We start from the raw sequence: 57,671 nt of genomic DNA, 5'->3' as shown, positions 1-57,671 counted from the left end.
CGCCGAGCTCGCCATGTACTCGGTCATGTGGTCCGAGCACTGCTCGTACAAGTCCTCCAAGGTGCACCTGCGCCAGTTCGGCGAGAAGGCACCGCAGTCCGACGCCCTCCTCGTCGGCATCGGCGAGAACGCCGGCGTCGTCGACGTCGGCCAGGGCTACGCGGTGACCTTCAAGGTCGAGTCGCACAACCACCCGTCGTACGTCGAGCCCTACCAGGGCGCGGCCACCGGCGTCGGCGGCATCGTGCGCGACATCATCGCGATGGGTGCCCGCCCGGTCGCGGTCGTCGACCCGCTGCGCTTCGGCGCCGCCGACCACCCCGACACCAAGCGCGTCCTGCCCGGCGTGGTCGCCGGCATCGGCGGCTACGGCAACTGCCTGGGCCTGCCCAACATCGGCGGCGAGGTCGTCTTCGACGCCTGCTACCAGGGCAACCCGCTGGTCAACGCCGGCGCCATCGGCGTGATGCGGCACGAGGACATCCACCTCGCCAAGGCGTCCGGCTCGGGCAACAAGGTCATCCTCTACGGGGCCCGTACCGGCGGCGACGGCATCGGCGGCGCCTCCATCCTCGCCTCCGAGACCTTCGACGACGCCAAGCCGTCGAAGCGGCCCGCCGTCCAGGTCGGCGACCCCTTCCAGGAGAAGCTCCTCATCGAGTGCACCCTGGAGGCCTTCCGGGAGAAGCTCGTCGTCGGCATCCAGGACCTCGGCGCCGCCGGTCTGTCCTGCGCCACCTCGGAGCTGGCCTCGAACGGCTCCGGCGGCATGCGCGTCACCCTCGACGACGTACCGCTGCGCGACTCCACGCTCTCGCCCGAGGAGATCCTCATGAGCGAGTCGCAGGAGCGCATGTGCGCGGTGGTCGAACCGGCGAAGGTCGACCGCTTCCTGGAGATCTGCGCGAAGTGGGACGTCATCGCCACCGTCATCGGTGAGGTCACCGACGGCGACCGCCTGGAGATCTACTGGCACGGCGGCAAGATCGTCGACGTCGACCCGCGCACGGTCGCGCACGAGGGCCCGGTCTACGAGCGCCCGTACGCCCGTCCGTCCTGGCAGGACGCCCTCCAGGCCGACGACGCGAACAAGCTCCCGCGCCCGGAGACCGCCGAGGAGCTGAAGGACCAGGTCCGGAAGCTGGTGGCCTCCCCCAACCAGGCGTCCAAGAAGTGGATCACCTCGCAGTACGACCACTTCGTGCAGGGCAACACGGTGCTGGCGCAGCCCGAGGACTCGGGCATGATCCGCATCGACGAGGAGACCGGGCTCGGCGTCGCCATCGCGACCGACGGCAACGGCCGGTACGCGAAGCTCGACCCGTACGCGGGTGCGCAGCTCGCCCTCGCCGAGGCGTACCGCAACGTCGCGACGACCGGTGCCAAGCCGCTCGCCGTCTCCGACTGCCTGAACTTCGGCTCGCCCGAGGACCCGGCCGTCATGTGGCAGTTCGCGGAGGCCATCCGCGGGCTCGCCGACGCCTGCCAGCAGCTCGGCACCCCGGTGACCGGCGGCAACGTGTCCCTGTACAACCAGACGGGCGAGGCGGCCATCCACCCGACTCCGGTCGTCGCCGTCCTCGGCGTGATCGACGACGTGGCCCGGCGTACGCCGGTCGCCTTCCGGGAAGAGGGCCAGCTCCTCTACCTGCTCGGCGACACCCGCGAGGAGTTCGGCGGTTCGGCCTGGTCGCAGGTGATCCACGACCACCTCGGCGGTCTGCCGCCGCAGGTCGACCTGGAGCGCGAGCGGCTGCTCGCCGAGATCCTCATCTCGGCCTCCCGCGACGGCATGATCGACTCCGCGCACGACCTGTCCGACGGCGGTCTGGTGCAGGCCGTGGTCGAGTCGGCGCTGCTCGGCGGGAAGGGCGCGCGTCTGGTCGTGCCCGACGGTCTGGACGCGTTCACCTTCCTCTTCTCGGAGTCGGCGGGCCGCGCGGTCGTCGCCGTCCCGCGTTCGGAGGAGCTCCGCTTCACCGACATGTGCGGTGCGCGGGGTCTGCCCGTCACCCGCATCGGTGTCGTCGACGGTGACGCGGTCGACGTCCAGGGCGAGTTCGCGCTCTCGCTGGAGGAGCTGCGCGAGGCCCACGAGGCGACCATCCCGGCGCTGCTCGCGTAGCCCGCAGGGATCGCACACGTCGGAAGGCCCCGCCCGTTCCCACGGGCGGGGCCTTCGTCATGCCGTGACCGATGCGGTGCGCTCCGCGGAGGACCCGGCGACCGTCCGTGTGCGGTCGGGCCGCGGGAGCCTGAGCGCCAGCACCGCGGCCAGGCCCATCAGTGCGGCACCGCACCAGAAGACGGACCGGGTCGCGTCGACGAAGGCATGCACCCCGTCCGCGTGGGCGGCTCCGGTCAGCCGGGCCAGCGCGCTGATGTCGCCCCCGGGGCCGTGCGCCGCGTACAGGCGGGCCAGCACGGTGCCGAAGGCGGCGGTGCCGAGGGCGTTGCCCAGGGTCTGGAAGAAGCGGATGCCGGTGGTGGCGACGCCCAGCTGGTGGCGCGGGGCGGAGTCCTGCACCAGCAGGATCAGCTGGCCCACGAGCTGCCCGAACCCGGCGCCGGCCAGCAGGAGCTCCCCGCGGACCAGCCACAGCGAGGTGTGCGGTCCGGTCGTGGTGGCCAGCAGGGCGAAGGCGACGGCGGTGGTGACCGTGCCGCTGACGGTGAAGGTGCGCGCGGACCAGCCGCGGGCACCGAGCGGGCCGGAGAGCAGCCCGACCGCCGTGAGGCCGACGGCCAACGGGACCAGGTAGAGGCCCGCCGATGAGCTGCTGATGCCGCGGGCGACCTGGAGGTAGACGAGCACGTAGTAGATGGCGCACATCATCGCGCCGCCGAGGATCGCCTGGACGGCGAAGCCGAGGCGCACCTCACGGACGCGGAACAGGGAGAGCGGGAGCACCGGTTCGGGTGCCCGGGTCTGCCGCCACAGGAAGAGGGCGAGGGTGGCGACGGCCGTCACGATCAGGCCGACGACGGCGGGGGAGGACCACGCGTACCGGTTGCCGCCCCAGTCCGTGACCAGGAGCAGGGCGCTGGAGAACGCCGCGGCGAGCAGGGCGCCCGGGTAGTCGACCGGGCGGCGCACGTGCTGTCCGGGGAGCTTCAGGGCGAGGGCGGAGGCGGTCAGCACCACCAGGCCGACCGGCAGGTTGACGTAGAAGATCCAGCGCCAGTTCGCGTGGTCGGCCAGCAGGCCGCCGATCCAGGGGCCGATCGCCATCGCGCCGCCGGCGACCAGTCCGCCGGTGTTGCCGCCCTTGCCCGCGCCCTTCTCCTCGGGGCCCTTGAGGTGGGCGATGACGACCATCGTGACGCTCATCAACCCGCCTCCGCCGAGACCCTGCACGGCGCGGGCCGCGATGAGCTGGGCCATCGACTGGGCGGCGCCGCACACGGCGGAGCCGAGCAGGAAGGTGGCGATGGCGCCGGTGAAGACGCGCTTGGGGCCGAGGGTGTCGCAGAGTTTGCCGTAGAGCGGGAGCATCGCCGCCGAGGCGAGGGCGTAGGCGCTGATCAGCCAAGGAATCTTGTCGATGCCGTGGTCGGGGTCGAGGTCCCGGACGATCGGGACGGTGGCCGCGGACACGATCTGGAGGTCCAGGAGGGCCAGGACGATCGTCACGAGGCAGACGAGGAAGCCGACTTTGCGCTGGGTCTCGGTCATGGGGACCAGCGTGGACTCCATAGATATACCGAGTCAATGTTTTTGCTCGGATGATTTTTCGGCCTGGCTCAAATTTCGCCTTGGTACAGTGCCGGTATGGCCGAAGCGATGGGACTGCGCGAACGCAAGAAGATCCAGACGGCGAAGCGGATCTACCGGATCGCCGTCGCGCTGTTCGTCGAGCGCGGCTTCGACAACGTGTCCGTGCAGGAGGTCGCCGACGCCGCCGAGGTGTCGAAGATGACCGTCTTCAACTACTTCGGCTCCAAGGAGGACCTGGTCTTCCGGCCCATGGAGGAGCACTTCGGCGACGCCGCCCGGGCCGTGCGCGAGCGGCACCCCGGCGAGTCCGCGGTGGACGCCGTGCGCCGGCAGTTCCTGGAGATGGTCGAGACCCGCGACCCGGCGGTCGGCCTGCACGCCGAGCCCTTCGCCGGCCAGGTGCGCCGGCTGGTCATGGAGACCCCGGTCCTGATGGAACGCGCCGTCCTCGGCGCCCAGAAGGGCACCCGCGACCTGGCCGCGCTCCTCGCCGAGGAGACCGGGGACCCGATGCTCGCCGTCATCGCCGCCGCCATGCTGAGCGCCGCCCGCAACGCCCTCATCGAGGAGCACCACGACCGCATCGCCGCGGGCGAGAGCCCGGACGCCGTCGCCGCGGACGCCGCCGAACGCGCCCGGCACGCCTTCGCCCTGATCGAGGACGGCCTGAGCGGATACGCCGTGAAGGCATAGGCTCGCGGGCATGTCCCCGGCCAAGAAGCGCGTCCGCACGTACGACCCCGCCAAGATCCGCGCGGCGGTCCTCGCCCAGTTCGGGAACGTACGGCAGGGCGTCGACTCCCTGACACCGGGGCACCTCGCGCTTCCCACCGGACTGGGCGACTGGAGCGTGCGGGAACTCGTCGCGCACATCGGGACGGCCCTCGGCGCGGTGGGCGTGCTGCTCGGCCGCCCCGAGCCGGCACGGCAGGACGGCACGCTGCTCGACTGGCCGTCCGCCATCCACGCCGACTCCCCGGCCATCGCCGCGTACGCCCATGAGCTCGCCGAGCGGACCCCCGACCTCGCCGCCCACCTGGCCGACACGGAACGGCACTTCACCGCGCTCCTCGCCGAACACCCGGGCACCCGGCTGCTCGACACCAGCGCCGGCGCCCTGCCGCTCGCCGACTACCTGGTCACCCGCACCGTCGAACTCGTCGTCCACACCGACGACCTGAACCGCGCCGTGCCCGGACTCGACATCCCGTACGACCGCCAGGCGCTCGCCGCCTGCACCCGGCTGCTCGCCGACACTCTCGCCGTGAAGGCGCCCGGTGCGTCCACGGAGGTGCGGATCCCGCCGTACGCCGTCGTGCAGTGCGTGGAAGGCCCCCGGCACACCCGCGGCACCCCGCCGAACGTCGTCGAGACCGACCCGCTGACCTGGATCCGGCTGGCTGCCGGACGCACGGAGTGGAAGGCGGCCGTCGAGGACGCGAATGTCAGCGCGAGCGGGGAGCGGGCGGATCTCGGCGGCCTGCTGCCCCTCATGAGCTGAGCGACTGCCCTTCCTGAGCCGAGCCCGCGACCGCGCGGAGAGGTCCCGGTACCGCCGCCCGCGCGGCGAGCCCGCCGCGCCCTGTCCGCGGGTCCTGTCCGAGGGCCCTGTCCGTGAGGCCTGCCCGCAGGGCCCGCCGCCCCCGGTCGCGGGCCCGCCGTCATCCCAGGGACGGGCCGCTGCCCTCCAGGGCGCGCCCGCCGTCACCCCCGAGGGGAACCGACCACCCCACCCCTCCCGTCACATCGGCATGGACAAGCAGCGACTGACCCTCACCGCCCTGACCCTGCTCCCCCTCGCGGTGGCCTGCGGCACCGAGCCGGGCAGCGGCAGCAACTCCGTGGGACCGGGTTCGTCACCGGTCACCGGCGTCCACTGGACCGTCGACAGCCTCACCGTGGACGGCACGACGACGAAGGCACCCGCGAGCGCCTACCTGCGGATCGGCGCGGACGGCCGCGTCAGCGGCAACGCCGGCTGCAACAGCTTCGGCTCGACCGCCACCGTCAAGGGCGACCGCGTCGACTTCGGGGACGTCAGCATGACCGACATGGGCTGCCAGAAGGCCCCCATGGCCTTCGAGCAGCGCCTCGGCCGCGCGCTCGCCGACGGCGGGCTCACCAGCGAGGTCAAGGGCGACAAGCTCACCCTCACCACCCGTGACGGTGACCGTGTCAACCTCACCGAGGAGCAGGACGCCCCCCTCTACGGCACGAAGTGGACCGTCACCGCGCTCGGCGACGCGAACGTCTCCCAGTCCCTGCCCAAGGGCGCCGACGCCCACTTCGTGCTCGACAAGAAGGACGGCACGCTGTCCGGCCGCCTCGGCTGCAACCACGTGTCCGCCGAGGCCACCGTCCGCGACGGCCACCTCACCCTCGGCAGGGCCAAGACCACCCGCATGATGTGCGACGGCTCACTCATGGCCACCGAGAAGACCCTCCTGGGCTTCTTCGACAGCACGGTCCGCTACGACTTGGATCACCGGACCCTCACGCTGACCAGCACAAACGGCTCCGTCGTCAGTGCCGTGGCCGAACGGTGACCCATCAGGGTCCCGTATCCCCAATTCGGACCAGTGGTCGATCTCGCCTACACTCGGACCCGTGCCACGTGGTGACGGTCGACTCAATCATGATCTGCTCCCCGGTGAGAAAGGCCCCCAGGACGCCTGCGGCGTCTTCGGAGTCTGGGCTCCGGGCGAAGAGGTCGCCAAGCTCACTTACTTCGGGCTCTACGCCCTCCAGCATCGGGGCCAGGAATCCGCGGGAATCGCGGTCAGCAACGGCTCCCAGATCCTCGTCTTCAAGGACATGGGCCTCGTGTCCCAGGTCTTCGACGAGACCTCCCTCGGTTCGCTCCAGGGTCATATCGCGGTCGGTCACGCCCGCTACTCGACCACTGGCGCCTCCGTCTGGGAGAACGCCCAGCCGACGTTCCGTGCCACCGCGCACGGCTCCATCGCGCTCGGCCACAACGGCAACCTCGTCAACACGGCTCAGCTCGCCGAGATGGTCGCCGACCTGCCCAAGCAGGACGGCCGCACCACGCGCGTGGCGGCCACCAACGACACCGACCTGCTGACCGCGCTGCTCGCGGCCCAGGTGGACGACGACGGCAAGCCGCTGACCATCGAAGAGGCCTCCGCCAAGATCCTCCCGCAGGTCAGGGGCGCCTTCAGCCTCGTCTTCATGGACGAGCACACCCTCTACGCGGCCCGCGACCCGCAGGGCATCCGCCCGCTGGTCCTCGGCCGTCTGGAGCGCGGCTGGGTGGTCGCCTCCGAGTCCGCCGCCCTCGACATCTGCGGCGCCAGCTACGTCCGCGAGATCGAGCCGGGCGAGTTCGTCGCCATCGACGAGAACGGCCTGCGCACCTCTCGCTTCGCGGAAGCGAAGCCCAAGGGCTGTGTCTTCGAGTACGTCTACCTGGCGCGTCCCGACACCGACATCGCCGGCCGGAACGTGTACCTCTCGCGTGTCGAGATGGGCCGCAAGCTCGCCAAGGAAGCCCCCGTGGAGGCCGACCTGGTGATAGCGACCCCGGAGTCCGGGACGCCCGCCGCGATCGGATACGCGGAAGCCTCCGGCATCCCGTTCGGTGCCGGTCTGGTGAAGAACGCCTACGTCGGCCGGACCTTCATCCAGCCCTCGCAGACGATCCGCCAGCTCGGCATCCGTCTGAAGCTGAACCCGCTCAAGGAAGTCATCAAGGGCAAGCGCCTGGTCGTCGTCGACGACTCGATCGTGCGCGGCAACACCCAGCGCGCCCTGGTGCGCATGCTCCGCGAGGCGGGCGCCGCCGAGGTCCACATCCGGATCTCCTCGCCCCCGGTGAAGTGGCCCTGCTTCTTCGGCATCGACTTCGCGACCCGCGCCGAGCTGATCGCCAACGGCATGACCATCGAGGAGATCGGCGTCTCGCTGGGTGCCGACTCCCTCTCGTACATCTCCATCGACGGCATGATCGAGGCGACCACCATCGCCAAGCCGAACCTGTGCCGGGCCTGCTTCGACGGCGAGTACCCGATGGAGCTCCCGGACCCCGAGCTGCTCGGCAAGCAGCTCCTGGAGACCGAGCTGGCGGCGGGTCCCGCCGCCACGGCCGCGGCTGACGCCATCCGTCGCCCGTAAGCGCCGCAGAGCCCCGTTTCACCAACCCGAAAGATCCCAGGCAATGTCTGAGACCAGTCCTTCCGGTGCTTCCTACGCGGCTGCCGGCGTCGACATCGAGGCGGGCGACCGCGCCGTCGAGCTGATGAAGGAGTGGGTGAAGAAGACGCAGCGCCCCGAGGTCCTGGGCGGCCTCGGCGGTTTCGCCGGCCTCTTCGACGCCTCGGCCCTCAAGCGCTTCGAGCGCCCGCTGCTCGCCTCCGCCACCGACGGCGTGGGCACCAAGGTCGACATCGCCCGCCAGATGGGCGTCTACGACACGATCGGTCACGACCTGGTCGCGATGGTCATGGACGACATCGTGGTGTGCGGCGCCGAGCCGCTCTTCATGACCGACTACATCTGCGTCGGCAAGGTCCACCCCGAGCGCGTCGCCGCGATCGTGAAGGGCATCGCCGAGGGCTGTGTCCTCGCCGGCTGCGCCCTCGTGGGCGGCGAGACGGCGGAGCACCCGGGCCTGCTCGGTCCGGACGACTTCGACGTCGCCGGCGCCGGCACAGGCGTGGTGGAGGCGGACCTGCTGCTGGGCGCGGATCGCATCCGTACGGGTGACGCGGTGATCGCCATGGCGGCCTCCGGTCTTCACTCGAACGGGTACTCGCTGGTCCGTCACGTCCTCTTCGACCGGGCGAACCTGAGCCTCGACCAGCACATCGAGGAGTTCGGCCGCACGCTCGGCGAGGAGCTCCTCGAGCCCACCAAGATCTACTCGCTGGACTGCCTGGCGCTGACCCGGACCACCGAGGTGCACGCCTTCAGCCACGTCACCGGCGGTGGGCTCGCGGCCAACCTGGCCCGTGTCATCCCGGACGGCCTGCACGCGGTCGTCGACCGCGGGACCTGGACCCCCGCCCCGGTGTTCGACCTGGTCGGGAAGCGCGGCGAGGTCGAGCGGCTGGAGCTGGAGAAGACCCTCAACATGGGCGTCGGCATGATCGCGATCGTCCCCGAGGAGTCCACGGACGTCGCCCTCGCCACCCTCGCGGACCGCGGTGTGGACGCCTGGATCGCCGGTGAGATCACCGAGCGCGGCGACCACGCGACGGGCGCGGAGCTGGTCGGCGACTACGCGAACTGAGGCCCGTCGGGCAGCACGAAACCCGGTCCGGCGCTGAGGGCCCGGACCGGGTGAGGTGCACAGATGCAGTTGCTACGAGACGTCCGCTAGGCGAGATCTACGAGAAATCCGCTACGAGAGATCGCGGGAACTGCGAAGGACGCTTGCGTCAAGCGCCGCGACGCTGCGACTGCGGACCGGACTGATCGTCCTCGTCCTCGTCGTCGTCGTTGTAGAGATCCGCGTACTGGGCGTACGGGTCGTCTTCCTCGTCGTCGTCCTCGAACGGCTCGCCATTCGGCGGCTGGCTCGAAGTCGAAGCGCCCAGCTCATTGGCCAGACGCGACAGGTCAGTCCCGCCGCTGCTGTACTTCAGCTGGCGGGCGACCTTCGTCTGCTTGGCCTTTGCCCGGCCGCGCCCCATGGCTCGACCCCCTCGGATACGGGGCTCGGTGGCCCCAGAGTCTTGACACGCGTTCATGATCTGGAACGGGCTCTCCGTGGAGAGACCGGTCCGTAGGGCTTCCACGGTACCTGAGCCCGCGCCCATACGGTACGTCGCCCGCAGGACGCGCCTTCGCCCAGAACCCGCGAGGTGCCCCGTCCCCGCTGGTCAACCGCGATTTTAACCTCTTCTTGGCGTACGACCCGCCGACAGACGTGAGAGTTCTCTCTAAGCGTTCTGTCGGCGGGTCCCTGACAAGTGGCCGAGGGGCCGGAATGTGCGGTTCCGGGGTCAGCGGCGCCGCGCCTCGGCCATCCTCTGCTCGGCGATCCGGTCGGCCGCGGCGGCCGGCGGAATCCCGTCTTCCTTCGCACGTGCGAATATGGCCAGCGTCGTGTCGAAGATCTTCGACGCCTTCGCCTTGCACCGGTCGAAGTCGAAGCCGTGCAGCTCGTCGGCGACCTGGATGACACCGCCCGCGTTGACGACGTAGTCGGGGGCGTACAGGATCCCGCGGTCCGCGAGGTCCTTCTCGACGCCCGGGTGCGCCAGCTGGTTGTTGGCGGCACCGCACACGACCTTGGCGGTGAGCACCGGCACGGACAGATCGTTCAGCGCGCCGCCCAGCGCGCACGGCGCGTAGATGTCGAGGCCCTCGGTGCGGATGAGTGCCTCGGTGTCGGCGACGGCCGTGACGCGGGAGGGGTGCCGCTCCAGGATCCGCTGCACGGACTCGGGCCGCACGTCGGTGATCACGACCTCGGCACCGTCGTCGAGCAGGTGCTGCACCAGGTGGTGCCCGACCTTGCCGACGCCGGCGACGCCGACCTTGCGGCCGCGCAGGGTGGGGTCGCCCCACAGGTGCTGGGCCGAGGCCCGCATGCCCTGGAAGACACCGAAGGCGGTGAGTACGGAGGAGTCGCCGGCGCCGCCGTTCTCGGGCGAGCGGCCGGTGGTCCAGCGGCACTCGCGCGCCACGACGTCCATGTCGGCGACGTAGGTGCCGACGTCGCAGGCGGTCACGTACCGGCCACCGAGCGAGGCCACGAACCGTCCGTACGCGAGCAGCAGCTCCTCGGACTTGATCCGGTCCGGGTCGCCGATGATCACGGCCTTGCCGCCGCCGTGGTCGAGACCGGCCATGGCGTTCTTGTACGACATCCCGCGCGACAGGTTGAGGGCGTCGGCGACGGCCTCCTCCTCGCTCGCGTACGGGTAGAAGCGCGTACCGCCGAGGGCGGGGCCCAGGGCGGTGGAGTGGATGGCGATGACGGCCTTGAGGCCGGTGGCGCGGTCCTGGCAGAGCACGACTTGCTCGTGGCCGCCCTGGTCCGAGTGGAACAGGGTGTGCAGGACGCCGTCGGTTACGTCGGTCACTGTGGTGACTCCCAGGTAATAAGCGGCGGTTGAGTGCGGAGTCCGTGCGGGTGGCGGGCTCCGTGGGCATGAGGGTAGAGCCTGCACCCGCCCGCTATCGGTGCAGTGTTCAGGATCACCTACCTGTGACGTACAGCCATGGTTCGATTTGCATAGATTTCTCGTCAGGTCGTGCGTGGATTTCGCTGGTTTTCCCGGTTGCCGACGGGGGAGGGAGCAGGCGTGCCGAAGGTGTCCTCCGTGATCGTCCCCTACGCGTCGTACCTACGGGTGTACGAACCGCTGGCCGCCTTCCCGGAACCGGAGCGCGGTCACTGGGCGCGCTACGCCCGCCGTACCGACCGCCCCTCGTACCAGGACGAACTGCGCCGCTCGCTGGCCGACTTGCTGCCCACCCCGCCCGTGCCCGTCCCGGTGCACGAGAGCGGAGAGGCCTTCGTGCTGGAGGTCGACGGAGTGGTGTGCGTCTGCCCCTGGCTCACCCGGCTGCGCGGCTGGCTGGCGCTGGGCGACCTGGCCGAGGAGTTCCCGGCGCCCGTGCTCGACGCGGTCCTGCCGCCGCTGGTGCGCCACCAGGCCACCCAGGACTACGAGCGCTGGCTGGCCGCCAACCCCGACGCCCGCCCGTGGATCCGCACCGCGACCTGGCAGGTGCCGCTGAACTGGTTCGTGCTGGTCTCCGACGAGGAGCGGGAGTACGAGAAGGGGGCGGGGCCCGGCGGGGCCGAGCCGGTGCTGCGCTACCGGACACCGATGGTGCAGGCCCGGCGGCGGACGGCCCGGGCCCTGAAGACACTCAAGGACACCCTCGACGACGGCCCCCTGATCGAGGGCCTGGTGGACGTGGGGCGCTGGCTGGAGGAGTTCCACCCGCGTTCGCTGGTGGAACTGGACTACGGGGGGCTCGTGCACGCCCTGCCGGCCGGGCACCTGGAGGGCGACCACTCGGCCGCGGACGTCGCCGAGGGCATCGAGGCGCTGCGCGCCGGGGACGGCGCCGCGGCGGGCGAGGCGTACGGGCGGCTGGTGGAGCGCTGGCGCGCGGTCCGGGACCGGCGCTCCGCGAACTGACCCATGGCGGGCGAAGGGCCCGCCCGTGGTGGTCTTTGGGAGTGTGATCTGCTTCTCACCGGCCGGGTGTCGAACTCGCGTATGGTCCTCACACGCTGAAGAACCCTCACCCCAGGACGTAGGTCCTGATCCGGGCTTATGCGTCAAGCGTGCGTCAAGGGTGACGGATGGCACTTACCTGACTCTTGCATCGCTTGCCCCTCCCCATGTCAAAATAGGACAAGGAGTCCGGGGGAGGACTCTATCCGCCCACGTATGGGTGGAATCTCAGCATTGCACGCTATGGGGGGTCTGATGACTCCTGATCGCCCTGTGACTGATCGTCACAGTGGCGTGACTGTCCGCTATGGCATGGTCCATCGGCTTCCGTCGCTGATGAACACCTGGGAGGGCAATTCCATCGGTTTGGCCGACGCGGCTGGACAGATGGTGTAGTTGTAGTGCCGAGGACAAGCCGTTCGTCCTATAACCGACTCGACTCGCGTCCACCATTTCGGGCAACGCGGGTCAAGGTGCAGAATTTAGAGGAAAGAACCGAGAAGGTTCGGTTCTCCCGAGGAGGCCGCTCATGACCGCTCGCACCCCTGATGCCGAGCCGCTGCTGACCCCGGCTGAGGTCGCCACGATGTTCCGCGTCGACCCCAAGACGGTCACGCGGTGGGCGAAGGCCGGCAAGCTCACATCCATTCGCACGCTCGGCGGGCACCGCCGTTACCGCGAGGCTGAGGTCCGCGCGCTGCTCGCGGGTATCCCGCAGCAGCGCAGCGAGGCCTGAACAACTACATAACCGGGCAAATCGGCAGGTCCCCCAACCTGTCGAGATGTCCACACCAAAGCTCCAAGCGACGCGGGTTCTGCCCCAACAGAGCCCACGCCCAGGCTTTCTAGGCAAGTGACAAGGGTGCGTCGTCGATCGCGCTGGACTCCGCCGGGTCCAGCGCGATCTTTTTTGTGCCCGGACCACGCCCCGGTGGCCGGCCTGTGAGCGGCCTTGTCGGAGTCTGGGGGGCGGTGTCGGATCTCCTGTGCGAGGCCCTGATCAGGGGTGCAATTGCACATATTAAATTGACCAGTTGTAGGCGGGGTGTAAGTTCCGCACTTCTGAAAACTTATGCGGTGACTCCCGTCACATGCCACAGTCCTTGTTACGTGCGAGCCTTGTGAGCTAAGGGAGTTGGGGCCGTATGCGCCGGGGCGCACGCCCAGCGTGCCATCGGGTGGTGACCGCGTCGCACGTCTTTGGTCACGCCTTCGAGGGGCTTTCGTCCTCGGCGGCGCTCTCGACGTCCTCCTCGCCCCGCGAGCCGGGTTCCATGGCCAGTCGCAGGAGCTGGTGGCAGATCGGGCAGTGCCGCGTCAGATGGCGGTACCCGGAGGCGGCCGACAGGTGGGCGCGGAGCAGTGCTCGCGTCTCGTGCCTAGCGGACACCGTCATACGCACCTCCAGGGGGTCGAGGGCCCTGGTTTCCGGGGTACCGGCGGAAAGTGACGCCGTCAAGAGACGGTGCGCCCTCGCGGTCCCCCTCCGCCGCGCACGGCCGCTGTGGACGCGTACGGGCCGCTGTGGCGCTTGCCGGGCCTTCGGGGCTTTTGGGTGTGCCGACGGACACGCCGCTGCCCGCACATGCGAAAGGCCCGGAGCCGAAGCTCCGGGCCTTTCGTTCACTGCGGTCCTGACGGGATTTGAACCCGCGGCCTCCACCTTGACAGGGTGGCGAGCACTCCAAACTGCTCCACAGGACCAGGTTTCGCAGTGCGATTCGTGCGTTGCGCTGCGAGAAGAGACTGTACAGGAGGGTGGGCCCGGGGTCGAACTCACCCAGCGTGCGGGCTCGGTCACGGTGCTGCGGCGTCGATCGCCTTCACGATCCGCTTGTCGGAGACGGGGTACGCCGTGCCGAGCGCGTGGGCGAAATAGCTGACCCGGAGCTCCTCGATCATCCAGCGGATGTCCAGGACCTGCGGCGGGACCGGACGGCCCTGCGGAAGCTGCTCCAGCAGCCACGCGTACTCGTCCTGCATCTCGTGGACCTTCTCCATGCGCGTGGTGTCCCGCTGCACGTTCGTCGGCATCTGCTGGAGCCGGCGATCGGCGGCGACCAGGTAGCGCATCAGGTCGGGCAGCCGGCGCAGCCCGGTCTCCGTGACGAAGCCGGGCTTCACGAGGGCGTCCAGCTGGCCGCGCACATCCGTGAGGTTCGTCAGCAGCGTGGGGCTCCTGACGCCCTTCAGACGGCGCTCACAGGCCTGCCAGGCGGCCAGCACCTGCTGCACCTGCCCGACGGTGCGGACGGTCGTGTCGACGATCTCGGCGCGCACCTTGTCGTACAGCTTCCGGTACGACTCCTCGTCCCACGCCGGGCCGCCGAAGTCACCGATGAGCTTGTCAGCCGCCGCCATGGCGCAGTCGTCGAACAGGGCCTGCACCGAGCCGTGCGGGTTCGCCGACAGGGCGAGCTTCTGGGCGTTGCTGAGCTTGTCCGACGCGAACTTGCCCGGGTTGACCGGAATGTTGCGCAGGATCAGCCGGCGCGTGCCCTTCCACATGGCCTGCTGCTGCTCGGCCTCCGTGTCGAAGAGCCGCACGGAGACGGTGTCGCCGTCGTCGACGAGCGCGGGGTACGCCTTCACGGGCTGGCCCGCCCGGCGCGTCTCGAAGACGCGCGTCAGCGAGCCGATCGTCCAGTCCGCCAGCCCGGTGCGCTCCAGGGACTCGCCGCCCGTGCGCTCGGCCGTCGCCGCCGCGGCCTGCGAGATCGCCTTGCGCGCCTTCGGCTTCAGGCGCAGCTGCAGCGCCTCCAGATCCTTGTCCTCGGCGAGCTTGCGGCGCCGCTCGTCGACGATCCGGAAAGTGATCTTCAGGTGGTCGGGCACCCGGGACCAGTCGAAGTCGTCGGCCGTGAGCGGCACGCCGACCATCCGCTTCAGCTCGCGCGCCATGGTCACGGTGAGCGGCTCCTGGAGGGGAACCGCCCGCTCCAGGAACCGCTGGGCGAAGTTCGGGGCCGGGACGTAGTTGCGGCGGATCGGCTTCGGGAGGGAGCGGATGAGCTCGGTGACGACCTCTTCGCGCAGGCCCGGGATCTGCCAGTCGAAGCCCTCGTCCGTGACCTGGTTGAGGACCTGGAGCGGGATGTGGACGGTCACGCCGTCCGCGTCCGCGCCCGGCTCGAACTGGTACGTGACCTTGAACTTCAGCCGGCCCTGCCGCCAGGTGTCCGGATAGTCGTCCTTGCTGACGTCGCCGGCGCGCTCGTTGATCAGCATTGAGCGCTCGAAGTCGAGGAGTTCGGGCTCGTCGTGGCGCTTGTGCTTCCACCAGGAGTCGAAGTGCGCCCCGGACACCACGTGCTCGGGCACCCGCTGGTCGTAGAAGTCGAACAGCGTCTCGTCGTCCACGAGGATGTCGCGGCGCCGCGCCCGGTGCTCCAGCTCCTCGACCTCGGTCAGCAGCTTGCGGTTGTCGGCGAAGAACTTGTGGTGCGTGCGCCAGTCGCCCTCGACGAGGGCATTGCGAATGAAAAGCTCCCGGGACGCCTCCGGGTCGATCCGCCCGTAGTTCACCTTGCGCTGGGCGACGATCGGCACGCCGTAGAGCGTGACCTTCTCGTACGCCATCACCGCGGCCTGGTCCTTCTCCCAGTGCGGTTCGCTGTACGTCCGCTTCAGCAGGTGCCCGGCGAGCGGCTCGACCCACTCGGGCTCGATCTTCGCGTTGACGCGCGCCCACAGTCGCGAGGTCTCCACCAGCTCGGCGGACATCACGAACCGCGGGGGCTTCTTGAACAGAGCGGAGCCCGGGAAGACCGCGAACTTGGCGTTGCGGGCACCCAGGTACTCGTTCTTCGCGCCGTCCTTGACGTCCTTCATCCCGACGTGCGAGAGCAGGCCCGCGAGCAAGGACACATGGACGCTCTGGTCGGCCGCGTCCTCCTCGTTCAGATGGATGCCCATCTGCTTGGCGACCGTGCGCAGCTGGGAGTAGATGTCCTGCCACTCGCGGATGCGCAGGAAGTTCAGGTACTCCTGCTTGCACATGCGACGGAACGCGGACGAACCGCGCTCCTTCTGCTGCTCACGGACGTACCGCCACAGGTTCAGGAAGGCGAGGAAGTCGCTCGTCTCGTCCTTGAAGCGGGCGTGCTGCTGGTCGGCCTGCGCCTGCTTGTCGGAGGGGCGCTCGCGCGGGTCCTGGATGGAGAGTGCGGCGGCGATCACCATGACCTCGCGCACACAGCCGTTCCTGTCGGCCTCCAGCACCATGCGGGCCAGGCGCGGGTCCACCGGCAGCTGGGCGAGCTTGCGGCCGGTCTGCGTGAGCCGCTTGCGAACGTCCTTCTGGGCCGGGTCCAACGCGCCCAGTTCCTGGAGGAGTTGGACGCCGTCACGGATGTTGCGGTGGTCCGGCGGGTCGATGAACGGGAACTTCTCGATGTCCCCGAGACCGGCCGCGGTCATCTGGAGGATGACGGAGGCGAGGTTCGTACGGAGGATCTCCGCGTCCGTGAACTCCGGGCGCGCGTCGAAGTCGTCCTCGGAGTACAGGCGGATGCAGATGCCGTCGGAGGTACGACCGCAGCGGCCCTTGCGCTGGTTGGCGCTCGCCTGCGAGACCGGCTCGATGGGCAGCCGCTGGACCTTGGTGCGGTGGCTGTACCGGGAGATCCGGGCGGTGCCCGGGTCGATGACGTACTTGATCCCGGGGACCGTCAGCGAGGTCTCGGCGACGTTGGTCGCCAGAACGATCCTGCGGCCGGTGTGCGGCTGGAACACCCGGTGCTGCTCGGCGTGCGAGAGGCGGGCGTACAGCGGCAGCACCTCCGTGAACCGGTAGTTCCTCTTCGTCAGCGCGTCGGCGGTGTCACGGATCTCCCGCTCGCCGGAGAGGAAGACCAGGATGTCGCCCTTGCCCTCGGCCTGGAGCTCCTCGACGGCGTCGCAGATCGCGGTGATCTGGTCGCGGTCGGCGTCCTCGGAGTCCTCCTCCAGAAGGGGCCGGTACCGCACCTCCACGGGATATGTCCGCCCGCTGACCTCGACGATCGGGGCGTCCCCGAAGTGCCGGGAGAAGCGCTCCGGGTCGATGGTCGCGGAGGTGATGACGACCTTGAGGTCCGGCCGCTTGGGCAGCAGCTGGGCGAGATAGCCCAGCAGGAAGTCGATGTTGAGGGACCGCTCGTGGGCCTCGTCGATGATGATCGTGTCGTACGCGCGCAGCTCGCGGTCCGTCTGGATCTCGGCGAGCAGGATGCCGTCCGTCATCAGCTTGACGAAGGTGTTGTCCTGGTTCACCTGATCGGTGAAGCGGACCTTCCAGCCGACGGCCTCGCCGAGGGGGGTGTCCAGCTCCTGCGCGACGCGCTCGGCGACCGTGCGGGCGGCGATACGGCGGGGCTGGGTGTGCCCGATCATGCCGCGCACGCCGCGTCCCAGGTCGAGGCAGATCTTGGGGATCTGAGTGGTCTTGCCGGAGCCGGTCTCGCCCGCGACGATCACGACCTGGTGATCGCGGATGGCGTCCGCGATCTCGTCCCTCTTCTGGCTGACCGGCAGCTGTTCGGGGTACGTGACCGCAGGTATGCGCGCGGCGCGCTCGGCCATGCGGGCCTCGCCCTTGGCGACCTCGGCCTCGATCTCGGCGAGGACGGCCGTGCGGGCCTCGGGCTTGCGGATCTTGCGTGCGCCTTCGAGCCTGCGCCCGAGCCGTTGCGCGTCGCGCAGGGACAGCTCGGCCAGGCGGGGGGCGAGATCGCCCAGGGCGGGGGCGGGATGCGTAGACATACGCGGTCCAGGATCTCACCTCGGCGAAATGACTGGCGAACGCTTTTGTCTCGCGCGTGGCCGCGGGGTCAGGGAGCGCGCTGCGCGGGAGGTTCGGGCGCTGCCGCGGCGGGTGCGGCGGGCGCGGGCTCCCGGGTGGGTACGGGCTCCCGCCGGTGACCGGCCGGACCCGCTCCCGGGGCCATGGACCGGGCGGTGTTGGAGATGGCCTTGATGCCCAGGTAGGCGGTGGTCATGCTGCTCACCGCGGTGAACGCGGAGGTGAGCACGCCGACGATCACGGCCTTGTCGCCGTCGAGCCGCCAGACCCCGAAGACCGCGACGCCGGCGATGGCGAGATTGCTGATGACGACCGACAGCAGCCCGTACCGCGCCCGGTACCTCTCCAGCTCGGTGTCCCGAACGACCGTGGCCTCGTCCCGGCTCATGTCTTCCCCGCCCCCCATGGAACCCGTTCGATCAGCCAGAAGGTAGCGCCGACCGAGTGCGGTGCCAAGCGAGCCGGCCGCACCGGCGATCACGCCTGTCCCGGCGCACGGACAAGGGGCGGACCCGTTCGGGTCCGCCCCTGCTCAAGCCGTCCGCGCGGGTGTCATCGCACGTCGACGTAGTCCTCCCGGCCCTCGCCCACGAAGTGCTTGCTGTCGGGATACAGGAAGACGGGTACCCAGGTGCCGTCCTGCTGGGCCTTGAAGCCCTTGCTGAAGGACCCGCTCGATGTCGTGGTGACGGTGGACATCAGGTACCAGGTCGTCCTGCCCTTGGGCCGGAAGAGGATCTGCACCTTCTTGGCGCCGTACGCCTTCCAGGTGGTGGTGCCGGCCGCGCGCGACTGGAGCACGCCCTTGACGGTGATCGTCCGGCCCTTGGTGACGGGCTCGGGGGACGCGTTGGCGTCCTTGATCCGGGTGAGGGCGCGGTACCTGTGCAGGCTGTTGCTGACCCCGCCCTTGATGTCCTTGGTGGTGGTGCCGGCGTAGCGCAGCCGCCAGTAGCCGTCCGTGTAGCCGGGCAGTTTCTCGACGACGAACTGCGAGCCGTCGGTGGTCTGCACCGTCTTCTTGGTGCTCCAGCCGGTGCTGCCGTTGGGCGAGTACTGGATGTCGACGGCGATCTTGTCGTTGCCCTCCCGCCCGACGAGGTCGACGACGCCGGTCACGTCCAGCCGCGCGTACTCGTCCAGCCGTGCCGTGAACTCGCTGAACTTCGTCGTGGCGGTGGCCGCGACGGTGACGTCGGCGGTCGCGGTGCGCTGGATGAAGGGGTTGTACGGGTACGGCGGGAAGCCGACCTCGTAGATCACCTTGCTGCCGTACGCGTACTCCGTGAAGGAGAAGCGGCCGTTCGCGTCGGTGGTCGACTGGACGGGGCTGCAGGTGGTGCAGTCCTTGTAGTCCATCTCCAGCGGGATGCCGGACAGCGGCTTCCACTCCGTGCCGCTCTGGTACTGGAGCGTGCCGGTGACGGTGAACTTGTCGTTCGCGGTGACGTGGAAGCTGCTCTTGTCGAGGACGAACCGGGTCGGCGCGGCCTTCGGCCTCACATCGACCCAGGGACTCGCGGCGAAGCCGAGGCCGCCGTTGTACTGGGCGAAGGTCCAGCCGCCCTCCGTCACGACGTGGGAGGCGGAGAAGTGGCCGGCGTCGTCCGTGACGGCGGTCGCCTCGTCGTTCCCGTCGAACGTGAGGTCCACGGTGGCGCCGGGCAGCGGCACCGTCTCACGGGTGCTGGGGTCGCGGACGACCATGTCGCCGGTGGCCGTGACCGTCCTGTGCTCGATGTCCGGTTCGGTCGGTGTGACCGAGTAACCGGTGATCACGGGCTGCTTCGCGTAGTGCAGCGTGCCGGCGTCCTGCCGGACGGTGGTCTCGCCCGAGGAGTTCGTGGCCTCGATGTCGACCGTGTAGTCGCCCAGGGTGTCCAGATGGATGGGCTGGGAGGCCCACGTGCCGTCCCACGGGCTGTAGTCGTACTTGTGCGTGAAGTCGGTGATCGTGGCCACGGGCACGTCCGACTGGCTGCTGCCGACCGGGCGGAGCCTCGCTGTGATCTTGTCGATCGAGCCGCTGTAGTTCAGGCGCACGTCGAGCACCGACCAGTCGGCCTGGTCGCTGTACGCGTTCGTGATGTTCGGCCCTGCGGCGTGGGCCGTGCCAGGTACGGCGAAGGTGCCGACCAGGACGGCACCGGCCGTCACCAGTCCTCTGGCGATATGTCTCAAGAAACCCCCCTAAGGTCCCAGGAGCGACGAAAACCCCCTCCGGTGCACCCGGAGAGGGTTTTCGTTCTTGTGGCTGGGGCCGGGGTCGAACCGGCGACCTATCGCTTTTCAGGCGATCGCTCGTACCAACTGAGCTACCCAGCCACGAGGCTTCCGTGGAAACCTCAGCGGTCCTGACGGGATTTGAACCCGCGGCCTCCACCTTGACAGGGTGGCGAGCACTCCAAACTGCTCCACAGGACCAAGCTGTTGTGTGCGAACAGGCGAACCTAGTGTCGCACACCGTCTTGCGTGCCCCCAACGGGATTCGAACCCGTGCTACCGCCTTGAAAGGGCGGCGTCCTAGGCCGCTAGACGATGAGGGCTATCGGCCCGCCTGCGCGCTTCTCAGCGCGTCGGGGACGTGAGAAGCATATGGGATGGCGGGAGGTATCGCCAAAACGGTTTACGGGGCGCTCGGAGAGGGCGTGCGGGAGGGGGTCTGCGTCGGTGTGGCGCCGGGCTGGTTCTCCTTCGGGAGATGGCGGCTGACCTCGGCCGTCGTCAGGCCCAGCCCGCCCAGCTCGATCTCGTCCCAGGCCTGCAGGCGCCGGGTGTCGCGGTCCAGATAGAGGACCGACGCCTCGATGGGGTCCGGGTACTTGCCCTCCACGGCGCGCAGGCCGCTGCCGCCCGTCGACCCCTCGACGCGCAGACGGGTGCCGTACTTCATGACCTCCATCTCCTCGTGGTGCAGATGGCCCGACAGGACGAGGGGCACGTCGCCGTCCGTCTCGCGCGCCGCGGACGGTTCGTGGACGACGGCGACGTCCACGGGCGTGCCCGCCGCCCGCTGGTCGCGCAGGGCCGAGGCGAGCCGCGCGCCCGCGAGCTCCTCCGCGGCACCGCCGCCGGGCTCGACGGAACGGTCCGGGGTGAACTGGGGGTCGCCGATGCCGGCGAACCGCACGCCCGCCACCGTGACCGCCCGGCCGTCGTCCAGGACGTGCACGTTCTTCATCCGCTTCAGATAGCGCTGGGTGACGCGGGAGTCGTGGTTGCCCCGGACCCAGACGTACGGGGCACCGAGGTCGGCGACGGGGTCGAGGAAGCCGTTCTCGGCGGCCGTGCCGTGGTCCATGGTGTCGCCGGAGTCGACGATCACGTTGATGGAGTACTGCTTCACCAGCGAGGCGACGATCTTCCAGCTCGCCGGGTTGAGGTGGATGTCGGAGACGTGCAGCACACGGATCGTCGTCGGGTCGGGCTCGTACGCGGGAAGGGTGGACGTGACGTCGTACAGCTTGGTCACGTTCGTCACCAGGCGGGCCAACTCCTTCTGGTAGACGTCGAATTCGCTGACGATGCTGCGTGCGTTGCCGACCAGGGAGGGGGCCGAGGAGAGCAGTCCGGAGAACCTCGGCTCCAGGACCGAGTTCGGGTTCCAGGTCGCGAAGGCGGTCGCGCCGGAGGCGGCCAGCAGGGTGAGCGCGAGCCCGCCCGCGGCGAGAGCGCGGCGCGGGCGGCGGTAGACGGCGAGGCCGAGGGCCGTGGCGCCGGACACGACGGCGATGCACGACCGCACGGCGACGTCGAGGGTGCCGTGCTCGACGTCGCGGGCGACCTCGTCCTGGAGGCCGGAGAGCCGTTCCGGGTGGTCGACCAGGGCCTGCGAGCGGACCGGGTCGAGCTGGTCCACATCCACGTCGAGGCGGATCGGGGCCTGGTGGCTGCGCAGCTCCAGCGCGCCGAGCGGAGACACGTTGATCTTGGTGCCGCCGGTGAGAGAGGGGCGCAGGGTCATCGTGGTGTTCATGGGGCCGACCGGCACGCGGACGTTGCCGACGACCAGCAGTCCCAGCCAGGCGCCCAGGAGGACGACGCAGAGCAGGCCGAGCGCGCGGGTCCAGGGGCGCGGCTGGGGGTCGAGGTCGACCGCCGTGAGGGTCCGGGGCGGGCGGTGGCGGCGGGTCAGGGCGCGGGGCACCGTGCGTACGCCGTTTCGTACGCGGTGCACGGTGGCGGTCACGGCAGCGGGGACGCGGGCCATTGGTCCCGTATGCCCAGGTGTGCGGGCGGGTATGCGGGCGCGGCCCTCCGGCGTACGGGCCGTCGCCCGCCGACTCCCGCCGCGCGTGCACCGTCGGCCCGCGCGTGCCCTCGTCGGCGCCCCCGTGGGGCGTCGTCGCGAGCTCTCGCGTGCGGGCGTCGCCGGCTCTCGTACGGCGGTGTCGTGCCGGACAATGGCCGTGTGCTGGAGATGACGCGCGAGGAGTTCGAGGAACTGGTCGCCGAGGCGTTGGACCGGATCCCCCCGGAACTGACCCGGCTGATGGACAACGTGGCGGTGTTCGTCGAGGACGAACCGCCCGCCGACGATCCCGAGCTGCTCGGTCTGTACGAGGGGACTCCGCTGACGGACCGTGGGGAGTGGTACGCGGGCGTGCTCCCCGACCGGATCACGATCTACCGGGGTCCGACGCTGCGGATGTGCGACACCCGCGAGGACGTCGTCGCCGAGACCGAGGTGACCGTGGTGCACGAAGTGGCGCACCACTTCGGGATCGACGACGCCCGGCTGCACGCGCTCGGCTACGGGTGACGGCGGCCGGTTCCGCCGGGCCGGCCCGCCGGGGCGCGTGTCCTCTTGCGGGCGGCGGGAGTTGGGCAGGGGGACTCCCGTACCCGCCCTCGGAGGTGGCTGCCCGTGCGTGCCAAGTACGTACCCGTCCGACTGGCCGTCACGGTCCTGGCCGCAGCCGCGGCGGCCGGCTGCATGAACGTCGGTGACGACGGGCAGCAGCCGGGGCCCTCGCACTCGGCGGGACAGCACGGCGGACAGGCCCCCGGCGGCGCCGGCGCGGTGAACGGAGGCGGCGCAGGCTCCCACGGGGGCAAGGGGGCGAAGGGGGGTTCCCGCGCGGCGAAGCCCGGCGAGTCCGCATCCGGCGAGGAGTCCGCGTCGGCGTCGCCCTCCAAGGGCGGGAAGGCTTCCGCCAAGGGCACGGACAAGGGCGGCAAGGGGTCCTCCACGGTGCCCGAGCCGCCGCCGGGGCAGCCGACCCCCACGCAGACGACCGCCGAGCCGACACCTCCCCCGCCCCCGCCGGAGACACCGCCGCCGGCCACCGATCCCGGCACGGCGGAGCCGTCGTCCTCGGCGCACGAGCAGCAGGCCGCGCAGCTCGTGGAGCGGGAGCCGGCACCCGAGGCGGGGGCGCCGGCCTGACCGGCGCGCGGGCCGCGACACCCCGCGGACGCCGCTGACCTGCTTCTTCGGGTTCGGTTTGCCTTCAGGGGTGGTGGGTGCGTATGGTGGTAGATCGTTTGATCCCATTTGCCCGGCGCCATTGCAGAGAGCGCCGCGTTGGCGCGTACTCTCCCTTGCCGTGGCCGGACCGCATTGAGGCGGTCGATTGCGACTTCACGGAGTTTGGGCGCGTGCCGTAGAACTCCGGAAGGTTCGCATTTCGCATGTCCGTTTCCAGTACTGATCACGTCGTCGTGCCCGAGAACAACGAGAACGAGGGCACCGAGGCCGTCGAGAGCACGCAGAGCGCCCCCGAGATCACCTTCGGTGACCTGGGTCTGCCCGAGGGTGTCGTCCGCAAGCTCGCGCAGAACGGCGTGACCACCCCCTTCCCGATCCAGGCCGCGACCATCCCGGACGCCCTGGCCGGCAAGGACATCCTCGGCCGTGGCCGCACCGGCTCCGGCAAGACCCTCTCCTTCGGCCTGCCGACCCTGGCCCGTCTCGCCGACGGCCGTACCGAGAAGAAGAAGCCGCGCGCCGTCATCCTCACGCCGACCCGTGAGCTCGCGATGCAGGTCGCCGACGCGCTCCAGCCCTACGGCGACGTCCTCGGCCTGAAGATGAAGGTCGTCTGCGGCGGTACGTCGATGGGCAACCAGATCTACGCCCTGGAGCGCGGCGTCGACATCCTCGTCGCCACCCCGGGCCGACTGCGCGACATCATCAACCGCGGCGCCTGCTCCCTGGAGAACGTCGAGGTCGCCGTCCTCGACGAGGCCGACCAGATGTCCGACCTGGGCTTCCTGCCCGAGGTCACCGAGCTGCTCGACCAGGTCCCGGCCGGCGGCCAGCGCATGCTGTTCTCGGCCACCATGGAGAACGAGATCTCCACGCTGGTCAAGCGCTACCTGGTCGACCCGGTCTCGCACGAGGTCGACGCCGCCCAGGGCGCGGTGACGACCATGTCGCACCACATCCTCATCGTGAAGCCCAAGGACAAGGCGCCGGTCACCGCCGCGATCGCCTCCCGCAAGGGCCGCACGATCATCTTCGTCCGCACCCAGCTGGGCGCCGACCGCATCGCCGAGCAGCTGCGCGAGGCCGGCGTGAAGGCCGACGCGCTGCACGGCGGCATGACGCAGGGCGCGCGCACCCGCACGCTGGCCGACTTCAAGGACGGCTACGTCAACGCGCTCGTCGCGACCGACGTCGCCGCGCGCGGCATCCACGTCGACGGCATCGACCTGGTGCTGAACGTGGACCCGGCCGGCGACCACAAGGACTACCTGCACCGCTCCGGCCGTACCGCCCGCGCGGGCCGCTCCGGCACCGTCGTGTCGCTGTCCCTGCCGCACCAGCGCCGGCAGATCTTCCGGCTGATGGAGGACGCGGGCGTCGACGCCTCGCGCCACATCATCAACTCCGGTACGGCCTTCGAGCCCGAGGTCGCCGAGATCACCGGCGCCCGCTCGATGACCGAGGTCCAGGCCGAGTCCGCGGGCAACGCCGCACAGCAGGCCGAGCGTGAGGTCTCGCACCTCACCAAGCAGCTGGAGCGTGCGACGCGCCGTGCGGCCGAGCTGCGCGAGGAGGCCGACCGTCTGGTCGCCCGTGCCGCGCGCGAGCGGGGCGACGACCCGGAGGCCGCCGTCGCCGCGGCGGCCGAGGCCGCCGAGCAGGCCGTCGTGGCGGAGGAGCCCGCGGAGGCTGCCGTCGCCGAGCAGCCCGCCTACGAGCAGCCGCGTCAGCGCCGCGACGAGCGGGGCAACTACGAGCGCCGTGACGACCGGGGCGGCTTCAACCGCGACCGTCGCGACGACCGCCGTGACGACCGTGGTGGCCGTTCCTTCGAGCGTCGTGACGACCGTGGCGGCTTCCGCCGGGACAACGACCGTGGTGGCCGTTCCTTCGAGCGTCGTGACGACCGTGGCGGCTTCAACCGTGACGACCGCGGTGGCTTCAACCGCGACCGCCGTGACGACCGTGGTGGCCGTTCCTTCGAGCGTCGTGACGACCGTGGCGGCTTCAACCGTGACGACCGCGGTGGCTTCAACCGCGACCGCCGCGACGAGCGCGGTGGCCACCGTGGCAGCGACCGCCCCTTCAACCGCGACCGTCAGGGCGACCGCCCCTCCGGCGGCTTCCGCTCCGGCAGCCACGACCGCCCGTACGGCCGTCGTGACGACCACCGCGGCACCGGCTCCTTCGGCCGCCGCGACGAGAAGCCGCGCTGGAAGCGCAACGGCTGACGCCCGCTGAAGCAGTGAACTGACGTGGCCCCCACCCGAGTCGGGTGGGGGCCACGTCGTCGTTCGGGCGAACGGGAGCCGCACAGACGTCCTCCCGTTCGCCCGAGAACACGGGACGGGAACGGCACGCCGTACCGCAACGACGGCAAGGGGAACGGTTCCTTCGGCTCGCGGGTGAAGATCACCGGCGGATGGCAGGGCTACTAGGGCCTCTTTTGGCCAACCGATGGGCGCATGTCATGCCCCCGGCAAGGGAATCGCTGGGGGCATGAAAGATGACGCCATCGCGAGTGGGCTGTCGGACGAAGAACGGCTTGCCCAGCTCGGCTACACGCAGGTTCTCGCCCGCCGCATGTCGGCGTTCTCCAACTACGCGGTCTCCTTCACCATCATCTCGGTCCTGTCGGGCTGTCTGACGCTGTATCTGTTCGGCATGAACACCGGCGGCCCCGCCGTGATCACCTGGGGCTGGGTGGCGGTCGGACTGATGACGCTGTTCGTCGGGCTGGCGATGGCCGAGATCTGTTCGGCCTATCCGACCTCGGCCGGGCTGTACTTCTGGGCGCACCGGCTCGCCCCGGAGCGCAGCGCGGCGGCCTGGGCGTGGTTCACCGGATGGTTCAACGTCCTCGGCCAGGTGGCGGTGACCGCCGGCATCGACTTCGGCGCGGCCTCCTTCCTGGGGGCCTATCTGAACCTCCAGTTCGACTTCGAGGTGACCCCGGGCCGCACCGTCGTCCTGTTCGCCGGGATCCTGGTGCTGCACGGCCTGCTGAACACCTTCGGGGTCCGGATCGTCGCCCTGCTCAACAGCATCAGCGTGTGGTGGCACGTGCTGGGCGTGGCGGTCATCGTGGGCGCGCTCGCCTTCGTGCCGGACCACCACCAGTCGACGTCCTTCGTGTTCACGGAGTTCGTCAACAACACGGGCTGGGGCAGTGGGGTGTACGTCGTCCTCATCGGCCTGCTGATGGCCCAGTACACGTTCACCGGGTACGACGCGTCCGCCCACATGACGGAGGAGACCCACGACGCGTCCACGGCGGGCCCCAAGGGCATCGTGCGGTCCATCTGGACGTCGTGGATCGCCGGCTTCGTCCTGCTGCTGGGCTTCACGTACGCCATCCAGTCCTACGACGCGGAACTGAACTCGGCGACGGGCGCGCCTCCTGCCCAGATCCTGCTCGACGCGCTGGGCGCGACGGCGGGCAAGCTGCTCCTGCTCGTCGTGATCGGCGCGCAGCTGTTCTGCGGGATGGCGTCGGTGACGGCCAACAGCCGTATGATCTACGCCTTTTCGCGGGACGGCGCGCTGCCGTTCTCCCATGTGTGGCACACCGTGAACCCGCGGACGCGGACGCCGGTGGCGGCGGTGTGGCTGGCCGCGATGGGAGCGCTGGTGCTCGGCCTGCCGTACCTGATCAACTACACGGCCTATGCGGCGGTGACCTCGATCGCCGTCATCGGACTGTACGTCGCGTACGTCATCCCGACGCTGCTGCGGGTGCGCAAGGGCGACGCCTTCGAGCGCGGCCCCTGGCACCTGGGCCGCTGGTCCCGCCTCGTGGGCGTGGTCGCGGTCTCCTGGGTCGTGGTGATCACGGTGCTGTTCATGCTGCCGCAGGTCTCGCCCGTCACCTGGGAGACCTTCAACTACGCCCCGGTGGCGGTGCTCGTGGTCCTCGGGTTCGCGGCGACCTGGTGGCTGGCCTCGGCCCGCCACTGGTTCCTCAATCCCGACCACGAACGGACGATCGCCCGCGAGGCGGCGCGCAGGGGTGCGCCCGAACCGGTCGATCCGTGACCTAGCGCGCTTTTGGCGTGGCCGGTGCGCCGATACCCGATCGGAGTCCCGGCCACGTCCGGCTATGCTCGGGGATGCATCGGCGCGGGCCGGTGCGGCGCGTCGGCATCGGCCGGTGCGTGGACCCTTAGCTCAATTGGCAGAGCAGTGGACTTTTAATCCATTGGTTGTGGGTTCGAGTCCCACAGGGTCTACCGCGCACGGCGCCCCACCCGGTCTCGGGTGGGGCGCCGTCGTCGTCCGTGCGGGCGCCGCGGGGCGGGGCGTCAGCCCGCCGTCAGTTCCGGCAGCGGCAGCGTGTGCTGGGTCTGGAGGACCTTGGCACGCAGGTAGCGGACGTTGTGCGTGGTGGTGAAGACGCCCGTCGGGACACGCCGGGCGACCGTGATGCCGAGGTCGCGGAGCTGGTCGGCCTTGTCCGGGTTGTTGGAGAGCAGGTCCACGGAGTCGATGCCGAGGGCCCGGAGCATCTGGGCGGCGGCCGTGTAGTCGCGGCCGTCCTCGGGCAGCCCGAGCGCGGCGTTGGCGGCGTACGTGTCGAGGCCCTGGTCCTGGAGGGCGTACGCGTCGAGCTTGTTGTAGAGGCCGATCCCGCGGCCTTCCTGACGGAGGTACAGGAGCACGCCGCCACGGTCCGCGATCCGTTCCACCGCCTCGCGCAGCTGCGGGCCGCAGTCGCAGCGGGCCGAGCCGAAGACGTCGCCGGTCAGGCACTCGGAGTGCAGCCGCACCAGCGGGTCGGGCCCGGGCTCGCCGAGCACGACCGCCAGGTGCTCCCGCTCGTCGGCGAGGCCGTGGAAGGTGACCAGCTCCGCGTCGACCGAGTAGCCGTCACCGAAGCGCAGCGGTACGCGGACGCGGGTGCGCACCGTGGCGGTGGGGTAGTCGCGCATGTTGTCTCTCCGTCCAGCGGGTTCGTTCGAGACGGTGCTTCAGATTTGAAGCAAGCCCTCGGAGGGAGACACTACATGATGCTTTAAAGTTCAAGCAATGCGTTTCGCGTCGCCTGTTGCCCGGTGTGCCGTGCGGCGCGGTCCGAGGCCGGCGGCGACTCGCGTGCCCCTCGGTCCGCGCGTCTCGCGCGCGGACCTCACGAAGAACGCCGCCGCCAGGGCAGATCTTCCCCGCAGGTCCCGGCCTGTTCGCCCTGGATCGCCCGCGTGATGGCCCCGCAGATCTCCTCCAGCTGGCCGACCTGCTCCGGGGTGAGATGGTCGAAGAGCGCCGCCCGTACCGTCTCCACGTGTCCCGGCGCCGTCCGCTCCAGGACGGCCATGCCCTCATCGGTGAGGGCCGCCACGTGGCCGCGCTTGTCGGTGGGGCAGCCCTCGCGGCGCACCGTCCCGTCGTTCTCCAGCCGTGTCACCGCGTACGTCAGCCGGCTGCGGGTGATCTTCAGGATCTCGGCCAGCTCGGTCATGCGCAGCCGCCGGTCCGGCGCCTCGGAGAGCATGGCGAGGATGGAGTAGTAAAGGTGCGGCATGCCCGCCTCCGCCTGGAGCCGGCGGTCGATCGTGTCCTCCAGGAGCGAGGAGGCGGAGACGTACGAGCGCCAGGCGCGCTGTTCGGCGGGGGAGAGCCAGCGGGTCGTCATGCTGCCAGTCTAGGTATTGTTTAAAAGTTGAACCACTGAGCCAGTCGGGCCGGGCCGCCGCGAGCCGGTTCGAACCGCCGAGAGCCGGAGGGTGCGTCTCCCATGCCCCATCCCTACGTCCTGCTGTCCGCCGCCGTCTCCCTCGACGGCTTCCTGGACGACACCGGCCCCGAGCGGCTGCTGCTCTCGGGAGCGGCCGACTTCGACCGCGTCGACGAGGTGCGGGCGTCCAGCGACGCGATCCTCGTCGGAGCCGGCACGATCCGCGCGGACAACCCGCGGCTCCTGGTCAACTCGGCCGAGCGCCGCGCCGCACGCGTCGCCGCGGGACGCCCGGAGTACCCGCTGAAGGTCACCGTCAGCGGCTCCGGCGACCTCGACCCGGCGGCGCAGTTCTGGCACACCGGCGGCGAGAAGGCCGTCTACACGACGGACAAGGGGGCGGGCCGGGCGGCCGAGGCCCTGCGCGGACTCGACCACCTCGGCATCGACATCGTCTCCACCGGCCCCGAGCTCGACTGGCGCGCGCTGCTGGAGCACCTGCACGACATCCGGGGGGTGCGCCGCCTCATGGTCGAGGGGGGCGGGCGGGTCCACACCCAGCTGATGCGGGAAGGGCTCGCGGACGAGCTGCAACTCGCCGTCGCACCGCTCTTCGTGGGCCAGCCGGACGCGCCGCGGCTGTTCGGCCCGGGCGCCTATCCCCCCGGGCGGATGCGCCTGGTGGAGACGCGGGCCGTCGGAGACGTCGTCCTCATCCGGTACGTCCCCACGGCGCCGGGCACCGGGGAGCTCGCCGGTGCCGCGGACCGGCAGTGGCTGGCCCTCGCCTGCGAGCTGGCCGCGCAGTGCCCGCCCTCGCAGACGGCGTTCAGCGTGGGCGCGGTGGTGGTCGCGGCCGACGGCACCGAGCTGGCCCGCGGTCACTCCCGGGAGGGCGACGACCCGGTCGTGCACGCCGAGGAGGCCGCGCTGGCCAAGATCGACCCCGCCGACCCCCGGCTGGCCTCCGCCACCGTGTACAGCAGCCTGGAGCCGTGCGCCCGACGCGCCTCCCGGCCGGCCCCCTGCGCCCGGCTGATCCTCGACGCCGGGGTGCGGCGCGTGGTGACAGCGTGGCGCGAGCCCGACACGTTCGTCGCGGAGGCCGACGGGAGCGGGCTGCTCGCCGCCGCGGGCGTCCACGTCGTCGAACTGCCGGAGTTCGAGGAGCGGGCGAAGGCGCCCAACCGGCACCTGCTCGGGTAGCCCCCGGCCCCGCGCGACACGCCGGGCGGGGGCGCGGGGAAACGTGTGTGCTTCGGGTCCCGCGGATGGCGTACACTGGTTTCACCGACGCGGGGTGGAGCAGCTCGGTAGCTCGCTGGGCTCATAACCCAGAGGTCGCAGGTTCAAATCCTGTCCCCGCTACTGAAACAAGGGCCGGACTCGGAATGACGAGTCCGGCCCTTGGTCTTTCCCCGACCCCTTCCCGCTCGTCGGCCCGCGTCCTTGTCCCGCGCCCCGGGCGGCGGCCGGGCACGACCTCGCGCATTCCCCCGGTCGGTCCACACCGGTCGCTGCCCGCCCCCGTGCCGGGAAATCTGGACGGGTGGGGCGACCAGGAAGCGAGCGGCCGGCGGCCACGGGCCCGTACGACCGGTCCGGTGGACGGCTGCCGGGCGACGCCGTGCCCGACCCCGGCCTCGGGGACACCCGGCGGTCCCGCCCGGCGGGCGCCGGGGAGCGTGGGGTCTCCTCCGTGCGGACCTTCGTCCGGGTGCTGCCCGCGCTGCTCGTCGTCGCCGGGGTCCTCTACGACTACCTGACCCCGAGGGAGTTCACCGCCGCCCCGTTCTTCACCGCCGCCCCGCTGGTGGCCGCGCCGCTCTACACGCTGCTGAGCACGGCGCTCACCGGCCTGCTGGCCGTCGTCGCCGTCCTCGCGGTCCACCTCAGGCTCGGGATCGTCATACACGTCGACGCGGTCACGGAAGTCGTCACCGTGGCGACCGCCGCCGGCCTGGCCGCGCTCATCAACGTCCTCGTGCGCCGCAGCGACGAACGGCTCGCCTCGGTCCGGGAGGTCTCCGAGTCCGCGCAGCGCGCGGTGCTGCCGGAACCGGCCGAGCGGATCGGCGGCCTGGAGGTCGCCGCACGCTACGAGGCGGCGCAGGCCGACGCGTTCATCGGCGGCGACCTTTACGCGGTGCAGGACTCGTCGCACGGCGTACGTCTGGTCGTGGGCGACGTACGCGGCAAGGGCATGGGCGCCGTGGCCGCCGTCGCCGTCGTGATCGGCGCCTTCCGGGAGGCGGCCGAGCAGGAGGCGACCCTGGAGGCGGTCGCCGGCCGTCTCGAACGGGCGCTGGCGCGCGAGGGCACCCGACGGGAGGGCCTCGACGCCTTCGAGGGCTTCACCACGGCCGTGCTCGCGGAGGTCCCGCACGGCGAATGTGCCGTGCGGATCCTCAACCGCGGCCATCCGCCGCCCCTGCTGCTGCACGCCGACGGCACGCTCGTCACGCTCGACGGCGGGCCGCCGGCACTGCCGCTCGGGATGGGCGAGCTGGGCAGCTGGCCCGATCGCGCGGTGTGCGAGAAGTTCCCGCACGGGGCGACGCTGCTCCTCTACACCGACGGTCTGTCCGAGGCGCGCGACGGGCGTGGGGAGTTCTACGACCCGGCGGCGCGTCTCGCCGGACGCGTATTCCCCGGTCCCGACGCCCTGTTGACCGTCCTGGCCGAGGAGGTCCGGCGGCACGCGGGAGGCGGCACGACGGACGACATGGCGCTGCTCGCCGTACGGCGTCCTTGATCGTTGTCACCGGGGGTGACCGGACCGTACCCCTCCGCATAACGACTGACACACCATCAGGAGAAGGTGTGTTTACGAGGTGCGGTCAACTCGCCCGGTTTCCGGCGGTGGTGCCCCCAAAGTCCAGGCCAAAAGCGTTAACGATCAATCCGAACGGCTTGGAATCCGGGGTCCGCGTCTATTAACGTTCGATAACGCAGCGCGGTCGTCCCAGCCGTCACAAGAGGCGGCTCCGTGCGCACGCGCCGAATCCCGCAAGGGAGCCGGGGAACCACCAACTTGGGGTGAATCGGGCGTTCTTCGCGGTCATATCCGTGAGGGACGCGCGTAGGAGACCTTCCTGCTCCGAACCCGTCAGCTAACCCGGTAGGCGAGAAGGAAGGAAAGGAGCGCGCCCACGTGGCGTCCAACCGGCCTGCCCAGCCAACCTCGTTCGCGCCGGACGAAACCCAGTCCATCGGCTACGCGTACGGCAACGACGAGGGCCCCTGGGAGGAGTGGAATCCCACCGCGGATTCCGTCCGACCCGTCCGCGGCCGGCACCGCGTCAGCAAGCAGCGCGGTGGAGGACTCGCCCGCAGCTCCACCGTCCTCGGTGTCGGTGTCATAGCCGCCGTCGGCGCGGGTGGCATGGCCACCGCGGCGCCCGGCAAGCCGCCGGTCTCGATCTCGCTGCCCGACCTCTCCTCGGTCACCCAGTCCGCCAAGGCCCTGATCTCCGACGGCGAATCCAGCGCGCCCAAGGGCTCCAGCACCCCGCTCACCACCGCCGGACTGACCAGCGCGGACGCCGCGCAGGGCAGCGCCGACGCCGGTGAGGCGCTGCGTGCCCGCATCATGCAGCAGGCCGAGTCGCAGCAGGACCAGGTCGACAGCGCGGCCCAGAAGGCCGCCGAGACCGCCGCCGCGAAGCAGGCCGCCGAGACCGCCGCCAAGCAGCAGGACGCCGCCGAGGCCAAGGCCGCCGCCGCCAAGAAGAAGGCGGAGGAGGAAGCCAAGGCCAAGGCCGAGGCGGAGCGCCTCGCCGAGCTCGCCAAGAGCTACTCGCTGCCCACCTCCTCGTACACGCTGACCTCCACCTTCGGTGAGGCCGGCTCCATGTGGTCCTCCGGCTACCACACCGGCCTCGACTTCGCGGCGCCCACCGGGACGCTCATCAAGGCGATCCACGGCGGCACCATCACGGAGGCCGGCTGGGCCGGCGCGTACGGCTACCGCACGGTCCTCACCCTCGACGACGGCACGGAGCTGTGGTTCTGCCACCAGTCGTCGATCAGTGTCACCGCCGGGCAGAAGGTCACCACGGGCGAAGTGATCGGGCGCGTGGGTGCGACGGGCAATGTCACCGGACCGCACCTGCACCTGGAAGTGCACCCCGGCGGGGGCGACTCCATCGACCCGATGGCGTGGCTGCGGGGCAAGGGCCTCAACCCCTGAGCCGACCGTCTCCACCCTTGCGCCGAGGCGCTCCGGCCCCGGGCTGAGGGTTTCCCCACCCGTGCCGAGGGATCCGATCCCCGGCTGAGGTGCTCCACCCTTGCGCCGGGGACCTCCCTTGGCTGAGGTGCTCCACCCTTGCGCCGGGGATCTCCCTTGGCTGAGGTGCTCCACCCTTGCGCCGGGGATCTCCCTTGGCTGAGGTGCTCCGCCCTTGCGCCGGGGACCTCCCTTGGCTGAGGTGCTCCACCCTTGCGCCGGGGACCTCCCCTGGCCGAGGGTCTCCGCCCTTGCGCCGGGGATCTCCCCTGGCCGAGGGTCTCCGCCCTTGCGCCGGGGATCTCCCCTGGCCGAGGGTCTCCACCCGACCCAGGGCCGCGCGCCCCGGGTCCACGGGTTTCATCCCGAGCCGGGGGGCCGGCCCCGCTGCGAGGGACTCCGCTCCTGAGGCACGACCGCACTTCCTCCGCCGAGGCGGCGCCACCTCCTCCGCGGCATCGGTCTCCGGCGGTCCTGACGACAACCCCCCGACGTCAGGGCTGCCGGTCGGGTGCGTTCGGGTGTCCTCGGATGCATGCGGAATACACCCATCCGGTACGGGTGTTGGGGCGAGGTATGACACCTCTCCGCAAGCTCGGTCCGTCCGACCTCGAGGTCTTCCCGCTCGCCCTCGGGGGCAACGTCTTCGGCTGGACCGCCGACGAAGCACACTCCTTCGCCGTCCTCGACGCGTACACCGCCGCCGGCGGCAACTTCATCGACACCGCCGACTCCTACTCGGCGTGGGCCGACGGCAACGAGGGCGGCGAGTCAGAGACCCTCATCGGCAAGTGGCTGAGGAAGCGCGGCAACCGCGCCGACGTCGTCCTCGCCACCAAGGTCAGCCAGCACCCCCGGTACCCGGGCCTGTCCGGCGCCAACATCAAGGCGGCGGCCGACGCGTCCCTGCGCCGCCTCGGCACCGACTGCATCGACCTCTACTACACGCACTTCGACAAGCCGGAGGTGCCGGTCGAGGAGATCATCGGCGCGCTCGACGAACTGGTGCGGGCGGGCAAGGTGCGGCACATCGCCGCGTCCAACATCTCCCCCGAGCGGCTCCGCGAGTCCCTGGAGTTCTCCGACCGCGAGGGCCTCGCGCGCTATGTCGCCCTGCAGCCCCACTACAACCTCGTCTCACGCGACACGTACGAAGGGCCCCTGCACGACGTCGCCTCCCACGCCGGCCTCGCCGCCGTCCCGTACTTCGCCCTCGCGTCCGGCTTCCTCACGGGCAAGTACCGCCCGGGCGCGAGCGTCGACTCGGCCCGCGCCGCAGGGGCGGGCAAGCACCTCGGCACCGAACGCGGCATCCGCGTCCTGGCCGCCCTCGACGAGGTCGCCGAGGCGCACGGCGCACCGGTCGCCACGGTCGCCCTGGCCTGGCTGGCCGCCCAGCCGACGGTCGCGGCCCCCATCGCCTCCGCCCGCACGGCCGAACAGCTCCCGGCGCTGCTGGGCGTGGCGGACCTGGTCCTCACGGAAGAGGAGCTGGCGAAGCTGACGAAGGCGTCCGCCTGACGCCGACGGCGGCCCGACGAAGGCGTCCGCCTGACGGGAGCAGCCGTCAGGTGCGGTAGGGGTTGTGGGCGGGGTACGGGGCCACCGGGCCGTACGGGTTCCCGTGCGGCGGTCCCTGCGGTTGCTCCGCGGGCTGTGGGTACGCCCAGGCGTACCCGTAGCCGTACCCGCTTGCGTGGGCGGGCCACGGCGGTGCCGGAATGCGCGGCGCGACCGCCCGCGCCGCGTACGCCAGGGCGGGTCGGGCGATCTCCCTGCGCCGCCACAGCTCGTCGAGCAACTCCCGCTCCCGCACGACGAAGTCGGCGCCGGCACGGCCGCGGCGGCCCCGGTGACGCAGGAACGCGAGCGACGTCGCGTACGCCTCGTACTCCGCGACCGAGCGCGCCGCGGCCTTCCCGCCGTGATGCCCCGCGTACTCGCGGGCGAGCCGCCGCGCCCGCATGGAGCCGAGCACATGGGGCTCGACCGGGGTCAGCCAGCCGGCCACGGCGTACGCCGGAAGCTCCGTGCGCACGGTGCGCAGTTCACGCTGCCGTGTCCAGACGACCAGCCAGGTCAGCAGGCCGAACGCGGGCACCATGAACGCGGCGTACACCGCGAAGAACCCGTACTCCCCGAACGTCGAGGAGCCGTTCCAGACGGAGTGCATGCCCATGGCGAGCAGCAGTCCGCCGAAGGGCAGCAGCACGCGGCGCAGATGCTGGCGTTCCGCGGACAGCGCCGCGACGCCGAAACCGATGCCGGTCAGCACGGTGAACAGCGGATGCGCGAACGGTGACATGACCACGCGGACGAAGAAGGTCGCGGCGGTGAGGGAGGCGAGCCCCCGCTCCCCGCTGAGCTGGTCGGTTCCGAACGCGGTGCCGAGGTAGAGGATGTTCTCGGTGAACGCGAAGCCGGTGGCCGTGATCCCGGCTATGACGACCCCGTCGACGATCCCGGTGAAGTCCCGTCTGCGGAAGAGGAAGACCAGCAGCACGGCCGCCGCCTTCGCGGATTCCTCGACGATCGGCGCTATGACGGTCGCGCCGAGCGTGTCGGCGCTCGACGGGTCCGCGGTCGACGTCGCTATCCATCTGGTCGCGAAACTGTTGGCGACGATCGCTATGAGCGCGGCGGCGCAGGCGCCCCAGGCGAACGAGAAGATCAGATTCCGCCAGGGGCCCGGTTCGACACGGTCCAGCCAGCGGAACGCGGCGACGAGGAGCGGTACGGGGAACACGGCGAGACCGAGACCGACCAGAAAGCCCTCGGTGCCGGTCTGCTCACGGACGAGCGCCAGGATCACGAGCCCCGACATCGCGAGCAGGGTGATCAGCGCGCCGTACCGGACCCATCGGCGCTGCCACCAGTGCGCGTGCCGCAGCCCACCGCCGGCGGGACCGCCGGGGTGCGTCGGGTACGTCGGGTACGGAGGGCAGGTGGCCACGGCATCGACCCTAACGAGGGAGGGGCGCAGCCCGCGACGGTGCCTCGTGCTGCCCGGGGCACCCGCGCGGACACCGAAGGGACGCCCGGGTGGCTCCCGGGGCCTCAGCGGCCCTTCAGCCGTCGGCGGACTGCTGGTCCGGGTGTTCTTCGAGGTGCTGTACGCGCCGGAAGAGAAGGTCGTTCACCACATGACCCTTGTCCAGTCCCTGGCCCTCGAAACGGGTCAGCGGCCGGAAGGCGGGACGTGGCGCGTAACCGCCGTCGGGCCGGGTGTTCTCGAAGTCGGGGTGCGCGCTCAGCACTTCGAGCATCTGCTCGGCGTAGGGCTCCCAGTCGGTGGCGCAGTGCACGAGGGCGCCCGGCTTGAGGCGGGTCGCCACCAGGCTGAGGAACTCGGGCTGGATCAGCCGCCGCTTGTGGTGCCGCTTCTTGGGCCAGGGGTCGGGGAAGTACACCCGCAGACCGCTCAGGGACTCCGGCCGGAGCATCTCCCTGAGCAGGATGATCGCGTCGCCGTTGGCCACGCGCACATTGGACAGGCCGTTGCGGTCGGCGAGATTGAGCAGGTTGCCCTGGCCCGGCGTGTGCACGTCGACCGCGAGGATCCCGGTCTTCGGGTCCTCGGCCGCCATCTGCGCGGTGGCCTCGCCCATCCCGAAGCCGATCTCCAGCACGACGGGACAGTCGCTCCCGAACAGCTCGGCCAGATCGATCGTCCGCTGCCCGTCGATGTCCAGACCCCACTTGGGCCACAGCCGCTGGAGCGCGTCCGCCTGCCCGGCCGTCACCCGGCTGCGACGCGGCTGGAAGCTCCGGATGCGCCGCTCGAAGTGCGACCCGGCGGGGTCGGCCTTCGGGCCGTCGGGGAACCGGGGCTCGCCCTTCGCACGGGTATGCCGCAGCGAGCCGGCGTCGGTGGCCGGCCCGGCCTCTTCGGGGGAGTCAAGGAAGTCAGACACAGTGGTGTCGATTTTACGGGGGTGTGCGGGGTGGGGGATCCGGGTCCGGGACGAGGTCCCCCTGGGGCTGGGGCTGGGGCTGGGGCTGGGGCTGGGGCTGGGGCAGGCGGCGGGTCCGGCCGGGCACCGGGGTGTCATGTGCCGGCCAGTGCGGCCAGTGCCCTCCGGGCGACCTCCCTTCCGATGGGCAGCGAGGCCGTGGCCGCGGGTGACGGCGCGTTCAGCACGTGGACCGTCCGGGGGCCCTCCTTGATCAGGAAGTCGTCCACCAGGGTGCCGTCGCGCAGGACCGCCTGGGCCCGCACGCCGGCCGCAGCGGGGACCAGGTCCTCCGGGGTCACCGCGGGCAGCAGACGCCGGACGGCCGTGGTGAACGCCGCCGTCGACAGGGAGCGCCGCAGCTCCCCGGCGCCGTACCGCCAGTGCCGTCGGGCGATCCGCCAGGAACCGGGCCAGCTCAGCGTCGAACCGAGCTCACGGGGGCGTACGACGCTCCAGTCGTACCCCTCGCGGGCGAGCGCGGGCACCGCGTTCGGGCCGATGTGGACGCCGCCGTCGATGCCCCGGGTCAGGTGCACCCCGAGGAAGGGGAACGCGGGGTCGGGCACGGGATAGACCAGTCCCCGCACCAGCTCGGGCCGCGCCAGCGTGTAGTACTCGCCGCGGAACGGCACGATGCGCATCCCGGGGTCGTCACCCGTGAGCCGGGCGATCTCGTCGCAGTGCAGGCCCGCGCAGTTCACGAGGACGCGGGCGCGGACGATCGCGCCGTCCGCGGTGCGCACCGCGGCGCCCAGGGCCGGGCGGCGGTCGATGCGGACGACCTCGGCCCCGTACCGGATCTCGGCCCCGGAGGCCTCCGCCAGCTGCCGGGCCACCGCGACGAAGTCGCAGATCCCCGTCGTGCCGACTTGGATCGCGGCGAGCCCGCGGACCTCCGGCTCGTACTCCGCGATCTGGGTGGGGCCCAGCTCGCGCACCGGAATGCCGTTCTCCCGGCCGCGCTGCACCAGGGCGTGCAGCCGGGGCAGCTCGGGCTTCTCCGTGGCGACGATCAGCTTGCCGGTGACGGCGTGCGCGATGCCGTACTCCGCGCAGAACTTGACCATCTCGGTGGCGCCCCGCGTCGCGTACTGCGCCTTGAGGGAGCCCGGGCGGTAGTAGACCCCGCTGTGGATCACCCCGCTGTTGCGTCCCGTCTGGTGGCGGGCGGGGCCCTGCTCCTTCTCCAGCACCGTCACCCGCGTGCCCGGCGCCGCGCGCGTGATCGCATACGCCGTCGACAGTCCGACGATCCCGCCGCCGATCACCAGCACATCGCAGTCGTACGTGCTCCGCACCTGCCACACCTCCCGACTCGATAGTGCACTGCGCCACTGACAATGCCCTCAAACCCGGAAGGTGCCCCGAGGACGCGCACCGGCCCGCGTCGTCCCGCTTCTCGGGGGCCCGGCCCCGGCGCCGCTAGGCCGGAGCCATCAGCAGCGGCCGTGCGCGCTCCCGCAGCTCGACCACGCGCGGCTCGTCGCCGTACGGCTCCAGCCGGTGCAGGAGATCCTTGACGTACTCGGTGGTGCGCGCCGAGGAGATGCGCCCCGCGACCTCCACCGCCCGGACGCCCTGCTCGCACGCCGCGTCCAGATTGCCCGACTCCAGCTCCGCGACCGCCGACACCACGAGACGCAGGCCGTGGGAGCGGACGAACTCCTCCGTCGGCTTCGACAGCGCCTGCTCGGTGAAGCGGCGCACCTGGCGGGGCGCCTTCAGGTCGCGGTAGCACTCCGCCGCGTCGGCGGCGAAGCGGTCGTAGGAGTAGAAGCCGAGCCAGGAAGGGTCGTTGTCGCCCTCCCGGGACCGCTCCAGCCAGCCCTCGGCGGCCTTCAGGGCGGCGCCCGCCGCCTGCGCGTCACCCGCGCGTGCGTGCGCGCGTGCCTCGACGAGACGGAAGAAGCTCATGGTGCGGGCCGTGGCCAGTCCCCTGTTGCGCTCCAGGGCGGCCTGGGCGAGGTCGACGCCCTCGTCGCCGAATCCGCGATAGGTCGCCTGCAGGGACATCGACGCCAGGACGTAGCCCCCGAGGGGGACGTCGGCGGCCGCGCGCGCGAGACGCAGCGCCTGGATGTAGTAGCGCTGGGCCGCCTCCTGCTGGCCCGTGTCGAAGGCCATCCAGCCCGCGAGACGGGTGAGTTCGGCGCTGGCCCCGAACAGGGCCCTGCCGACCTCGTCGGAGTACGAGCCGAGCAGCAGGGGTGCCGCCTCCACCCGTAAGCACTCGGGCACCATCGACGAACGCCAGTCGCCGCCACCGTACTTGGAGTCCCAGCGCCTGGCGTCCTCGGCCGCCTCGCGCAGCTTCTGCACGTCGCTGTGGCCGACTTTCAGCGGTGCTCCGGAGCCCTCACCGGGGCTCACCTCGCGCGCCACCGAACTGTCGGCCGGTGTTATCAGCCAACGGGAAGCGGGAGTTGCGTATGCGCTCACTGCGAAGGAGCCGGCCAGCGACTGCCAGATGCCGCCGCCACCTGCGCGGCGACCTGCGAGGTCGAGGCGGTACAGCTCGGTGGCCGACCGCACCGCCTGTCCGACGTCCCGGGGGAAGGCGAGGCCCACTTCCGGCGCGGGGTCCGCGTCCGCCAGGCCGATCTCGTGGAGCGGCACGGGGCGGCCGAGCTTCTGGCCGATGGCGGCGGCGATGAGGTGCGGCGCCGCACCTTGCGGCACCATTCCCTTCGACACCCAGCGCGCCACCGACGTCTTGTCGTAGCGAAGAGTCAACCCGCGTTGGGCGCCAAGGTCGTTGACGCGTCGCGCGAGTCCTGCGTTGCTGATTCCCGCGAGGGCGAGAACGGCGCCGAGTTTTTCGTTCGGCCCGCGTTGCTCCCTGGACATGCGCCACCCCTCGACACAGACGGCTGCCGCGCTGGCATAACCACGCGGCATTCGTAAACCCAGCGTAGTTCGCCCGATCCCAAGCGTTAAGGGGCGTTCTTCCGGATGGCGGGATTGTGGTCCGTACGACTGTACGGACGGTTGCGATGTGCTCCCGCTGTGTGGCTGTGCGCCCGCCCGTGCGCTCTTCTCCGGCCATCCGGGGAGCGCTTCCATGGACCCTGCGTGGGTCGGCCCGCTGTACTGGATCCAGTGGGCTGGGGGACACCGCCGCCTCCATCCCCGCGGGCGGCGGACCGGTCCGGGAGGCGAACTCCGCCTCCCGGACTGTGCGTTGCCGAAGCGGTGCGCAGGGCCTGTACGGAGAGTGTGCATGCCTGCGCGCCCGTAGCCGATTTGGCTGAAAATCGATGGCGGCTTTCCGTGGCGAACAGGGCTCCTACCACGTCAGTTGAGGGCGCGTAGGGGGTTTTGGGGGAGCGTATCGGGGGCGCATTCGCGTCGGCCCGGGCGGGGGTCGGGGGAGCCCGCGTGGGCCCCGTGCGGACTGCGGCACGGGGTGGACGCGCCGGGTTCCCGGGTGGACTCGCCTGTGGGGCAAGGCCGTTGAGCGCCGGCTCTCCGTGCCCGTGGCGGCGTGTCCCGGTGGGCGCGTGGCGGGTGCGGAGCGGCGTGGACGCGTGCACAGGGGCGCATTTCAGGGAGCGCAAGCCGCCGCAGGGGCCCTCCCGCGCGCTTCCTTCGTGGCAGCATGGTGCCCAGTTCGTGCGGTGCACTGGTTGTCCACAGCCTGTGGAGGCGGCGATGCGATGGTTGGTGGGGTGGAGCAGTACCGCCGCCAGAGCGCCTGAGATCGGCTCTGCGGGCGCCACCGGAAACGACGGCGAGACCGTGCATCCGGTCGGCTCCCAACTCCTGTGGGGCGACCCCGACCCCCTCTGGGCCGTCGGCGACTGGCGCCCCGACGAGGTCCGCGTCGTGAAGGCCGACCCGCAGAACCGCATCGCCGTCCTCGGCACCTGCGCGGCCTCCGACGAGGAGCTCCGCGTCGGGCTGTTCGCCGCGCGCGGCGGGGCGCTTCGGCACCTGACCAACTGGGCCGGCAGCTACACCGCCGTGGTCCAGGTGGGCCGGCGCGTGACCGTCTGCGGCGACCTCGCGGGCGCCCGGCCCGTCTTCTACACGCCCTGGGCGGGCGGCACCGCGTACGCGACCGCCGCGCTGCCCCTCGCCGACCTCATCGAGGCCAACCTCGACTTCGGGCATCTCGCGGCCCTGCTCGCCGCCCCCGACGTCCCGGACGCCGTGCACGACTCGACCCCGTACGAAGGGGTGCGACGCATCCCGCCGGGGCACGCGCTCATCCTGCGCGCGGGGGCGCGTGAGATCGCCGGGTACGAACCCGTCGCGTCCCTCGCCGTCGCCGCACCGTCCGCCGACCCCGACAGCGCCGTGGACGCCGTGCGGGACGCCCTCGTGGAGGCCGTCCGCGCGCGTCTCGCCGCGCCGCGGCACGTGCCCGGCACCGACGTGGACCCCGGACCGGTGCCCGGGATGGGGCCGGCCGAGCGGCGCGCCGCGCGCGGCATGCCCGTGCCGGGCATCGGCGCCGACCTCTCCGGCGGACCCGCGTCCGGGACGCTGGCGCTGCTCGCCGCCGGGCTTCCCGGGGCGCCCGGCACGGTCCTCGGGCACGGCACCGGCGCCGGTGAGCGGCTGCTCGCGGTCACCTTCAACGACCTCGCCGTCAGAGGGCGGGAGGCCGAGCTGGAGCGGGCCGGGACGCTGGCCGCCAATCCCCGGCTGCACCACGTCGTCGTCGCCGGGGGCGAGGAGGTCCTCCCCTACGCCGACCTCGAAGGCCCGCTGACGGACGAGCCGGGGCCCTCCCTGGTGACGGCCGCACGGCACCGCGCGCGTCTCGCCTCCGGCAGCGCGGACCACTTCACGGGGTACGGCGCCCGGCAGGTCCTCGACGCGCACCCCGCCCGGCTCGCGGACCTCCTGATGGACCGCAAGCGGCGCCATCTGGTGCGGCCCGTCGCCGCGTTGGCGAAGGCCGACGGGTCGGTGATGGTCCCCGCGCGCGTGTACGCCGCGGCGCGGAAGCTGGCCCGTACGCCCTACCGCAGCGGGGTCGACGTCCTCGCCGAGCGGCTGCTGCACCGGCGGTTCGAGGAGCCCGGCGGGGCCGTGGGGGCGTCGCTCGCCGCGCTCACCTGGGCCAGACCCGGGCCCGCGGCGCGTTGGCTGACCGGGGAGGCGTTGGCTGAAGTATCGGTTCGCCTCCAGGCGGGTGGAGGGCGGGCCGGGATCGGACCCGGGCAGCGGCCCGGCGACTTCCGGGCGCGGGCCGCGCTGGCCCGGCACGCGGCGGACGTGCGGGTGCTGGAGCAGGCCGCCGAGATCCGCTTCCAGCGGCTGCACGCTCCGTTCCTGGACAACCAGGTGGTGCGGGCGTGCCGGAGCCTTCCGGAGGCGCTGCGGGTGCAGCCCGGGGCGCGGGCGGCGATTCTCCGTACGGTGCTGGAGGGCGCCGGAGTGGGAGACCTGCCACCGGGGTGGGGTGCGCCCTCCCATGCGTCGTCGGCGGCGGCCGCGCGGACGGGGTTGCGGGCGTTCGCGGATCCCCTGATCGGGCTGTTCGACACGCCGTTGCTCGCTCAGGCGGGGCTGGTCGAGGCCCGGGTCGTCCGCAAGGCGCTCCGCGCGGCCTCGGAGGGCGAGACCCTGCCGCTGGACGGCCTCGCGGATCTCGTCTCCCTGGAGGTGTGGCTGCGCCGGCTGCTGTCCCGCCGCGGCACGTGCTGGACGGGGACTCCGGCTCGCCAGCGGGCCGTTCCCGCGGGGATAGTGCCGCAGGGACGGGCTCTGGGGGCGGGGGCGGGGCGTCACGCCTGAGCCGGGTGCCGTCGGTGCGGTGGCCGTTTCGCCGTCTGTGCGGTGGGTGGGTCGGGGCCGTGCCGGTGATCCGCCCGTTGCAGCCCTCGTGTGGTCCGGTGTGTCGGTGCGGTGGGGTCGTGTTGCCGTCCGCAACGGGCATTCGATTCACCGGCACGGCCCCTTCGGTGAGTGGGCGACTGCGGGTGCGTCCATCGCGGGGTGCGTCCATCTCGGGGTGCGTCCCTTCGCGGGTTCCCGCCGGCCTCTGGCGCCGGGGTCATCCTTCAGCCCGTCCGGCCCCTTCTGCAGTGCGTCCGGCCGCCCCTTCAGCCCGTCCGGCGGCAGCTCCCAGGCCGTCGTCGTCCGAGGCTGGCCCCCGTCCCGTCCGGCGGCAGTTCACTTCGGGCGCTGGCTCCCGTTCCGTCCGGCGGCAGTTCACTTCGGGCGCTGGCTCCCGTTCCGTCCGGCGGCAGTTCACTTCGGGCGCTGGCTCCCGTTCCGTCCGGCGGCAGTTCACTTCGGGCGCTGGCTCCCGTCCCGTCCCGTCCCGCATTGAGGACAGGGAGCCACCTCCCAGCCCGTCCGGCGTTTGAGGACGAGGCCGTTCAGGCCGATCTGGCTGAGTTCCGGGCGCCTTACGAGTGCCGGTGGGCCCCACCCGGCCCGTCCCGCCTGGGAGCGGAGGGCGCACCTCCCAGCCCGTCCGGCGTTTGAGGACGAGGCCGATCGGGGGTCCGGGGCGGAGCCCCGGGGGAGGGCGCTGGTGGGGGTGCGGACCGGCTCGCCGGGGAAAGGCGGTGTTCCGGCGGGCGCGGGCGGCGAGAATGGGCGGGTGCGGTACAGAATTCTGGGGATCACCCAGGCGGAGGACGACCGGGGAACCCAGGTGGACGTGGGCGGCCCCCGCGTACGCGCCCTGCTCACCGCACTCGCCCAGCGCCCCGCCCGCCCCACCAGCCCGGCCACCCTCATCGACGAGGTCTGGGCGGACGCTCCCCCCGCGGACGCCCCCGCCGCGCTCCAGGCGCTGGTCGGCCGTCTCCGCCGGGCCATCGGCAAGGACGAGGTCACCTCGGAGGCGGGCGGCTACCGCCTCCGTGCCACCGGCGACGACGTGGACCTGTTCGTCTTCGAGCGGCTCGCCGCGGAGGGCCGGGCCGCTCTGGACCGCGGCGACACCACCACCGCGGCCGACCGCCTGCGCGAGGCCCTGGCCCTGTGGCGCGGCCCGGCCCTCGCCGACCTGCCCGACCGCTCGGCGGCGACCCGTCCGGAGGCGCTGCGTCTGGAGGCGACGCGGGCCCGGGCCGAGGCGGACCTCCGGCTCGGCCGTGCCTCCGACGTCGTACCCGAGCTGCGGGAGCTGACGACGGCCCATCCGTACGACGAGGGGTTGCAGGTCCTGCTGATCCGCGCCCTGCGCGACGCGGGGCGCGGAGCGGACGCCCTCGCCGCGTACGAGGAGGTGCGCCGCGGACTGCTGGAGAGCCTGGGGGCCGATCCCGGGCCGGAACTGCGTTCCCTGCACGCGCAGTTGCTGAATGGGCCGTCCGGGGACGGTCCTGAGGCCGGGCCGGCCGAGCCCTTGCGGGGCGGGAATCTGCGCCCTCGGCTGAACTCGTTCGTGGGGCGGGAGCCCGAACTCGACGCCATCCGTTCGGATCTCGGCAGGGCCCGCCTGGTCACCCTGACCGGACCGGGCGGTTCGGGAAAGACGCGCCTCGCGGAGGAGGCCGCCGCCGGGCTCCCGCAGGCCTGGCTCGTCGAGCTGGCCCCGCTCGACCGGCCCGAGGCGGTCCCGGGCGCCGTGGTCAACGCGCTCGGCCTGCGCGAGACCGTCCTGATGACCAACGAGATGGCGGGCGTGCCGCAGGACGACCCGGTCGCGCTGCTCGTCGAGCACTGCGCCCCGCGCAGCCAGCTCCTGATCCTCGACAACTGCGAGCACGTCATCGACGCGGCGGCCGAGCTCGCCGAGACCCTGCTGACGCACTGCCCCGGGCTCACGATCCTCGCGACCAGTCGTGAACCCCTCGGTGTGCCGGGCGAGTTGCTGCGCCCGGTCGAGCCCCTGCCACCGGATCCGGCCCGCCGGCTGTTCATGGAGCGGGCGTCGGCCGTACGTCCCGACGCCGATGTCGCGTTCCACGACGCGGCGGCGGTGGACGAGATCTGCCGGCGGCTCGACGGTCTTCCCCTCGCCATCGAGCTGGCGGCGGCGCGGCTGCGGCTGCTCACCCCCCGCCAGATCGCCGACCGGCTCGACGACCGTTTCCGTCTGCTCACCTCAGGGAGCCGTACGGTGCTGCCCCGCCAGCAGACGCTGCGTGCCGTCGTCGACTGGTCCTGGGACCTGCTCGACGAGCGGGAGCGGACGGTGCTGCGCGAGGTGTCCGTGTTCGCCGGCGGCTGGGACCTGGCGGCGGCGGAGGCCGTGTGCACCGGACCGGCGACCGATCTCGTCGGGGCGCTCGTCGACAAGTCCCTGATCGTCGCGACGCCGTACGACGACGAGTGGGGCGGCATGCGGTACCGCATGCTGGAGACGATCCACGAGTACGCCGCCGAGCGCGCCGCCGAGGTCCCCGGGCTGCGTGCCGCGGCCGAGCATCGGCACCGCGCGTGGGTCCGGGCGCTCGTGGAGGAGGCCGAACCGCTGCTGCGTTCCGCCGCGCAGCTCCCGTGGATCCGCCGGCTGGAGACCGAGCTCGACAACATCCGGGCGGCCCTGCACCGCACGGTCGTCGCCGGTGACGAGGAGACGGCCGGCTCCGTGGTCCTCGCCATGGGCTGGTTCTGGTGGCTGCGCAACTACCGCCGTGAGGGCACGGACTGGACGGAGCTCGTGCTGCGGCTGGGCACGGCGGCCGAACTGGGCACGGTGCCCGCGGGGGAGGACACGCACTCGTTCCTCGCCGCGCTGCAAGCGGTCGACCCCGTGGCGGTGTTCCTGGAGGAACCCGGGCGCGACGCGTCCCATCCGCTGCGTCCGATGCGGATGAGGCTGCGCATGTTCGACCTGTTCATGAAGCTGGAAGCCGGACCGCCCGGCGACTGGGCGGACGACTGGTCGCGGGAGTACATCGAGCGTGTGCAGGCCGCTTTCAAGACGGGTGGCCCGGACGCGGCGCGGATGCCGGGACTCGTCTGGCCGCTGGCCTCCTACTTCCTCGGCGGGGCGACCGACGCGCAGCCCGCACTCGACGCGGCGATCGCCAACTGCCGTGAGTACGGCGGCGAATGGGAGGTCGGCGTCATGCTGATGTTCCGCACGCACATGGTCGTAGACGCCCCCGGTGGCATGCCCGGCGTCGATGACGACCTGGCGGAGTTGCGCGTGCTCAGCCGTCGGGTGGGCGACCGCTGGATGCGGGCCCAGGTGTGCAGCGCTGCCGGTGAGGCGGCCATGGCGCGCAGCCGTTTCGGGGAGGCGAAGGGCGAGTACGAGGAGGCGTTGCGGCTCGCCCACGAGGTGGGGGCGTACGCGGAGACGCCGTTCCTGATCGCGCGGCTGGCGGAGGTCGCGTACCGCTCGGGCGAGCGGTCCAAGGCCCTGGCGATCCTGGACGAGGCGGGCGCCGCCGCCGACCGCTACGGGGTGATGGATTCCAGGCCGTTCGTCCATCTGTTGCGTGCCCAGATGGTTCTGGACGAAGGGGAGGTCGCCTTCGCGCGCGAGCTGTGCGAGCGGGCGCGCGCCGAGTCCGCCCTGGGCAGCCCGCCGCCGCAGTTCACCGCGGCGCTCAACTGGGTCGACGCGCTGGTGACGGTCGCCGAGTCCGGGCCGCTCATCGGTCTGCGGAAGATGGTCGACGCCCTGCGGGAGGCGGTCGATCTGCGGTGTGCCGACGTGGTGGCGGCCGCTTTCGTCGATGTCGCCGCGGGGCTCGTCGGCGAGCTCGGCGACCATCCGCTCGCGGTCCGGCTGCTCTCCGCCGGCGCACGGTGGCGTGGCGGCCATCCGCGGCCCGCCCGCGAGGAGACCGTCGCCGCGCGTACGGAGGCCGCCGCGCTCGCCGCCCTCGGCCCGGCCCGCCACGCGTCCGAGCGGGCCGCCGGCGCGGACTTCACCACTCAGGACGCCCTGCGGGACCTGGCCGCCGCGCTGCGGGAGCGAACCGCCGGATAGCGGCGTACGGCGCTCACCTGCACCGGAACTTGGACTCCGCCCAGTCCGCCAGCGACGCGGAGTCGAACGGGCCGTGCGGTTCGACCTCGAGGCGGACCGTCCTGCGGCCGGTGAGGTCGACGTGGACGGGGACGGCCCGGTCGCCGCCCTCGATCAGTGGTGACTGCCACAGCCGCGTCCCGTCGGCGTGGACGGAGAAGCGCACGCTGCCGAGGCCCATCGTCAGGTCGTCGACGCCGACCGTCGCGTCGTACGAGGAGCACGCGCGGTTGAGGTCGATGGTGACGGAGGACCGGCCGTGCACGGTCACCCCGTGGGCGTACCGGTCGTTCGCGATCGACAGGCGGTCGCGCTGCCACACCCAGCTGCTCTCGCCGAGCCGCATCTCGGGCCCGGTGTGGTCGCCCTCGACGCTGTAGCCGAGCTCGCTCCACTGGTAGACGACCGGCGCGGGAGGGGGCGGCGGGGTCGGCGTCGGTGGTGACGGTGGTGTCGGGCGGGGCGTGGGCCGCGCCTTCGTCGGGGTGGGCCTGGGCGTGGGAGTGGGCGTGGGGGACGCGTCGGGGGTGGGTCTCGGGGAGGACTTGGGTGTCGGCTTCGGGGGCAGGGTGGGCGCCGGGGCGGGGGGATTCGGCGCGGGCGCCTGCTTCGGAGGCCTCGGTGACGGCAGCGGCGCCTCGACGGCGGGCGAGGCGGGTGGCTTGGCCTCGGGCCGCTTCGCCGGGCTGTCGTTACCGGCCAGGGCGAGTGCCACCGCGGTCGCGGCGACGGCCACGACACCTGCCGCGATGCCCGCCTTGACGGGCGCCCCGAGTCCTTCCGCGGCCGCCGCGCCGCCTCCGGTGCCCGCCCCGCCGGAGCCGCCGCCCGCCGCCGCCGCGCCCGCGGCCCCCGCCGCTCCGGCCCCGGCGCCGCCGGCGACGAGGGCGACGGCCTTTCCGTACCCGGCGGCACCGAACCAGCCGATGACGGCGACCGGCACGACCGCGGGGATGCCGCCGGCGACTTCCTTGATCTGGCCGGCGGCCAGCCGGCACTTGGCGCACTCCTCCAGATGCTTGCGCAGTCCGCGCTCGGCGCGCGTGCGCAGCCCGCCGCGGGCGTAGGCGCCGAGCCGGTCGGCGTACCGGGCGCACTCCTCGTCCATGGTGAGCGTGGTGCTGACGTGCGCCTGGAGGTAGGCCTGTTTGAGGCCCTCACGGGCGCGGCTGGCGAGGACGCGGGTGCCGTTGGCGTCGAGGCCGAAGAGGGTGGCCACCTGGCTCGGCGACTCGTCCTCGACCTCGGTGTGCCACAACACGGCCTGCCAGCGCTCGGGCAGCGACCGGAAGGCCCGCATGGCCATGGACTGCTCGGCCTCGTGCATCGCGCGCACGTCCGCGCCCAGGTCGAGCGTGTCGTCGTCGGACACCTCGGATCCGCGGGCCGCCTGCGCGGCGAACACCGCGAAGTCGTCGACCAGATGCTCACGGTTCGCCGACTTCGTCCAGTTCGCGGCGACGCGGCGGACCGTCGTCAGCAGGTACGCGCGGACGGCGTGTTCGGGGCCGCTGCCGCCGCGTACCGCCTGGAGCATGCGGGCGAAGACCTCGGCCGTGAGGTCGTCGGCGGTGTGGGCGTCCCGGCAGCAGGTGCGGGCGTAGCGGCGGACGGCTTCCGCGTGCCGCCGGTACAGCGCCTCGTAGGCGGTGTCGTCGCCCGCGCGCATCCGTGCGATGAGGTCGGCGTCGGACGGCGGCGGTTCGACCGGGGGCGGCAGCACGCCGTCCTCGCGCCGGTCGCGCTGGGCCGGGACGCCGGCGTCGGGGGCTCCGCCGGTGGGCACGGGGGCCCAGGGGACGCCCTGGCGTCCGCCCTGGCTGGGCACCTGTCCGGGCACGTTGCCGGGCACCTGCCCGGGCACATGTGGGGTCGGGGCGTCGCCGGTTTCCGGGGTGTTGTCGGCCCCCGGGCTCGCGCCGACTTCCGGGCTTCCGCCGGTTCCCGGGCCTTTGCCGGTCTCCGCGTCGCCATCCGCGCCACCGTCGCCGGGTGACTCGTCCCGCCCGTCAAAACTCATCGCGGAAAGCCCCCGCCTGCACACTCGGACCCGAATACCGGGCAAGCGTGCCACACGCTCCAGGGGCGGGTCCTTCCCGTACGGGCCAACCACTCGTCCGGGGGGACTTCCCACCCGGCAGTACTACTGGTCACTCGTTCGGGGAATGGTCAACAGCCGTTGTTCGAACGGGAGTTGCCTTATGTCCGGATAGGGGTGGAGTGTGGTGCGGGGGCCGCGCGCACCGGCTCCGCGGCCGTCGGCGCACGGCCCGCAACGGGTCCGTGTTCTTCGGGCCCACGACCCGCATCGGGCCGTGGATTTGTGCGCACGGCCCGCGCAGGGCCACGGCTTCGTGTGTACGACCCGCTGTGGGCCGTGAGCCGGCGGTCCGAACCGGCGCCCCTGTCAGGGAGCGCATCGGCGCGGGGCCGGGGCGGCAGGACCGCGCGCTTCACACCGCGCGCCCCCTGTCGTGGGTCACGCCGGGCGGGAGCGCAGGCCTTCCAGCAGGATGTCGAGGAGCCGGGCCGAGGCCGCGGCCTGCTGGGCGGCGTCCGGCAGCGACGGGGCGGCCGTCGCGATCACCAGGAGGACGTCCGCGACGGTGACGTCGGCGCGCAGTTCGCCGGCCGCGCGGGCCCGGTCCACCAGTCGGCCCACCACGTCGAGCAGGGCCGCCGCGCCGGCGTCGTCCGCCGCGAGGATCGACTCCTCCTCGACCGGTGCCGGCCGCTGCTCGACGAGCCGCAGTTCGGGTGTGGGCTGCGAGCGCTGCTGCGGCACCCGCGCCTCGTCCGGCTCGGAGCCGTCGTCGGCGACACCGACCCGCAGCACCTGCGGGGGCAGCAGCCGTCCGGCGCCCGAGGCCACCGAGGTGCGCAGGAAGCGCGAGAGCGCCGACCACGGCTCGTCCTCCTGGCCGAGTGCCGCGCGCGCCTGGTCGGTCAGCCTTGAGGTCTCCTCCTCGGCTATGCGGCGGACCAGGACGTCCTTGCTCGGGAAGCGCCGGTACACCGTGCCGACGCCGACCCGGGCGCGCCGGGCGACGTCCTCCATGGGCGCGCCGTACCCCAGCTCGCCGAAGACCTCGCGCGCCGCGCGCAGGACGTGCTCGAGATTGCGCTGTGCGTCCACGCGCAGCGGTGTGGTGCGCGATCCGTCCGCCGGCACCCGGCCGTTGCCGCCCGCCGCGCCGCCGGGCGCGATGGCAGACGCGGAAGACCAATGAGAGTCCTGAATGTGCATAACGTTCCCCCGGTAATGACGTCTCCCCCCGGAGACTCTCCCCGCCATTGATAGCCGGAGCGTGGGGCACGAACTCGTCCGCACGGGTCCCCGTCGGACCCGTGGAGCGCATCCCCCTACACTCCGTCGACACACGAACATAGTTGAGAGGCAGTCAATTCAGAAGGGGCAGGTTCCGCACGGAGCGCCCCCCGATCGGAGTACGGGCCGGTTACGTCCCGATTGCGCCCCCTCCGTGCCCCCCTGACACCCGCTCTGAGCTGCGGTTTTCTCGCAGAGCCCGGCAAATCGGCCAACTCTTCGCGTTGTCGGCGACCGGTCACACAAATTGTCGGGGCTGTGGACAAACGCTGTTGTCGGGTGCGTCATGGGGTGGTGAAGGAACGTGCGCGCATTCTCATTGTCGGCGGCGGCTACGTCGGGATGTACACGGCCCTGCGCCTCCAGCAGAAGTTGAAGGCCGAACTGAAGCGGGGCGACGTCGAGATCACCGTCGTGTCCCCCGACCCGTACATGACGTATCAGCCGTTCCTTCCCGAAGCCGCCGCGGGCTCGATCTCCCCGCGGCACGTCGTCGTCCCGCTGCGCCGGGTCCTCAGCCAGTGCAGGATCGTCATCGGCGAGGCCCAGTCGATCGACCACGCCAAGCGCACCGCGACCCTCACCACCCTCGCCACCGAGGAGGAGGGAGCCGGCGCCGAGCAGATCGCCTACGACGAACTGGTCCTCGCCCCTGGCTCCGTCTCGCGCACCCTCCCGATCCCCGGCCTCGCCGACTACGCCATCGGCTTCAAGACGGTCGAGGAGGCCATCGGCCTGCGCAACCACGTCATCGAGCAGATGGACATCGCCTCCTCCACCCGCGACCCGGCGATCCGCGACGCCGCGCTGACCTTCGTCTTCGTCGGAGGCGGGTACGCGGGCGTCGAGGCCCTCGGCGAGCTGGAGGACATGGCCCGCTACACCGCGCGCTACTACCACAACGTCCGGCCCGAGGACATGAAGTGGATCCTCGTCGAGGCCTCGGACCGCATCCTCCCCGAGGTCGGCGAGGAGATGGGCAGGTACACGGTCACCGAGCTGCGCCGCCGCAACATCGACGTACGCCTGGAGACCCGCCTCGAATCGTGCGCGGACCGTGTCGCGGTCCTCAGCGACGGCGCACGCTTCCCGACCCGCACCGTCGTGTGGACGGCCGGCGTGAAGCCCCACCCGATCCTCGCCGCCACCGACCTGCCGCTGAACGAGCGCGGCCGGCTGCGCTGCACCCCCGAGCTGACCGTCGACGGCGCACCGCACGCGTGGGCCGCGGGGGACGCCGCCGCCGTCCCGGACGTCACCGTGGACAAGCCCGGCACGGACACCGCGCCCAACGCCCAGCACGCTGTACGGCAGGCCAAGACCCTCGGTGACAACATCGCGCACTCCCTGCGCGGCGAGCCCCTGGAGACGTACGCCCACAAGTACGTCGGCTCGGTCGCGTCGCTGGGACTGCACCAGGGCGTCGCACACGTCTACGGCCGCAAGCTGAAGGGCTATCCTGCCTGGTTCATGCACCGCGTCTACCACCTGAGCAGGGTGCCCACCTTCAACCGCAAGGCCCGTGTGCTCGCCGAATGGACCTTGGCGGGGCTCTTCAAGAGGGAGATCGTGTCTCTCGGCTCGCTCGAACACCCCCGTGCGGAGTTCGAACTCGCGGCCGGTGGAAAGCCTCCTCACGACCCGAAGGGGTCGTCCTGACCGGACCGCGGAACTCCACCGGCCGGACCGGCGTCTGACGGATGTCGGCCCGGTCCGCCAGACTGCCAGACTGGTCCACGACCTCGGGCGGGCGAACCGCTCGCCCTTCTCAACACGAGGCTTTCCCCACTGTGAACTTCACGCGCTGGAGCGCCCGGCTCCCCGGAACGCAGCGCCGCGCCGCAGCGCGGACCGAGCACACGGTCTCCCCGGACCCACGAGGGGAAGGCTCCGTGCCGGCGGCCCGCGTCGAGCAGCTGACCGGCGACGCGCCGCCCGCCCTCGCCGTCGACGAACTGCGCGTGCGCGAGGTCCTCGACCGCGTCCCGGCGCTCGTCGCCCTCGTGCACGGGCCCGACCACCGGCTCGCCTACGTCAACGACGCCTATGCGGCGGCCTTCGGCGCCCGTCCGGTCGGCGTGCCCGCGCGCGAGGCACTGCCCGAACTGGACGCGCTCGGCCTGCTCCCGCTCCTCGACCAGGTGCTGCGCAGCGCCAAGTCCCGCACGGTCAAGTCCCGCAAGGTGCCGAGCGGTCGCTCCTACACGTTCACCTGCACGCCCGTCGACATCGCCCCGGACGGCGAGGGCCGCGGGGTGCTCGTCTTCGCCACCGACGTCACCGACCACGCCGAGGCCGCCGAACGGCTGCGCGCCAGCGAGCGCCGCCAGCGCGAGACGGCCGTCACCCTGCAACGCTCCCTGCTCCCCCAGGAGCTGGAGCAGCCCGACGACCTGCGCATCGCGGCGACGTACCAGCCCGGCGGCACGGAGGCCGCGGTCGGCGGCGACTGGTACGACGTGATCACCCTCGGCGGCGGCCGGACGGCCCTCGTCATCGGCGACGTCATGGGCCGGGGCGTGCGTGCCGCCGCCGTCATGGGCCAGCTGCGTACCGCCGTCCGCGCGTACGCCCGCCTCGACCTGCCGCCCCACGAGGTCCTGCAGCTCCTCGACGGCCTCGCCACCGAGATCGACGCCAACCAGATCGCCACCTGCGTCTACGCCGTCCACGACCCCAACGAGGGGCGTCTCGTGTACGCGTCCGCCGGTCATCTGCCGATCCTCGTACGGGACGAGAGCGGCACCGTCCACCGCGCCGACGAGCCCACCGGGCCGCCCCTCGGCACCGGCGGCTGGCTGCACGCCTCCGGCTCGGTCCCGCTCGGTCCCGGCTCCACGGCCGTCCTGTACACGGACGGTCTCGTGGAGCGCCGCGACGAGGACCTGGACGAGGGGATCGCCGCGCTGGAGCGCGCTTTGGCGGGAGCCACCGGAACACCGCAGGTGGTCTGCGACCGGCTGGTCCGCTCGGCGGGCGTCACGGCCGACCACGACGACGACGTGGCCGTCCTGGTCCTCCAGCACCCGGCGCGCACCGGAGCCGACGGCGACCTGTTCCGCAACGCCGCCCTGGAGCTCCTCGGCGGGGTGGAAGCGGCTCCACGCGCGCGTGCCTTCGCGTCCGGTGTCCTCACCAGCTGGCGCTTCCCCGCGGATCTGCACGACCTGGGCGTCCTCGCCGTCAGCGAGCTCGTCGCCAACTCGCTCCAGCACGGCACCCCGCCGATGCGACTGCGTCTGCGGCGCACCGACCGGCGCCTGACCATCGAGGTGACCGACGGCGACGAGCACCTGCCCCGCCGGCGTCGCGCCGAGCCCGGGGACGAGGCCGGCCGCGGTATCGCCATCGTCGCCACGATCGCCTCCGCCTGGGGCTCGCGCCGTACACCCGGCGGCGGGAAGGCGGTGTGGTGCGAGTTCGTCCTGCCCCGCGGCGGCACCACGTGAGTGCGCCCGTCGCCTGAGATCTCCCGGCGCGCGGACGGGGCGGGCGGCAGGGGGTGCACGCCGGAGGCACCTCCGCGCGCCATCTAGCCGTCCGCACCTGCCGGTGCTAGTAGCTCCCCATGGCAGACGAAACGGGCTTTCAGCTCAAAGGAACCGCCCCCGAGCGGTACGAGCGGTACGCCGCGCCGTTCATGGCGCCCTTCGTCGACGCGGCCCTGGACGCCGTCGACCTCTATCCGGGCGCCACGGTCCTCGACCTGGCCTGCGGAACCGGCTTCGTGGCCCGTGCGGTCGCCGCCCGCGTGGGCCCGCGGGGCCGGGTCTTCGGCGCGGACGTCAACGAGGGCATGATCAGGGTGGCCAGGGCGCACGCGCCCCGCATGTACCCGGACATCGACTTCACGACGGCTCCGGCCGACAAGCTCCCCTACGAGGACGCCACCTTCGACGCGGTCGTCTGCCAGCAGGGCGTCCAGTTCTTCCCCGACCTCGACGCCGCCTTCGCCGAGGTGGCCCGGGTGACCCGGCCCGGTGGCCGGTTCGCCGCCACCGCCTGGGCCGCGCGGGAGCTGATCCCGTACTTCGTCGCCCAGTACGAGGCCGTCAGGGAGTACGGCGGACCCGAGGTCGCGGCGGACTACGAGGGCGCCTTCTCCGGCACCGCCGAGCGCCTCACCGCCGCCCTGCGCACCGCCGGCTTCCACGACGTCACCGCCCGCGAGGTCGGCTTCGGAGTCGCCCTCCCGCCGCTGGACGCCTACGCACCCGGCCAGCTCTCCTCGACCTCCTGGGGCCAGACGATCATCGACACCCGGGGCGAGGAGGCCCTCGCGCGGGCCGGCCGCGCCGTCCACGCCCACCTCGCGGACCGCACCGCCCCCGACGGCAGCGCGACCGTCCCGTTCACGGCCAACCTGGTCACGGCGGTGCGCTGAGACACGACGACGGCCGTCACCACGGTGCTCCGTGCTGACGGCCGTCGTCCGTCCGTGCCGGTCCGTCCGTGCGTCAGGCGCTCGCCGTGACCGGCTCCGCCGGCGCGCCACCCTGCGCGACCACCCGGCTCCTCACGAGCGACGGCTGGTTCTGCACGGGCGTGAGCTGCCGGCCCAGGCGCACGGCGAGGAACGTGATGCCGAGCGAGAACAGCAGGAACGTGACGACGTAAGGGCCGTGCAGCGACGCGCCCATCGGACCACCCACCGCCGGACCGATCGCCAGCGCGAGCTGCTTCACCAGGGCGAAGGCGGAGTTGTACTGACCCGCCATGCCCGACGGCGCCAGATCGGCCACCAGCGGGGCGACCGTCGGCGACAGCATCGCCTCACCGAGCCCGAAGAGCGCGTACGTCGAGACGAACGCGGCGGTGGCCATGGTCCGGCTGCCGTGCCCGAGTCCCGCGTACCCGGCCGCGAGCCATGCCACGGCCCAGATGAGCCCGACCGCGGCGATCACCCGGGACCGCTTCCTGCGCTCGACGAACTTGAGGACCGCGAACTGCGCGACCACGATCATCGCGGTGTTGGCGGCCATCGCCGTGCCGAGCGCGGACGTGGAGATCCCGGCGGCCTCGACACCGTACGCGGACAGACCCGACTCGAACTGCCCGTAGCAGGCGAAGAACAGCACGAAGCCCAGGACGGAGAGCTGCACCATGGCCCGGTTGCCGAGCAGCTCCTTCCAGTTGCCGCCCCTGGCCTGCGGCGCGTTCCCCTCGATCCGGGGTGCGCGGGGCATCCGCACGGTCGACATGATCACGACGAGCAGCAGGAACATGGCCGCCTCGATCGCGAACAGCAGGGTGAACGAGCTCGTCCTGCTCGTGTCGACGATGTGACCGCCGATCAGGCCGCCGACGCCGAGGCCGAGGTTCTGCAGGAAGAACTGCATCGCGAAGGCGCGCGAGCGGGTGTCCGCGGTGGAGCAGTCCACGATCATCGTCGCCAGCGACGGCTGCATCACGGCCTGACCCGCGCCGAGCGCCGCGGCCGACAGCAGCACGGTGGCCGCGCTGCCGGCCAGGCCGAGGCTGAGCGCTCCGACGGCGGCGGTGAGCAGGGCGGCGAGCAGGACCGGCAGCGGGCCGCGCCGGACGATGGCCCGTCCGGCGAACGGCAGCACGACCAGGGCGGCGACGGCGAAGACGGCGAGCACGACGCCCGCCGTCATGGAGCCGAGTCCCCGCACCTGCGCCACATAGACGTAGAGGAAGGGGACCGTAAAGCCGAGCCCGAACGCGCTGAGAGCGTTGCCCACGTGGATCCGGCGCATCGCTGCGCCCATCGCCCTGGTCACTTTCACCTGCCTTGGTCGTGAAGTCCCGGGGCCACGGACGTGCCCCCTGCCCATGTCGCCGTTACCGGCGCATGTTCAGGGGGCATGAATGCAGACCTGAAGACTTCGAAGCTAAAGTTAGAAGTTGAACTCTACACCTTGAAGGACTTCAACGCCAAGCGACGCCGTGCGATACTGCCGCCATGGGCGACACTCCCGGCGTCAGCGAGCCGACCCTCGAAGAACAGATCGCCGCCTACCAGCGCGAGTTCCAGGACCTCGACCCCCAGGTCGAGAAGATCGTGTCGGCGCTCTCCCGCCTGAACCGGCGTATGAACGTCGCCTACGGCCGCCAGACCGCCGCCCTCGGCATCAGCAATGCCGAATGGGAGGTCCTCAAGGCGCTCGTCCTCTCCGGCGCCCCGTACCGCATGGGCCCGAGCGACCTCGCCAAGCGGCTGGGTCTCACCCCGGCCGCGATGACCCACCGCATCGACCGCATGGTCGCGGAGGGGCTGGTCACCAGGGAGCGCGACGAGTCGAACCGTGTGCGCGTGATCGTGGAGCTGACGGACGAGGGGCGGGAGAAGTGGCTGGAGGCGATGCGCCTCGCCACCGTCTTCGAGGAGGACCTGCTCCAGGACCTGTCCGCCGAGGAGCGGGGCGTCCTGGGCGAGGCCCTGACCCGCCTGCTGCGGCGTGTGGAGCACGCCCAGCCGGACGCCAGCGGCCGGCTCAGCGACCTCGATTAAAGATCTTGACAGGGATGGTTGACATCGTCCTGCCGGATCCGTAAGGTTCTTCGAGTTGCCACGGGGCCGTAACGGTTCTGCGACAGCACCTCCGCCGCTGATGCGGCAACTCAACCACCAGCACGATCTCCCAACCGGGGTGAATTCGGCGTGCCCGAATTCAATTCGATTCGGGCTCGACGGCCCGATTAGGAACCGCCGGGAGGATCCGCTAAAGTTTGGGACGTCGGAAGGGCCCAACGGCCGGGAAGACAAACCCCCCTGACTGGGAGTCAGACACGAAAGAGTCTGATAGAGTCGGAACCGCCGGAAAGGGAAACGCGAAAGCGGGAACCTGGAAAGCACCGAGGAAATCGGATCGGAAAGATCTGATAGAGTCGGAAACGCAAGACCGAAGGGAAACTGCCCGGAGGAAAGCCTGAGAGAGTCTCTCGGGTGAGTACAAAGGAAGCGTCCGTTCCTTGAGAACTCAACAGCGTGCCAAAAATCAACGCCAGATATGTTGATACCCCGTCTCCGGCCGTTCGGCTGGGACGAGGTTCCTTTGAAAAAGTCCTGCCGGGCACTGCCTGGTAGGCGCACAGCGAGGACGCTGTGAACGACCGGTCCTATTCCGACCGGTTGTTCCGCTCTCGTGGTGTTCGACCGGATTACCGGTAAACATTCACGGAGAGTTTGATCCTGGCTCAGGACGAACGCTGGCGGCGTGCTTAACACATGCAAGTCGAACGATGAAGCCCTTCGGGGTGGATTAGTGGCGAACGGGTGAGTAACACGTGGGCAATCTGCCCTTCACTCTGGGACAAGCCCTGGAAACGGGGTCTAATACCGGATAACACTCCTGCCCGCATGGGTGGGGGTTAAAAGCTCCGGCGGTGAAGGATGAGCCCGCGGCCTATCAGCTTGTTGGTGAGGTAGTGGCTCACCAAGGCGACGACGGGTAGCCGGCCTGAGAGGGCGACCGGCCACACTGGGACTGAGACACGGCCCAGACTCCTACGGGAGGCAGCAGTGGGGAA

39 protein-coding genes, 6 tRNA genes, 1 rRNA gene and 1 riboswitch (1 of these 47 running past the window's edge) are annotated in these 57,671 nt (G+C 71.5%); of the genes, 25 read left to right on the top strand and 21 right to left on the bottom strand.

All coding sequences use genetic code 11. The features are described 5' to 3' along the window. Positions 1 to 2,125, top strand: the 3' portion of a protein-coding gene (purL, locus tag ACZ4IF_RS09755) for a phosphoribosylformylglycinamidine synthase subunit PurL (RefSeq protein ID WP_345657457.1). The gene continues 134 nt to the left of window position 1, outside the view; the window shows 2,125 of its 2,259 coding nt (coding positions 135–2,259); its start codon lies beyond the left edge, outside the window; it ends in the stop codon at positions 2,123 to 2,125. Positions 2,126 to 2,182: 57 nt separating this feature from the next. Here purL and ACZ4IF_RS09750 read toward each other — a convergent pair whose 3' ends face one another. Next, positions 2,183 to 3,676 (bottom strand): MFS transporter, encoded by a 1,494-nt coding sequence (locus ACZ4IF_RS09750; RefSeq protein WP_467561212.1) that lies wholly within the window; start codon positions 3,674 to 3,676, stop codon positions 2,183 to 2,185. 96 nt (positions 3,677 to 3,772) lie between these two features. On the opposite strand from ACZ4IF_RS09750, the gene ACZ4IF_RS09745 reads away from it, so the two are divergent. The 5 genes from ACZ4IF_RS09745 (at position 3,773) to purM (ending at position 8,969) form a co-directional block, all read left to right on the top strand. Next, on the top strand, positions 3,773 to 4,411 hold the full coding sequence (locus tag ACZ4IF_RS09745) for a TetR/AcrR family transcriptional regulator (protein ID WP_359494800.1): 639 nt from the start codon (positions 3,773 to 3,775) through the stop codon (positions 4,409 to 4,411). A gap of 10 nt (positions 4,412 to 4,421) precedes the next feature. Further along, entirely contained in the window at positions 4,422 to 5,219 is a 798-nt protein-coding gene (locus ACZ4IF_RS09740; RefSeq protein ID WP_467561210.1) for a maleylpyruvate isomerase family mycothiol-dependent enzyme, read from the top strand. A gap of 250 nt (positions 5,220 to 5,469) precedes the next feature. After that, positions 5,470 to 6,264, top strand: coding sequence for an META domain-containing protein (locus ACZ4IF_RS09735; protein WP_467561208.1), 795 nt, complete (start codon positions 5,470 to 5,472; stop codon positions 6,262 to 6,264). A gap of 61 nt (positions 6,265 to 6,325) precedes the next feature. After that, positions 6,326 to 7,852 carry an amidophosphoribosyltransferase gene (gene purF, locus ACZ4IF_RS09730; RefSeq protein WP_028804528.1) on the top strand — a complete coding sequence of 509 codons (1,527 nt, stop codon included), beginning with the start codon at positions 6,326 to 6,328 and terminating at the stop codon, positions 7,850 to 7,852. A 43-nt stretch (positions 7,853 to 7,895) separates the two neighbouring features. Further along, positions 7,896 to 8,969 carry a phosphoribosylformylglycinamidine cyclo-ligase gene (gene purM, locus ACZ4IF_RS09725; protein WP_467561206.1) on the top strand — a complete coding sequence of 358 codons (1,074 nt, stop codon included), beginning with the start codon at positions 7,896 to 7,898 and terminating at the stop codon, positions 8,967 to 8,969. A 148-nt stretch (positions 8,970 to 9,117) separates the two neighbouring features. Here the strand turns inward: purM and ACZ4IF_RS09720 are convergent, their stop codons facing one another. Together ACZ4IF_RS09720 and ACZ4IF_RS09715 are read right to left on the bottom strand one after the other, a co-directional pair. After that, on the bottom strand, positions 9,118 to 9,372 hold the full coding sequence (locus tag ACZ4IF_RS09720; protein ID WP_037615441.1) for a DUF3073 domain-containing protein: 255 nt from the start codon (positions 9,370 to 9,372) through the stop codon (positions 9,118 to 9,120). Positions 9,373 to 9,684: 312 nt separating this feature from the next. Continuing rightward, positions 9,685 to 10,770 carry a Leu/Phe/Val dehydrogenase gene (locus ACZ4IF_RS09715; RefSeq protein ID WP_345657451.1) on the bottom strand — a complete coding sequence of 362 codons (1,086 nt, stop codon included), beginning with the start codon at positions 10,768 to 10,770 and terminating at the stop codon, positions 9,685 to 9,687. 222 nt (positions 10,771 to 10,992) lie between these two features. Between ACZ4IF_RS09715 and ACZ4IF_RS09710 the strand changes: the two genes are divergently transcribed. Then, positions 10,993 to 11,841, top strand: a complete 849-nt coding sequence (locus ACZ4IF_RS09710) for a DUF8083 family protein (protein ID WP_467561204.1) — start codon at positions 10,993 to 10,995, stop codon at positions 11,839 to 11,841. Between the two features lie 568 nt (positions 11,842 to 12,409). After that, complete coding sequence (gene bldC, locus ACZ4IF_RS09705; RefSeq protein WP_003949541.1) at positions 12,410 to 12,616, top strand: developmental transcriptional regulator BldC; 207 nt, start codon at positions 12,410 to 12,412, stop codon at positions 12,614 to 12,616. A gap of 468 nt (positions 12,617 to 13,084) precedes the next feature. Here the strand turns inward: bldC and ACZ4IF_RS09700 are convergent, their stop codons facing one another. The 9 genes from ACZ4IF_RS09700 to ACZ4IF_RS09660 form a co-directional block, all read right to left on the bottom strand. Further along, positions 13,085 to 13,276, bottom strand: a complete 192-nt coding sequence (locus tag ACZ4IF_RS09700) for a DUF6274 family protein (protein WP_467561202.1) — start codon at positions 13,274 to 13,276, stop codon at positions 13,085 to 13,087. Between the two features lie 233 nt (positions 13,277 to 13,509). Beyond that, positions 13,510 to 13,584 (bottom strand) — tRNA-Asp (locus tag ACZ4IF_RS09695). 93 nt (positions 13,585 to 13,677) lie between these two features. After that, positions 13,678 to 17,622 carry an ATP-dependent RNA helicase HrpA gene (hrpA, locus tag ACZ4IF_RS09690; protein ID WP_467561200.1) on the bottom strand — a complete coding sequence of 1,315 codons (3,945 nt, stop codon included), beginning with the start codon at positions 17,620 to 17,622 and terminating at the stop codon, positions 13,678 to 13,680. Between the two features lie 68 nt (positions 17,623 to 17,690). Beyond that, on the bottom strand, positions 17,691 to 18,050 hold the full coding sequence (locus ACZ4IF_RS09685) for a hypothetical protein (protein WP_467561198.1): 360 nt from the start codon (positions 18,048 to 18,050) through the stop codon (positions 17,691 to 17,693). Between the two features lie 164 nt (positions 18,051 to 18,214). After that, positions 18,215 to 19,843 carry a hypothetical protein gene (locus ACZ4IF_RS09680; protein WP_467561196.1) on the bottom strand — a complete coding sequence of 543 codons (1,629 nt, stop codon included), beginning with the start codon at positions 19,841 to 19,843 and terminating at the stop codon, positions 18,215 to 18,217. 70 nt (positions 19,844 to 19,913) lie between these two features. Next, positions 19,914 to 19,987: transfer RNA gene (locus ACZ4IF_RS09675), tRNA-Phe, on the bottom strand. Between the two features lie 24 nt (positions 19,988 to 20,011). Further along, positions 20,012 to 20,086: transfer RNA gene (locus ACZ4IF_RS09670), tRNA-Asp, on the bottom strand. 49 nt (positions 20,087 to 20,135) lie between these two features. Next, positions 20,136 to 20,208: transfer RNA gene (locus ACZ4IF_RS09665), tRNA-Glu, on the bottom strand. A gap of 80 nt (positions 20,209 to 20,288) precedes the next feature. Then, positions 20,289 to 21,872 (bottom strand): metallophosphoesterase family protein, encoded by a 1,584-nt coding sequence (locus ACZ4IF_RS09660; RefSeq protein ID WP_467561194.1) that lies wholly within the window; start codon positions 21,870 to 21,872, stop codon positions 20,289 to 20,291. 201 nt (positions 21,873 to 22,073) lie between these two features. Between ACZ4IF_RS09660 and ACZ4IF_RS09655 the strand changes: the two genes are divergently transcribed. The 5 genes from ACZ4IF_RS09655 to ACZ4IF_RS09635 all read left to right on the top strand — a co-directional run bounded on the left by ACZ4IF_RS09655 (position 22,074) and on the right by ACZ4IF_RS09635 (position 27,322). Next, positions 22,074 to 22,424 carry a metallopeptidase family protein gene (locus ACZ4IF_RS09655; RefSeq protein WP_028804536.1) on the top strand — a complete coding sequence of 117 codons (351 nt, stop codon included), beginning with the start codon at positions 22,074 to 22,076 and terminating at the stop codon, positions 22,422 to 22,424. 105 nt (positions 22,425 to 22,529) lie between these two features. Continuing rightward, entirely contained in the window at positions 22,530 to 23,051 is a 522-nt protein-coding gene (locus tag ACZ4IF_RS09650) for a hypothetical protein (RefSeq protein ID WP_467561192.1), read from the top strand. A gap of 245 nt (positions 23,052 to 23,296) precedes the next feature. After that, positions 23,297 to 25,324: a DEAD/DEAH box helicase gene (locus tag ACZ4IF_RS09645; protein ID WP_467561190.1), complete on the top strand. Its 2,028-nt coding sequence runs from the start codon at positions 23,297 to 23,299 to the stop codon at positions 25,322 to 25,324. A 268-nt stretch (positions 25,325 to 25,592) separates the two neighbouring features. Next, entirely contained in the window at positions 25,593 to 27,128 is a 1,536-nt protein-coding gene (locus ACZ4IF_RS09640; RefSeq protein ID WP_467561188.1) for an amino acid permease, read from the top strand. A gap of 121 nt (positions 27,129 to 27,249) precedes the next feature. Further along, positions 27,250 to 27,322, top strand: a tRNA-Lys gene (locus ACZ4IF_RS09635). Between the two features lie 72 nt (positions 27,323 to 27,394). Here the strand turns inward: ACZ4IF_RS09635 and ACZ4IF_RS09630 are convergent. Together ACZ4IF_RS09630 and ACZ4IF_RS09625 are read right to left on the bottom strand one after the other, a co-directional pair. After that, positions 27,395 to 28,021: a GTP cyclohydrolase II gene (locus ACZ4IF_RS09630; protein WP_467561186.1), complete on the bottom strand. Its 627-nt coding sequence runs from the start codon at positions 28,019 to 28,021 to the stop codon at positions 27,395 to 27,397. A gap of 197 nt (positions 28,022 to 28,218) precedes the next feature. Next, complete coding sequence (locus ACZ4IF_RS09625) at positions 28,219 to 28,722, bottom strand: MarR family winged helix-turn-helix transcriptional regulator (RefSeq protein ID WP_359494769.1); 504 nt, start codon at positions 28,720 to 28,722, stop codon at positions 28,219 to 28,221. 102 nt (positions 28,723 to 28,824) lie between these two features. On the opposite strand from ACZ4IF_RS09625, the gene ACZ4IF_RS09620 reads away from it, so the two are divergent. The 5 genes from ACZ4IF_RS09620 to ACZ4IF_RS09600 all read left to right on the top strand — a co-directional run bounded on the left by ACZ4IF_RS09620 (position 28,825) and on the right by ACZ4IF_RS09600 (position 34,516). Further along, entirely contained in the window at positions 28,825 to 29,970 is a 1,146-nt protein-coding gene (locus ACZ4IF_RS09620) for a dihydrofolate reductase family protein (RefSeq protein ID WP_467561184.1), read from the top strand. Between the two features lie 88 nt (positions 29,971 to 30,058). Next, positions 30,059 to 30,132 (top strand) — tRNA-Met (locus ACZ4IF_RS09615). Between the two features lie 181 nt (positions 30,133 to 30,313). Beyond that, entirely contained in the window at positions 30,314 to 31,519 is a 1,206-nt protein-coding gene (locus ACZ4IF_RS09610) for a PP2C family protein-serine/threonine phosphatase (protein ID WP_467561182.1), read from the top strand. A 233-nt stretch (positions 31,520 to 31,752) separates the two neighbouring features. Continuing rightward, a riboswitch (cyclic di-AMP (ydaO/yuaA leader) is annotated at positions 31,753 to 31,907 on the top strand. 11 nt (positions 31,908 to 31,918) lie between these two features. Continuing rightward, the gene (locus ACZ4IF_RS09605; RefSeq protein WP_359494761.1) at positions 31,919 to 32,956 is read left to right on the top strand and encodes a M23 family metallopeptidase; all 1,038 of its coding nucleotides are present in this window, start codon (positions 31,919 to 31,921) and stop codon (positions 32,954 to 32,956) included. Positions 32,957 to 33,571: 615 nt separating this feature from the next. Then, a complete protein-coding gene (locus tag ACZ4IF_RS09600) occupies positions 33,572 to 34,516 on the top strand; it encodes an aldo/keto reductase (protein WP_467561180.1) in 945 nt (314 codons plus the stop codon). A gap of 46 nt (positions 34,517 to 34,562) precedes the next feature. On the opposite strand, the gene ACZ4IF_RS09595 is transcribed toward ACZ4IF_RS09600, so the two are convergent. From ACZ4IF_RS09595 to ACZ4IF_RS09580, 4 genes are all read right to left on the bottom strand, one after another. Next, entirely contained in the window at positions 34,563 to 35,948 is a 1,386-nt protein-coding gene (locus ACZ4IF_RS09595; protein ID WP_467561178.1) for a PrsW family intramembrane metalloprotease, read from the bottom strand. A gap of 115 nt (positions 35,949 to 36,063) precedes the next feature. Then, positions 36,064 to 36,909: a tRNA (guanosine(46)-N7)-methyltransferase TrmB gene (gene trmB / locus ACZ4IF_RS09590; RefSeq protein WP_467561176.1), complete on the bottom strand. Its 846-nt coding sequence runs from the start codon at positions 36,907 to 36,909 to the stop codon at positions 36,064 to 36,066. Between the two features lie 134 nt (positions 36,910 to 37,043). Next, positions 37,044 to 38,249 (bottom strand): L-2-hydroxyglutarate oxidase, encoded by a 1,206-nt coding sequence (lhgO, locus tag ACZ4IF_RS09585; protein WP_467561174.1) that lies wholly within the window; start codon positions 38,247 to 38,249, stop codon positions 37,044 to 37,046. A gap of 124 nt (positions 38,250 to 38,373) precedes the next feature. Next, positions 38,374 to 39,798, bottom strand: coding sequence for a hypothetical protein (locus tag ACZ4IF_RS09580; RefSeq protein ID WP_028805910.1), 1,425 nt, complete (start codon positions 39,796 to 39,798; stop codon positions 38,374 to 38,376). Positions 39,799 to 40,602: 804 nt separating this feature from the next. Here ACZ4IF_RS09580 and ACZ4IF_RS09575 point away from each other — a divergent pair. Then, positions 40,603 to 42,699, top strand: coding sequence for an asparagine synthase-related protein (locus ACZ4IF_RS09575; protein ID WP_467561172.1), 2,097 nt, complete (start codon positions 40,603 to 40,605; stop codon positions 42,697 to 42,699). Positions 42,700 to 43,513: 814 nt separating this feature from the next. Continuing rightward, on the top strand, positions 43,514 to 46,810 hold the full coding sequence (locus ACZ4IF_RS09570) for an AfsR/SARP family transcriptional regulator (protein WP_467561170.1): 3,297 nt from the start codon (positions 43,514 to 43,516) through the stop codon (positions 46,808 to 46,810). 13 nt (positions 46,811 to 46,823) lie between these two features. Here ACZ4IF_RS09570 and ACZ4IF_RS09565 read toward each other — a convergent pair whose 3' ends face one another. Both ACZ4IF_RS09565 and ACZ4IF_RS09560 read right to left on the bottom strand, forming a co-directional pair. Continuing rightward, positions 46,824 to 48,869 (bottom strand): sigma-70 family RNA polymerase sigma factor, encoded by a 2,046-nt coding sequence (locus tag ACZ4IF_RS09565; protein WP_467561168.1) that lies wholly within the window; start codon positions 48,867 to 48,869, stop codon positions 46,824 to 46,826. 459 nt (positions 48,870 to 49,328) lie between these two features. Beyond that, positions 49,329 to 50,096 carry a TetR/AcrR family transcriptional regulator gene (locus ACZ4IF_RS09560; RefSeq protein ID WP_467561166.1) on the bottom strand — a complete coding sequence of 256 codons (768 nt, stop codon included), beginning with the start codon at positions 50,094 to 50,096 and terminating at the stop codon, positions 49,329 to 49,331. A gap of 372 nt (positions 50,097 to 50,468) precedes the next feature. Between ACZ4IF_RS09560 and ACZ4IF_RS09555 the strand changes: the two genes are divergently transcribed. The 3 genes from ACZ4IF_RS09555 to ACZ4IF_RS09545 all read left to right on the top strand — a co-directional run bounded on the left by ACZ4IF_RS09555 (position 50,469) and on the right by ACZ4IF_RS09545 (position 54,561). Continuing rightward, positions 50,469 to 51,836: an NAD(P)/FAD-dependent oxidoreductase gene (locus ACZ4IF_RS09555; protein WP_467561164.1), complete on the top strand. Its 1,368-nt coding sequence runs from the start codon at positions 50,469 to 50,471 to the stop codon at positions 51,834 to 51,836. Between the two features lie 131 nt (positions 51,837 to 51,967). Beyond that, positions 51,968 to 53,626: an ATP-binding SpoIIE family protein phosphatase gene (locus ACZ4IF_RS09550; RefSeq protein ID WP_467561162.1), complete on the top strand. Its 1,659-nt coding sequence runs from the start codon at positions 51,968 to 51,970 to the stop codon at positions 53,624 to 53,626. A gap of 119 nt (positions 53,627 to 53,745) precedes the next feature. Further along, complete coding sequence (locus tag ACZ4IF_RS09545) at positions 53,746 to 54,561, top strand: class I SAM-dependent methyltransferase (RefSeq protein ID WP_467561160.1); 816 nt, start codon at positions 53,746 to 53,748, stop codon at positions 54,559 to 54,561. A gap of 73 nt (positions 54,562 to 54,634) precedes the next feature. Here the strand turns inward: ACZ4IF_RS09545 and ACZ4IF_RS09540 are convergent, their stop codons facing one another. Then, complete coding sequence (locus tag ACZ4IF_RS09540; RefSeq protein ID WP_467561158.1) at positions 54,635 to 55,909, bottom strand: MFS transporter; 1,275 nt, start codon at positions 55,907 to 55,909, stop codon at positions 54,635 to 54,637. Between the two features lie 194 nt (positions 55,910 to 56,103). On the opposite strand from ACZ4IF_RS09540, the gene ACZ4IF_RS09535 reads away from it, so the two are divergent. Further along, positions 56,104 to 56,652, top strand: a complete 549-nt coding sequence (locus tag ACZ4IF_RS09535; RefSeq protein ID WP_467561156.1) for a MarR family winged helix-turn-helix transcriptional regulator — start codon at positions 56,104 to 56,106, stop codon at positions 56,650 to 56,652. A 663-nt stretch (positions 56,653 to 57,315) separates the two neighbouring features. Further along, positions 57,316 to 57,671, top strand: a 16S ribosomal RNA gene (locus tag ACZ4IF_RS09530); the annotation flags it as partial.

The sequence above is a fragment of the Streptomyces sp. NPDC025784 genome, from assembly GCF_055558435.1.
The sequence above is the reverse complement of the archived record's forward strand: the minus strand, read 5'-3'. Positions and strand labels throughout refer to the sequence as shown.

Excerpts from the sequence above, each read along its gene's own strand:
- ACZ4IF_RS09750 (WP_467561212.1), bottom strand. The coding sequence starts at position 3,676 with ATGACCGAGACCCAGCGCAAAGTCGGCTTCCTCGTCTGCCTCGTGACG.
- ACZ4IF_RS09745 (WP_359494800.1), top strand. The coding sequence starts at position 3,773 with ATGGCCGAAGCGATGGGACTGCGCGAACGCAAGAAGATCCAGACGGCG.
- ACZ4IF_RS09740 (WP_467561210.1), top strand. The coding sequence starts at position 4,422 with ATGTCCCCGGCCAAGAAGCGCGTCCGCACGTACGACCCCGCCAAGATC.
- ACZ4IF_RS09735 (WP_467561208.1), top strand. The coding sequence starts at position 5,470 with ATGGACAAGCAGCGACTGACCCTCACCGCCCTGACCCTGCTCCCCCTC.
- purM (WP_467561206.1), top strand. The coding sequence starts at position 7,896 with ATGTCTGAGACCAGTCCTTCCGGTGCTTCCTACGCGGCTGCCGGCGTC.
- ACZ4IF_RS09720 (WP_037615441.1), bottom strand. The coding sequence starts at position 9,372 with ATGGGGCGCGGCCGGGCAAAGGCCAAGCAGACGAAGGTCGCCCGCCAG.
- bldC (WP_003949541.1), top strand. The coding sequence starts at position 12,410 with ATGACCGCTCGCACCCCTGATGCCGAGCCGCTGCTGACCCCGGCTGAG.
- ACZ4IF_RS09700 (WP_467561202.1), bottom strand. The coding sequence starts at position 13,276 with ATGACGGTGTCCGCTAGGCACGAGACGCGAGCACTGCTCCGCGCCCAC.
- hrpA (WP_467561200.1), bottom strand. The coding sequence starts at position 17,622 with ATGTCTACGCATCCCGCCCCCGCCCTGGGCGATCTCGCCCCCCGCCTG.
- ACZ4IF_RS09685 (WP_467561198.1), bottom strand. The coding sequence starts at position 18,050 with ATGAGCCGGGACGAGGCCACGGTCGTTCGGGACACCGAGCTGGAGAGG.
- ACZ4IF_RS09660 (WP_467561194.1), bottom strand. The coding sequence starts at position 21,872 with ATGGCCCGCGTCCCCGCTGCCGTGACCGCCACCGTGCACCGCGTACGA.
- ACZ4IF_RS09645 (WP_467561190.1), top strand. The coding sequence starts at position 23,297 with ATGTCCGTTTCCAGTACTGATCACGTCGTCGTGCCCGAGAACAACGAG.
- ACZ4IF_RS09640 (WP_467561188.1), top strand. The coding sequence starts at position 25,593 with ATGAAAGATGACGCCATCGCGAGTGGGCTGTCGGACGAAGAACGGCTT.
- ACZ4IF_RS09630 (WP_467561186.1), bottom strand. The coding sequence starts at position 28,021 with ATGCGCGACTACCCCACCGCCACGGTGCGCACCCGCGTCCGCGTACCG.
- ACZ4IF_RS09625 (WP_359494769.1), bottom strand. The coding sequence starts at position 28,722 with ATGACGACCCGCTGGCTCTCCCCCGCCGAACAGCGCGCCTGGCGCTCG.
- ACZ4IF_RS09620 (WP_467561184.1), top strand. The coding sequence starts at position 28,825 with ATGCCCCATCCCTACGTCCTGCTGTCCGCCGCCGTCTCCCTCGACGGC.
- ACZ4IF_RS09600 (WP_467561180.1), top strand. The coding sequence starts at position 33,572 with ATGACACCTCTCCGCAAGCTCGGTCCGTCCGACCTCGAGGTCTTCCCG.
- ACZ4IF_RS09580 (WP_028805910.1), bottom strand. The coding sequence starts at position 39,798 with ATGTCCAGGGAGCAACGCGGGCCGAACGAAAAACTCGGCGCCGTTCTC.
- ACZ4IF_RS09575 (WP_467561172.1), top strand. The coding sequence starts at position 40,603 with ATGCGATGGTTGGTGGGGTGGAGCAGTACCGCCGCCAGAGCGCCTGAG.
- ACZ4IF_RS09565 (WP_467561168.1), bottom strand. The coding sequence starts at position 48,869 with ATGAGTTTTGACGGGCGGGACGAGTCACCCGGCGACGGTGGCGCGGAT.
- ACZ4IF_RS09560 (WP_467561166.1), bottom strand. The coding sequence starts at position 50,096 with ATGCACATTCAGGACTCTCATTGGTCTTCCGCGTCTGCCATCGCGCCC.
- ACZ4IF_RS09545 (WP_467561160.1), top strand. The coding sequence starts at position 53,746 with ATGGCAGACGAAACGGGCTTTCAGCTCAAAGGAACCGCCCCCGAGCGG.
- ACZ4IF_RS09540 (WP_467561158.1), bottom strand. The coding sequence starts at position 55,909 with ATGGGCGCAGCGATGCGCCGGATCCACGTGGGCAACGCTCTCAGCGCG.
- ACZ4IF_RS09535 (WP_467561156.1), top strand. The coding sequence starts at position 56,104 with ATGGGCGACACTCCCGGCGTCAGCGAGCCGACCCTCGAAGAACAGATC.